Annotated in this window: 58 protein-coding genes (1 of these 58 running past the window's edge); 26 read left to right on the plus strand and 32 right to left on the minus strand. The window is 43.8% G+C overall.

The window, feature by feature from the left end; all coding sequences use genetic code 11:
- Together EAE91_RS03470 and fliE are read right to left on the minus strand one after the other, a co-directional pair.
- On the minus strand, positions 1–1,884 hold a 1,884-nt coding region (locus tag EAE91_RS03470), incomplete at its 3' end, for a non-ribosomal peptide synthetase (RefSeq protein ID WP_339918460.1).
- Positions 1,885–3,014: 1,130 nt separating this feature from the next.
- Positions 3,015–3,326: a flagellar hook-basal body complex protein FliE gene (gene fliE / locus EAE91_RS03475; protein ID WP_214087275.1), complete on the minus strand. Its 312-nt coding sequence runs from the start codon at positions 3,324–3,326 to the stop codon at positions 3,015–3,017.
- 397 nt (positions 3,327–3,723) lie between these two features.
- Between fliE and fliF the strand changes: the two genes are divergently transcribed.
- The 21 genes from fliF to EAE91_RS03580 all read left to right on the plus strand — a co-directional run bounded on the left by fliF (position 3,724) and on the right by EAE91_RS03580 (position 19,704).
- A complete protein-coding gene (gene fliF, locus EAE91_RS03480) occupies positions 3,724–5,427 on the plus strand; it encodes a flagellar basal-body MS-ring/collar protein FliF (RefSeq protein WP_214087276.1) in 1,704 nt (567 codons plus the stop codon).
- The gene (fliG, locus tag EAE91_RS03485) at positions 5,424–6,416 is read left to right on the plus strand and encodes a flagellar motor switch protein FliG (RefSeq protein ID WP_214087277.1); all 993 of its coding nucleotides are present in this window, start codon (positions 5,424–5,426) and stop codon (positions 6,414–6,416) included. The genes fliF and fliG overlap by 4 nt, the downstream gene beginning before the upstream one ends.
- Positions 6,409–7,113, plus strand: coding sequence for a flagellar assembly protein FliH (gene fliH / locus EAE91_RS03490; RefSeq protein ID WP_214087278.1), 705 nt, complete (start codon positions 6,409–6,411; stop codon positions 7,111–7,113). The genes fliG and fliH overlap by 8 nt, the downstream gene beginning before the upstream one ends.
- On the plus strand, positions 7,113–8,477 hold the full coding sequence (gene fliI, locus EAE91_RS03495) for a flagellar protein export ATPase FliI (RefSeq protein WP_214087279.1): 1,365 nt from the start codon (positions 7,113–7,115) through the stop codon (positions 8,475–8,477). The genes fliH and fliI overlap by 1 nt, the downstream gene beginning before the upstream one ends.
- A 42-nt stretch (positions 8,478–8,519) precedes the next feature.
- Complete coding sequence (gene fliJ, locus EAE91_RS03500) at positions 8,520–8,963, plus strand: flagellar export protein FliJ (RefSeq protein WP_214087280.1); 444 nt, start codon at positions 8,520–8,522, stop codon at positions 8,961–8,963.
- Positions 8,963–10,291 carry a flagellar hook-length control protein FliK gene (locus EAE91_RS03505; protein ID WP_214087281.1) on the plus strand — a complete coding sequence of 443 codons (1,329 nt, stop codon included), beginning with the start codon at positions 8,963–8,965 and terminating at the stop codon, positions 10,289–10,291. The genes fliJ and EAE91_RS03505 overlap by 1 nt, the downstream gene beginning before the upstream one ends.
- Positions 10,292–10,565: 274 nt before the next feature.
- Positions 10,566–11,042, plus strand: a complete 477-nt coding sequence (fliL, locus tag EAE91_RS03510; protein WP_036783291.1) for a flagellar basal body-associated protein FliL — start codon at positions 10,566–10,568, stop codon at positions 11,040–11,042.
- A 5-nt stretch (positions 11,043–11,047) separates the two neighbouring features.
- Positions 11,048–12,052: a flagellar motor switch protein FliM gene (gene fliM / locus EAE91_RS03515; protein WP_214087282.1), complete on the plus strand. Its 1,005-nt coding sequence runs from the start codon at positions 11,048–11,050 to the stop codon at positions 12,050–12,052.
- Positions 12,045–12,464 (plus strand): flagellar motor switch protein FliN, encoded by a 420-nt coding sequence (fliN, locus tag EAE91_RS03520; RefSeq protein ID WP_036807499.1) that lies wholly within the window; start codon positions 12,045–12,047, stop codon positions 12,462–12,464. The genes fliM and fliN overlap by 8 nt, the downstream gene beginning before the upstream one ends.
- A 1-nt stretch (position 12,465) precedes the next feature.
- Positions 12,466–12,918, plus strand: coding sequence for a flagellar biosynthetic protein FliO (gene fliO / locus EAE91_RS03525; RefSeq protein ID WP_214087283.1), 453 nt, complete (start codon positions 12,466–12,468; stop codon positions 12,916–12,918).
- A gap of 49 nt (positions 12,919–12,967) precedes the next feature.
- Complete coding sequence (gene fliP, locus EAE91_RS03530; RefSeq protein WP_214053280.1) at positions 12,968–13,684, plus strand: flagellar type III secretion system pore protein FliP; 717 nt, start codon at positions 12,968–12,970, stop codon at positions 13,682–13,684.
- A gap of 20 nt (positions 13,685–13,704) precedes the next feature.
- Entirely contained in the window at positions 13,705–13,974 is a 270-nt protein-coding gene (gene fliQ, locus EAE91_RS03535; protein WP_049581963.1) for a flagellar biosynthesis protein FliQ, read from the plus strand.
- A gap of 2 nt (positions 13,975–13,976) precedes the next feature.
- On the plus strand, positions 13,977–14,759 hold the full coding sequence (gene fliR, locus EAE91_RS03540) for a flagellar biosynthetic protein FliR (RefSeq protein ID WP_214087284.1): 783 nt from the start codon (positions 13,977–13,979) through the stop codon (positions 14,757–14,759).
- A 195-nt stretch (positions 14,760–14,954) separates the two neighbouring features.
- Positions 14,955–15,362, plus strand: coding sequence for a cytidine deaminase (locus tag EAE91_RS03545; protein WP_214087285.1), 408 nt, complete (start codon positions 14,955–14,957; stop codon positions 15,360–15,362).
- A 433-nt stretch (positions 15,363–15,795) separates the two neighbouring features.
- A complete protein-coding gene (locus EAE91_RS03550; RefSeq protein ID WP_214087286.1) occupies positions 15,796–16,080 on the plus strand; it encodes a CopG family ribbon-helix-helix protein in 285 nt (94 codons plus the stop codon).
- A gap of 55 nt (positions 16,081–16,135) precedes the next feature.
- The gene (locus EAE91_RS03555) at positions 16,136–16,456 is read left to right on the plus strand and encodes a hypothetical protein (RefSeq protein ID WP_214087287.1); all 321 of its coding nucleotides are present in this window, start codon (positions 16,136–16,138) and stop codon (positions 16,454–16,456) included.
- A gap of 193 nt (positions 16,457–16,649) precedes the next feature.
- The gene (locus tag EAE91_RS03560) at positions 16,650–17,207 is read left to right on the plus strand and encodes a LemA family protein (RefSeq protein WP_214087288.1); all 558 of its coding nucleotides are present in this window, start codon (positions 16,650–16,652) and stop codon (positions 17,205–17,207) included.
- 17 nt (positions 17,208–17,224) lie between these two features.
- Positions 17,225–18,292, plus strand: coding sequence for a hypothetical protein (locus EAE91_RS03565; protein ID WP_214087289.1), 1,068 nt, complete (start codon positions 17,225–17,227; stop codon positions 18,290–18,292).
- 11 nt (positions 18,293–18,303) lie between these two features.
- The gene (locus EAE91_RS03570) at positions 18,304–18,840 is read left to right on the plus strand and encodes a LemA family protein (protein ID WP_214087290.1); all 537 of its coding nucleotides are present in this window, start codon (positions 18,304–18,306) and stop codon (positions 18,838–18,840) included.
- Positions 18,841–18,845: 5 nt separating this feature from the next.
- Positions 18,846–19,256 (plus strand): hypothetical protein, encoded by a 411-nt coding sequence (locus EAE91_RS03575; protein ID WP_214087291.1) that lies wholly within the window; start codon positions 18,846–18,848, stop codon positions 19,254–19,256.
- Positions 19,257–19,329: 73 nt separating this feature from the next.
- Positions 19,330–19,704: a helix-turn-helix domain-containing protein gene (locus tag EAE91_RS03580; RefSeq protein ID WP_214087292.1), complete on the plus strand. Its 375-nt coding sequence runs from the start codon at positions 19,330–19,332 to the stop codon at positions 19,702–19,704.
- Positions 19,705–19,950: 246 nt separating this feature from the next.
- On the opposite strand, the gene EAE91_RS03585 is transcribed toward EAE91_RS03580, so the two are convergent.
- The 9 genes from EAE91_RS03585 to EAE91_RS03625 all read right to left on the minus strand — a co-directional run bounded on the left by EAE91_RS03585 (position 19,951) and on the right by EAE91_RS03625 (position 29,586).
- A complete protein-coding gene (locus tag EAE91_RS03585) occupies positions 19,951–20,220 on the minus strand; it encodes a type VI secretion system PAAR protein (protein ID WP_036807468.1) in 270 nt (89 codons plus the stop codon).
- A gap of 126 nt (positions 20,221–20,346) precedes the next feature.
- Entirely contained in the window at positions 20,347–21,390 is a 1,044-nt protein-coding gene (locus tag EAE91_RS03590; protein WP_214087293.1) for a hypothetical protein, read from the minus strand.
- A gap of 7 nt (positions 21,391–21,397) precedes the next feature.
- Positions 21,398–21,571: a hypothetical protein gene (locus EAE91_RS03595; protein WP_214087294.1), complete on the minus strand. Its 174-nt coding sequence runs from the start codon at positions 21,569–21,571 to the stop codon at positions 21,398–21,400.
- Complete coding sequence (locus tag EAE91_RS03600) at positions 21,571–22,611, minus strand: hypothetical protein (protein WP_214087295.1); 1,041 nt, start codon at positions 22,609–22,611, stop codon at positions 21,571–21,573. The genes EAE91_RS03595 and EAE91_RS03600 overlap by 1 nt, the downstream gene beginning before the upstream one ends.
- A 184-nt stretch (positions 22,612–22,795) precedes the next feature.
- The gene (locus EAE91_RS03605) at positions 22,796–23,839 is read right to left on the minus strand and encodes a hypothetical protein (protein ID WP_214087296.1); all 1,044 of its coding nucleotides are present in this window, start codon (positions 23,837–23,839) and stop codon (positions 22,796–22,798) included.
- Positions 23,840–24,020: 181 nt separating this feature from the next.
- On the minus strand, positions 24,021–25,037 hold the full coding sequence (locus tag EAE91_RS03610; RefSeq protein WP_214087297.1) for a hypothetical protein: 1,017 nt from the start codon (positions 25,035–25,037) through the stop codon (positions 24,021–24,023).
- 21 nt (positions 25,038–25,058) lie between these two features.
- Positions 25,059–26,672, minus strand: a complete 1,614-nt coding sequence (locus tag EAE91_RS03615; RefSeq protein WP_214087298.1) for a hypothetical protein — start codon at positions 26,670–26,672, stop codon at positions 25,059–25,061.
- A gap of 20 nt (positions 26,673–26,692) precedes the next feature.
- Positions 26,693–27,619 (minus strand): DUF4123 domain-containing protein, encoded by a 927-nt coding sequence (locus EAE91_RS03620; RefSeq protein ID WP_214087299.1) that lies wholly within the window; start codon positions 27,617–27,619, stop codon positions 26,693–26,695.
- Positions 27,619–29,586: a type VI secretion system Vgr family protein gene (locus EAE91_RS03625; RefSeq protein ID WP_214087300.1), complete on the minus strand. Its 1,968-nt coding sequence runs from the start codon at positions 29,584–29,586 to the stop codon at positions 27,619–27,621. The genes EAE91_RS03620 and EAE91_RS03625 overlap by 1 nt, the downstream gene beginning before the upstream one ends.
- Positions 29,587–30,262: 676 nt before the next feature.
- Between EAE91_RS03625 and EAE91_RS03630 the strand changes: the two genes are divergently transcribed.
- Positions 30,263–30,586: a hypothetical protein gene (locus EAE91_RS03630; RefSeq protein WP_214087301.1), complete on the plus strand. Its 324-nt coding sequence runs from the start codon at positions 30,263–30,265 to the stop codon at positions 30,584–30,586.
- A gap of 172 nt (positions 30,587–30,758) precedes the next feature.
- Here the strand turns inward: EAE91_RS03630 and flgL are convergent, their stop codons facing one another.
- The 11 genes from flgL to flgB form a co-directional block, all read right to left on the minus strand.
- The gene (gene flgL / locus EAE91_RS03635) at positions 30,759–31,724 is read right to left on the minus strand and encodes a flagellar hook-associated protein FlgL (protein ID WP_214087302.1); all 966 of its coding nucleotides are present in this window, start codon (positions 31,722–31,724) and stop codon (positions 30,759–30,761) included.
- Positions 31,725–31,798: 74 nt separating this feature from the next.
- Entirely contained in the window at positions 31,799–33,442 is a 1,644-nt protein-coding gene (flgK, locus tag EAE91_RS03640; RefSeq protein ID WP_214087303.1) for a flagellar hook-associated protein FlgK, read from the minus strand.
- Between the two features lie 140 nt (positions 33,443–33,582).
- Positions 33,583–34,524 carry a flagellar assembly peptidoglycan hydrolase FlgJ gene (gene flgJ, locus EAE91_RS03645; protein ID WP_376744761.1) on the minus strand — a complete coding sequence of 314 codons (942 nt, stop codon included), beginning with the start codon at positions 34,522–34,524 and terminating at the stop codon, positions 33,583–33,585.
- A complete protein-coding gene (locus EAE91_RS03650) occupies positions 34,524–35,633 on the minus strand; it encodes a flagellar basal body P-ring protein FlgI (RefSeq protein WP_214087305.1) in 1,110 nt (369 codons plus the stop codon). The genes flgJ and EAE91_RS03650 overlap by 1 nt, the downstream gene beginning before the upstream one ends.
- 12 nt (positions 35,634–35,645) lie before the next feature.
- Positions 35,646–36,398 (minus strand): flagellar basal body L-ring protein FlgH, encoded by a 753-nt coding sequence (locus EAE91_RS03655; RefSeq protein WP_244868649.1) that lies wholly within the window; start codon positions 36,396–36,398, stop codon positions 35,646–35,648.
- Between the two features lie 74 nt (positions 36,399–36,472).
- Entirely contained in the window at positions 36,473–37,255 is a 783-nt protein-coding gene (gene flgG / locus EAE91_RS03660; protein WP_214087306.1) for a flagellar basal-body rod protein FlgG, read from the minus strand.
- 23 nt (positions 37,256–37,278) lie between these two features.
- Positions 37,279–38,034 (minus strand): flagellar basal body rod protein FlgF, encoded by a 756-nt coding sequence (locus EAE91_RS03665; protein ID WP_214087307.1) that lies wholly within the window; start codon positions 38,032–38,034, stop codon positions 37,279–37,281.
- 18 nt (positions 38,035–38,052) lie between these two features.
- Positions 38,053–39,267 (minus strand): flagellar hook protein FlgE, encoded by a 1,215-nt coding sequence (gene flgE, locus EAE91_RS03670; protein WP_214087308.1) that lies wholly within the window; start codon positions 39,265–39,267, stop codon positions 38,053–38,055.
- Positions 39,268–39,294: 27 nt separating this feature from the next.
- Positions 39,295–39,984, minus strand: a complete 690-nt coding sequence (gene flgD, locus EAE91_RS03675; RefSeq protein WP_214087309.1) for a flagellar hook assembly protein FlgD — start codon at positions 39,982–39,984, stop codon at positions 39,295–39,297.
- A 12-nt stretch (positions 39,985–39,996) separates the two neighbouring features.
- Positions 39,997–40,401, minus strand: coding sequence for a flagellar basal body rod protein FlgC (gene flgC / locus EAE91_RS03680; RefSeq protein ID WP_214087310.1), 405 nt, complete (start codon positions 40,399–40,401; stop codon positions 39,997–39,999).
- 5 nt (positions 40,402–40,406) lie between these two features.
- Complete coding sequence (gene flgB / locus EAE91_RS03685) at positions 40,407–40,820, minus strand: flagellar basal body rod protein FlgB (protein ID WP_036775736.1); 414 nt, start codon at positions 40,818–40,820, stop codon at positions 40,407–40,409.
- A 224-nt stretch (positions 40,821–41,044) separates the two neighbouring features.
- On the opposite strand from flgB, the gene flgA reads away from it, so the two are divergent.
- The 4 genes from flgA to EAE91_RS03705 all read left to right on the plus strand — a co-directional run bounded on the left by flgA (position 41,045) and on the right by EAE91_RS03705 (position 44,071).
- On the plus strand, positions 41,045–41,704 hold the full coding sequence (gene flgA, locus EAE91_RS03690) for a flagellar basal body P-ring formation chaperone FlgA (RefSeq protein ID WP_214087311.1): 660 nt from the start codon (positions 41,045–41,047) through the stop codon (positions 41,702–41,704).
- Between the two features lie 125 nt (positions 41,705–41,829).
- Positions 41,830–42,132: a flagellar biosynthesis anti-sigma factor FlgM gene (gene flgM, locus EAE91_RS03695; RefSeq protein WP_036807414.1), complete on the plus strand. Its 303-nt coding sequence runs from the start codon at positions 41,830–41,832 to the stop codon at positions 42,130–42,132.
- 11 nt (positions 42,133–42,143) lie between these two features.
- Positions 42,144–42,584, plus strand: coding sequence for a flagella synthesis protein FlgN (locus EAE91_RS03700; protein ID WP_214087312.1), 441 nt, complete (start codon positions 42,144–42,146; stop codon positions 42,582–42,584).
- Between the two features lie 356 nt (positions 42,585–42,940).
- Entirely contained in the window at positions 42,941–44,071 is a 1,131-nt protein-coding gene (locus EAE91_RS03705) for a hypothetical protein (RefSeq protein ID WP_214087313.1), read from the plus strand.
- A 149-nt stretch (positions 44,072–44,220) separates the two neighbouring features.
- Here the strand turns inward: EAE91_RS03705 and EAE91_RS03710 are convergent, their stop codons facing one another.
- From EAE91_RS03710 to flhB, 10 genes are all read right to left on the minus strand, one after another.
- Positions 44,221–45,705, minus strand: coding sequence for a hypothetical protein (locus EAE91_RS03710; protein WP_214087314.1), 1,485 nt, complete (start codon positions 45,703–45,705; stop codon positions 44,221–44,223).
- 66 nt (positions 45,706–45,771) lie between these two features.
- A complete protein-coding gene (locus EAE91_RS03715) occupies positions 45,772–47,271 on the minus strand; it encodes a hypothetical protein (protein WP_214087315.1) in 1,500 nt (499 codons plus the stop codon).
- A gap of 71 nt (positions 47,272–47,342) precedes the next feature.
- On the minus strand, positions 47,343–48,671 hold the full coding sequence (locus EAE91_RS03720) for a WD40 repeat domain-containing protein (protein ID WP_214087416.1): 1,329 nt from the start codon (positions 48,669–48,671) through the stop codon (positions 47,343–47,345).
- A 70-nt stretch (positions 48,672–48,741) separates the two neighbouring features.
- On the minus strand, positions 48,742–50,247 hold the full coding sequence (locus EAE91_RS03725; RefSeq protein ID WP_244868652.1) for a WD40 repeat domain-containing protein: 1,506 nt from the start codon (positions 50,245–50,247) through the stop codon (positions 48,742–48,744).
- A 35-nt stretch (positions 50,248–50,282) separates the two neighbouring features.
- Positions 50,283–50,705, minus strand: coding sequence for a hypothetical protein (locus EAE91_RS03730; RefSeq protein WP_036775748.1), 423 nt, complete (start codon positions 50,703–50,705; stop codon positions 50,283–50,285).
- Between the two features lie 18 nt (positions 50,706–50,723).
- Entirely contained in the window at positions 50,724–52,292 is a 1,569-nt protein-coding gene (locus tag EAE91_RS03735) for a WD40 repeat domain-containing protein (protein ID WP_214087316.1), read from the minus strand.
- A gap of 117 nt (positions 52,293–52,409) precedes the next feature.
- Positions 52,410–52,916, minus strand: a complete 507-nt coding sequence (locus tag EAE91_RS03740; protein ID WP_214087317.1) for a hypothetical protein — start codon at positions 52,914–52,916, stop codon at positions 52,410–52,412.
- Between the two features lie 700 nt (positions 52,917–53,616).
- Positions 53,617–54,036, minus strand: a complete 420-nt coding sequence (locus tag EAE91_RS03745; RefSeq protein ID WP_011146161.1) for a hypothetical protein — start codon at positions 54,034–54,036, stop codon at positions 53,617–53,619.
- Between the two features lie 567 nt (positions 54,037–54,603).
- Entirely contained in the window at positions 54,604–56,682 is a 2,079-nt protein-coding gene (flhA, locus tag EAE91_RS03750) for a flagellar biosynthesis protein FlhA (protein WP_214087318.1), read from the minus strand.
- Positions 56,675–57,671 carry the 3' portion of a flagellar biosynthesis protein FlhB gene (flhB, locus tag EAE91_RS03755; protein ID WP_214087319.1) on the minus strand. It continues 155 nt past the right edge of the window, so 997 of the gene's 1,152 nt are visible here — the last part of the coding sequence; its start codon lies off the right edge, out of view; the stop codon is at positions 56,675–56,677. The genes flhA and flhB overlap by 8 nt, the downstream gene beginning before the upstream one ends.

Genomic DNA, 57,671 nt, shown 5'->3' on the forward strand with positions numbered 1-57,671 from the left:
TATCACCTCCGCCAGCTGCGAACGGCAGGCCCCCTGCGTCAGGACCAACCGCGCCCCCGTATCTGCCAGCATCCACGCCACCCGCTCTGCCGGATATTCCGGCGACAGCGGCACATACGCCCCGCCCGCCTTCAATATCGCCAGAATACCCGTCACCATCTCCAGACCCCGCTCAACATACAACCCTATCAGCGTGTCCGCCACCAACTCACCGCCGGTCTCCTCTGCATACCGGTGCCTCAGCGCATGCGCCAGCCGGTTCGACCGCGCATTCAACTCCCGGTAACTCAGCGCCGCTTCCCGGTAAATTAACGCCACCCGCTCCGGCGTCCGTGCCACTTGTGCCTCAAATTGTTCTTGCAAACTCTGCATTAAAAAATCTTTACAATTATCTTCACAAAAAGAAATATCAAACTGTCGAGTCATTTCCTCTAAAGGCATAAATGAAATTTTATCTACTGGCTTATTCAAATCCAAAATGATGTCTTCAAGAATACATCTGAATACTGATGCCATACTTTCTATCATCGATACATTGAAAATATCGATATTAAATTCCCAACTTATCTCAATGTTTTTTTCATTGGGGAAAAGAATTAAACTTAAATCGAACCTAGTATTATTAGTCGCAAAATCTCTATAACTCGTTTCTAAATCTGATAACTTAATCTTTCCCTTATCATGATTATGAAAAATGAACATAATCTGAAATACCGGGTTATAACTCAGTGACCTTACCGGATTCAATTTCTCTACTAGTAAATCAAACGGATAATCCTGATACATATAGGCATTAAGTGCCATTGCCTTTGTCTGTTCCAGCAGTTCACTGAAACGGGGATTTCCAGACAGATCGGTCCTTAATACCAACGTGTTGACAAAAAGACCTACCAGATTTTCCAACTCCGCCCGCGCCCTTCCCGCAACCGGCGTCCCCATCACAATATCCGTTTCATTGCTATAGCGGGAAAGCAAGACAGCAAAGGCCGTCTGCAATGTCATAAACAGAGTGACTCCTTGTGCCTGGCTTAAACAGTTCAGCTTCGCTGTCAGCTCCTCGTTCAGCGTCTGACGGTGAACTGCGCCACGGAATCTCTGTTCTACTGATCGAGGATGATCCAACGGCAGACTGTGCACCGCCGGTAACCCTTTTAACTGCTCCAACCAATACCATTCAGCTTCTTTTAGACTACCATTCTGAAGCTGTTCCCGCTGCCAATGAGAATAGTCTCTATACTGTAGTATTAACGGTATCAGAGGATACGGTGTTCCCTTCAGACCCGCTTCATAAAGCAAGTTCAATTCATGACTGATAATCCCCAATGACCACCCATCCGCCGCAATGTGATGTACCATCAGCAACAACAGGTGCTCTTGCTCTGAACGCCGCAACAATGTGGCACGCAGCATCAGATCCACAGAAAGATCAAATGTTTTCCTTGCTTCTGTTACCAGAATATTTTCTACTTTTGCCTCATCCAACCCAGCAATATCGATTACCGGCACCTCAAATTGCGGAGGAACTAACACTACCTGTAATATCTCCCCATCTATTTCCTGATAGACTGTACGCAGGCTTTCATGGCGTTCAACAATTTTCTTCAAAGCTTCACAGAGAATAACGGTCTGGAGTTTACCAGTAATAGAAAAACATAAGTGAATATTATAGTTAATGTTTTTTGTTTCCATTTTGTCTAGAAACCACAACCTACGTTGCGAAAAAGAAACTAAATTATTGTTGCATTTTTGAGTTATTATTTTTCTTTTTTCCGAATTACGTTGTTTAATTTTCTGCAGAAGTTGCCTACCTTTTTCTTGACTTAAATTATTTATCTTATCCATAAATTCACCTATAAAGTTTCTATATGAACCTGTTATATTCATATTAAAAATAAAAAACGAATAAGTTTTTTAATAAATGAGTAATTAGACGACAACACTCTAAATCAAAAAATATAAAAACTAATGCAATTCCAATAACATATTAAGTATTTAATGTTAAAATTATAACTCTAACCCACTTATCATATCGGTAGAATTTTATTCTTACTAATAACCCTACTCTAAATAGCGTTTCATAATTCCGCTACACACAAAATCCCTCAACTCATTGTTATATATGGAATTATTAGTGGTATAAAATGTAGCACTATTTTATAATCTTATTTATATCGAGCTAAAGTTACATTTGTAAAATATTTCACTATATAAAACCATAAACATTCAAAGTTAATATGGATATCCATAAAAAACCCAGAAACACTCATAGAGCAGAATTCATAAAAAACACACTAATATTAAAAGCTACCGCACGAAATTAAATTAATTTCGGAACAAAAATATTCATCAATACTTAAAGGGAAACTATTACATATAACTATATATTTTAGTATAAATCAAACAAAAATAGACTAACTTAACCAACAATTCAAGAGAGTAATTTAGAAACAATTAATTATCAAAACCATACAATTCAAAAGTTACAAAAAAAAATTATATGATTAAGATAAACAACACCAAAGAAACTAATTATTATAAACTAATACTATAACAATTATATTCATTAACTAAACCAATATATGATTTACTCATTTGATGTTTTTCATGATTTTAAATAGAAAACACTGATGATTAATGTCGCTCTTTACTTACCTACATAATAGAATATTGAAATTATAAGAGTGATATGTTTTGCATTGTGATTATTATGTTTGTTCACACTGATGACGAGTTACCAGCAAAAGCAAGCTTTTTTGACAAAAAGATATTAACTGAGAAAAGTTACCACGAAAGAAATACCAAACCAGACTCACATATATATTCAGGGTATCATCTGGCGTTCTCAATCCTTCGTTATTGCAACACAAATAGTTTATAACATCTATGAGACATGAATGAAAATAGTGATGTTCAAATTCGTTACTAAAATAAAAAATTAGCCCAAATACCCCACTCATGCCCCAAACAGCAAATACAAAAGGTTGATAACGATAGACATCAATAGCTTAATATATCTACACCTGCATATTCATAATCTCCTGATAAGAAGCCACACATTTATTTCTTACCTGGACGCCCATTTGCAAAGCGATACTGGATTTCTGCATCTCCACCATCACATCATTCAATTCAACACCGGGTACACCTAGGGTAAAATCCTGAGTTTGCTTTGTGGCATTCAAACGTGTTTGATTGATTTTACCCACCGCCGCCATTAATTGACTGGCAAATCCGCTCTGCAACGGTATTGGTTTTGCGATACTGGCTGCCTGTAATACCTGAGCTTGCATCTGTTGCAGCACGCCTTCAATTGCCTGAATTGACATAAAAACCTCGTGTTAAACCGCCCTATAACCTACGCAATTCAATGCCATATTAACCCAAAGCTTATACCCTTCATCCTTCAAATTGCTGCTTTCACTTACCCCAGTCACATAGTTCTCTATGCTCCTGGGGATGCGTTCACTTGCCGCCGCGCTGCAAATTGAAATCTATTGGGTATATACGGCATATTTTTAGACTGCCACCCTAACATAGCCCTCTCGATCTAAAGCGGGTAATTAAAGTAAAAAGTCAGGGCTTATTGTGCCATTAAAAGATGAGTGAACAGCGAATAATGACAAAACTGAAAATAGGAAGAATTTTTTCGCTTGCGTATGGGGAGTCTGTTTTGTTACGCCACGCTTTTAGTATTCATGTTGAACAGCAAGGCAAGGATCGTCTATGAGTGCCGCAACAACCGACGTTGAAAATCAAACTAAAGGTTTCAGTGCTATCATTAACCAGATAAAAGCTGATCCTAAAGTGCCATTATTAGTTGCCGGCAGCGCAGCCGTTGCGATTGTCATTGCCCTTTTCCTGTGGTTACGCAGCCCCGATTATCGGGTGCTTTACAGTAATCTGAGCGATAAAGATGGTGGCGATATTGTCACCCAATTAACCCAATTAAATATCCCTTACCGTTTTGCCGAAAACGGCGCTGCGATCATGATCCCTGCTGAACAGGTGCATGAGACACGGCTAAGATTGGCACAACAAGGGTTGCCCAAAGGTGGGGCTGCGGGATTCGAACTACTCGATAAAGAAAAGTTTGGCATCAGCCAATTTAGTGAGCAAGTTAACTACCAAAGGGCATTGGAAGGTGAACTGTCACGCACCATTGAATCGTTGGGGCCGGTGCAAAATGCCCGTGTTCACCTGGCACTCCCCAAACCCTCGCTGTTTGTCCGTGAACAGAAATCGCCCTCAGCTTCCGTTACTGTCGGATTACTGCAAGGCCGTACTCTGGATGAAGGCCAGATAAACGCTATCGTCCATATGGTTTCCAGCAGTGTCGCTGGCTTACCACCGGGCAATGTCACCATCGTTGATCAGACCGGACGTCTATTGACCCAAGCCGATGCGACCGGACGCGATCTCAATACCAGTCAACTGAAATACATTCAGGAAGTGGAAAATCGTTTCCAGCATCGTATCGAAGCGATTCTAACCCCGGTTGTCGGTCGTGGTAACGTTCACGCACAAGTGACGGCACAGGTGGATTTTTCACGCCGTGAAGAGACGGCGGAAGAATATAAGCCTAACCAACCCCCTAATCAGGCGGCGGTTCGCTCAAAACAGTTGAGTGAAAGCGAGCAGAGCGGCGGCTCTCAGGTTGGCGGTATTCCCGGTGCGCTTTCCAATCAGCCGAGCCCTCCGCCGAGTGCGCCGATTGATAAACCAAACACCAAAGAGAACAATAAAAACGACAAGAGCGATAAGAAAGCATCATCCGCCGGTAACAATAATGAGCGCATGGTGAACAATAATCGCAATAACCGCCGTGACGAAACCACGAACTATGAAGTGGACCGGACTATTCGCCATGTGCAACAGCAAGCCGGCGGTGTTGAACGCTTATCCGTCGCCGTTGTCGTCAATTATGTCACGGTAGAAGGCAAAAATGGCCCGGAAACTCAGGCGCTAACCCCTGAGCAATTGGCAAAAATAGAAGCGCTGACCAGAGAAGCGATGGGCTTTTCTAAAGAGCGTGGCGACAGCTTGAATGTGGTTAACACGCCATTTACTGAAAGCAAAGAAAATATCGAGGTTATTCCTGTCTGGCAGAACCCGGTTCTGTTGGAAAAAGCCTTCGATTTTGGCCGCTACCTGCTATTAATTCTGGTGGCATGGCTGTTGTGGCGCAAAATGGTGGTTCCTCAACTTGCTAAAAAACGCGCCGCGGAAAAAGCCGCCCTCGAAGCACAGAAAGTTCAGAAGAGACAAGTGACTGAATCTAGTGCGGAAATGGATGAAAAAACGCGCCAGAAACTGACACGTCAACGAGTCAGTGCTGAAATTCAAAGCCAACGCATTCGCGAACTGGCAGAAAAAGATCCTCGCGTAGTGGCGCTGGTGATCCGTCAATGGATGAGTAACGAACAATGAGCCTGAACGGAACAGAAAAAAGCGCCGTCATGTTAATGACCCTGGGAGAAGATCAGGCGGCCGAGGTGTTTAAACACCTGAACTCCAGGGAAGTCCAGCAACTCAGTATCACAATGGCAGGCATGCGCCAAATCTCTAACCAGCAACTGGTGGATGTATTGGCAGAATTTGAAGAAGATGCCGGCCAGTATGCGGCCCTGAGTATCAACGCCAGTGACTATTTGCGTTCGGTGTTAATTAAAGCGCTGGGTGAAGAACGCGCTTCCAGTCTGCTTGAGGATATTCTCGAATCCCGTGAAACCACTACCGGTATTGAGACTCTCAACTTTATGGAGCCTCAAATGGCAGCCGATATGATCCGTGAAGAGCATCCACAGATTATCGCCACCATTCTGGTTCACTTAAATCGCGGGCAGGCAGCCGATATTCTGGCGCTGTTTGATGACAAATTGCGTAACGACATCATGCTACGTATTGCCACTTTCGGTGGCGTACAACCGGCGGCACTGGCTGAACTGACAGAAGTGCTCAATAACCTGCTGGACGGCCAGAATCTCAAGCGCAGCAAAATGGGCGGCATTCGTACCGCGGCTGAAATTATCAACCTGATGAAAAGTCAGCAAGAAGAGAATGTTATCGAAGCCATGCGTGCCTACGATAATGAGCTGGCACAAAAAATCATCGATGAAATGTTCCTGTTCGAAAATCTTATCGATGTGGATGACCGCAGTATCCAGCGTCTGTTGCAGGAAATCACCACTGACTCCCTGCTCATTGCACTGAAAGGCTGCAACCAGCAACTGCGCGATCATTTCCTCAACAATATGTCTCAGCGTGCCGCAGAGATTATGCGAGATGACCTGGCAAACCGTGGTCCGGTACGTATGTCGCAAGTGGAAAACGAACAGAAAGCGATTCTGCTTATTGTTCGTCGTCTGGCAGAAAGCGGCGAGATTATCCTGAATGGTGGCGACGATAGCTATGTCTGATAAGTTAAACCATGCTGACTGGCAACCCTGGAAACCAAACGAACTGACGCAGTGGGAAAAACTACGAGCCAAACCAGAGCCCGTTGATGACTCGCAAGAAGACTCGGAGCGTAACGAAATCCTTGAACAGGCGGCAATGCTGGATGACCTGAAAGAACAGGCTCGACAAGCAGGCCATGAACAGGGATTTAGCGAAGGTCAAGCGCAAGGTTATGAACAAGGTTACCAAGCTGGATTAGAAGCCGGTTTGGAACAGGGGAGAAAAGATGCTATTCAGCAACAGCAACCTATCACCGAGCAGTGGCAAAATCTGCTAGCGGATTTCCAACATTCACTGGAAGGGCTTGACACGATCATTGCATCCCGCTTGATGCAACTAGCATTGACCGCCGCAAAACAGATCTTAGGTCAGCCCGCGATCTGTGATGGCACTGCCCTGCTCAATCAGATCCGTGAATTTATTCAACAGGAACCGATGTTGAGCGGTAAACCCCAATTGCGGGTTCACCCACAAGATATGCCAATGGTTGAACAACAGTTAGGCAATACGCTCTCGCTACACGGTTGGCGCTTACTGGCAGATAACAAGCTACATCCTGGCGGTTGTAAAATCAGCGCAGAGGAAGGCGATTTAGATGCCAGTCTGGCAACCCGCTGGCATGAGTTATGTCGGCTGGCCGCGCCGGGGGAATTGTAATGACAGCAAGACTTGGGCGCTGGCTGGCGACACTGGATGCTTTTGAGAAGAAATTAGCAAAAACCTCGCCAGTTCGTCGTTATGGACGTCTGACCAGAGCGACCGGACTGGTGATGGAAGCGACAGGTTTACATCTACCTCTGGGGGCAACCTGTCTGATCGAGCGCCAAAATGGCAACAATATTGAAGAAGTTGAAAGTGAAGTTGTCGGTTTTAATGGCGAAAAACTTCTCCTCATGCCACTTGAAGATCTGGAAGGCATTGTACCCGGTGCCCGGGTATACGCCCGTCCGTATAGTGAAGATTGTGGCAGTGGACGCCAGTTACCACTTGGCCCGGAACTGTTAGGACGAGTTTTAGATGGTGCCGGTCGTCCACTGGATGGTTTTCCTTCGCCAGATACCGGCTATCGCGCCCCTCTCACCACACCGCCAATCAATCCTCTGCAACGTACGCCAATCAGTGATGTACTGGATGTCGGTGTACGCGCGATTAATGCCCTACTGACCGTAGGCCGTGGGCAACGTATGGGGTTGTTTGCCGGTTCCGGGGTAGGTAAAAGTGTCCTGCTTGGCATGATGGCGCGTTATACACAGGCTGATGTGATTGTCGTTGGCTTGATCGGTGAACGTGGCCGAGAAGTTAAAGACTTTATTGAAAACATCCTTGGTGCTGCTGGCTTAGCTCGTTCAGTGGTTGTCGCCGCACCCGCCGATATCTCACCGCTGTTGCGCATGCAAGGTGCCTCCTACGCCACCCGTATCGCTGAAGATTTTCGTGATCGGGGTAAACATGTATTGCTGATTATGGATTCATTGACCCGTTACAGTATGGCGCAACGTGAAATTGCCCTGGCAATTGGCGAACCTCCGGCAACCAAAGGTTATCCGCCTTCGGTTTTCGCCAAACTGCCGGCACTTGTGGAACGTGCAGGCAATGGAGTGAATGGTGGCGGCTCAATTACCGCGTTCTACACCGTACTCACCGAAGGTGATGACCAACAAGACCCGATAGCCGATGCTGCCCGAGCAATTCTGGATGGTCACATCATCCTCTCCCGTTCGCTGGCAGAATCAGGGCATTACCCGGCCATTGATATTGAAGCCTCTATCAGCCGCGCGATGACCTCACTCATTGATAAGCAACACTATCGGCGGGTACAGCAGTTCAAACAACTACTCGCAAGCTATCAGCGTAACCGTGATTTGATTAACGTCGGTGCTTATGCGGCAGGCAGTGATCCGCTACTGGACAAAGCCATTGAGCTTTATCCCTACATGGCGCAATTTCTACAACAAGATATTGAAGAACGTAGTGAATATGAAGCGGCCTGTATTCAATTACAGCAGTTGTTACCTACGTAACGTAACGATTTTTTGGGTGTTGCCATTAAAGCGAGGAATAAGATGCAGCAACAATCACCTCTCATGACCTTGCGTGACCTTGCACAAAATGCAGTGGAAAAAGCCGCTACTCACCTGGCACAGGTTCGTCAGAACCATCAGCAAATGGAGCAACAACTCACAACGTTGATGGGCTATCAGGATGAATACCGGGAACGCCTGAATGACACACTGAGTAATGGTATGCCATGTACCACTTGGCAAAATTATCAGCAATTCATGAAAACGCTGGAAAAAGCGATTGAACAGCACAAATTGCAGCTCAATCAATGGCAGCAGCGACTTGATACGGCTTTATCACAGTGGCGGGAAAAACAACAGCGCCTCAATGCTTTCGATACTTTGCAACAACGGGCAGATAACAACCGAAGATTACATCAGAACAGAACGGAGCAGAAACAGATGGATGAGTATGCCCAACGTAGCGCACAACGGAGAAATAAATAATGAATCTCACTCTTTTGCCTGCCGACCTGAAACCGACAGAAAACCAGCCAACCCGTAGTGATTCACTCGCTGATGTCGATCAGCTTTCAACTTTTGCGCAGTTTCTTAATCTGGAAACCGAACTGGCACAAAAAAGCGTGGCCAAATCAGAAAAAGTGTCATCCAAAGAAGAAGAGATTGATGATACAGACAACGGTTTGTCGCCACTGTTATCTATTTCCAACGAACTATCTATTTCAAATGAACTCTCTATCGCAAATGAATTATCTATCCCACATGAAATACCAACGGAGTCTATTACCTCCTCGCAGATTCCCCTTGATGTAACAGCCGATGCAAACAAACAATCGGTTTCTATTGATGAGAAACTTATGTCAGCAGAAGAGCTGGCGGCAAGTTTACCTATACAATTATCCGGGTTAGCTATCAAATCAGAAAACCCGAAAAGTGGCCTCCAACCTGACGGACTCATCAAACATAATGATAAGAACCGTCAAATTAGCGCTAAAGAATTAGTCGCTACAGGATTATCGACGGAGGAAAGTCCTCTGACAGCGGTTTCAGAACAGCTAAAACAGGAAGCAGAAAAAGCAGAAATGCTTTTTAAAGCCAAACCTGAAAACGGACTGGTGCAACATTCACCAGTAAAACCTAAGCTTGCCTCAGCAACTATTCAACACGGCATTCAACCTGAAAGTGCAACGCAAAATCATCCGCGTGAATCCGCACTGATTCAGACCACCACTCAAGCTGAGATCCAGCACGCACCGACCGCCACTGAAAATCAACAAATCGCCGCTGTAACAACCTCTCCCCTGCTCTCCGCAGGGCACAATCAAACAGCCCAGTTTCAGTTATCTAGTGCCTCTACCCCCTTACTGAATGCCCAATTGGGTAGTGAAGAGTGGCAACAACAACTAAACCAGCAAATTATTTTATTCAACCGCAACGGCCTGCAACAGGCAGAGTTGCGCCTGCATCCACAAGAGCTAGGTGCCTTGCAAATCCGGATGTCCGTTGAAGATAATCAAGCGCAATTGCATCTTGCATCGGCTCACAGCCATGTCCGGGCAGCACTGGAAGCCGCATTACCTGGACTTCGCCACGCACTGGCAGAAAGTGGTATTCAACTGACCCAAAGCAGTGTCGGCAGTGACAACGCCAGTCCGTGGCAACAAGAACAACGCTCTGATTCACAACATTCAGGCGGAACCGCAAGTCGTCATGCTGATACCACCTCAGAAAACCATTCCGCCACTGAATCCACAGTACGTTTAACCCCTCATCAACTGGCATCGGTTCGGGGAGGTGTGGATATTTTCGCCTGATAATGAACGAATCCCCAGCAGCATAAATAACTATGTTACTGGGTAACCGGGTGACAGAGGTAAGTGAAAGCAGCCGACAAAACAGCAACTTGAAAGATAACGGGTATAAACCAGATTCACAACAAACGAACGAGTTAGTAGTTTTTTCCCCGTTTGTTCCAGCTATTGCCTACGGAAATACGCGGGATAATGATCATCGATATTGATGGATAAGTCAGTCCACCACGGAACGCGAGGGCACTTATCCGCAACAAAAACAGGAACTTGTCTGTCCATGTCTGACTATAGTTACGAACATAAACGCAAAAATCCATTTGGGATGATACTGTTAGTACTGATTGCCGTTATCGGTGCCGCCATTGGGGGATACAGTTGGTGGGCGCTTAAACAGGCAAAAGAGAGTGATTCTACAGCATCTAAAGCCATAGAAGTCCCTGTCTTTATGACTCTGGAGCCTTTTACCGTCAACCTGATCGACAATGAAGATCACTTTGACCGAGTGCTCTACATTGGCGTGACTTTACGTTTAGCCGATGAAAAAACTCGCCAGCGCTTTCACGAGTATCTGCCGGAAGTTCGTAGCCGTATGTTGTTACTACTATCACGCCAGAAATCGGCCGAGCTGGCTCATGACAGCGGTAAATTGCGTCTGATGGACGACATCAAGCAAACACTACTCCCAACCTTGGTGCCCGGTGAACCGGATCAGGTCATCACCGATGTGCTGTTTACCACGTTTATTCTGCGATAATCACCATGAGTGACAATATTCTTTCACAGGCAGAGATTGATGCTCTGCTCAATGGCGACAGTGCCAGTGACGACGCAGAAAATACCGCGTCTAGGGAAAATGAAGTTCGCCCTTACGATCCCAATACCCAACGCCGTGTTATTCGGGAACGTCTGCAAGCACTGGAAATTATTAATGAACGCTTTGCCCGTCAATTCAGGATGGGGTTGTTTAACATGCTGCGCCGTAGTCCTGACATTACCGTCGGCGCAATAAAAACTCAGCCTTATCATGAATTCGCCCGTAACCTGGCGGTACCGACCAACCTTAATCTGGTTCATCTGAAACCGTTGAGAGGAACAGCGCTGTTTGCATTCGCACCAAGCCTGGTTTACATCGCGGTAGATAACCTGTTTGGCGGGGATGGTCGTTTCCCGACTAAAGTAGAAGGCCGTGAATTCACCCATACTGAGCAACGCGTGATTAACCGGATGTTACGTATGGCGCTGGATTCCTATCGTGACGCCTGGAGTGCCATTTTCAAAATTGAAGTGGAATACATCCGCTCTGAAATGCAGGTGAAATTCACCAACATTACGACATCACCGAACGATATTGTGGTGACAACGCCGTTTCAAGTAGAAATTGGTGCGTTGAGTGGTGAATTTAACATCTGTATTCCGTTTGCCATGATCGAACCCCTACGGGAACGTCTAACCAATCCACCGCTGGACAATGTGCGGCAAGAAGACAGCCTGTGGCGGGAAAGTCTGGTAAAACAGGTTCAGCATTCAGAGCTGGAACTGGTCGCTAACTTCGTTGATATCCCGCTGAGGCTGTCAAAAATCCTGCAACTTCAGCCGGGCGATATCTTGCCTATTGATAAACCCGAACGCCTGATCGTTCACGTTGATGGTGTGCCGGTGCTCACCAGTCAGTACGGAACATTAAACGGGCAATATGCCCTGCGTGTCGAACATCTTATTAACCCTGTTTTAAATGCTCTGGATGAGGAACAGCCCAATGAGTGATGCTAAGCAACCCACAGATACCGCTGCAACCGGATCTGCCGAAGATATGTGGGCAGAAGCTCTGGAACAACAGGCCGCGCAACAACAAACCTCTGACAGTAGCGCGGCGATTTTTGAATCTCTGGAGCCTCAAGATACACTGGCTCACCTGTCGGATATCGACCTGATACTGGATATTCCGGTCAAATTATCCGTAGAATTGGGCAGGACCAAAATGACCATCAAACAACTACTGAGATTATCTCAAGGTTCAGTAGTTTCCCTTGATGGCCTTGCCGGGGAGCCGTTGGATATTTTAATCAATGGATATCTGATTGCTCAGGGTGAAGTTGTGGTTGTATCCGATAAATACGGTATTCGTATCACCGATATCATCACCCCTTCTGAACGTATGCGTCGCCTGAGTCGTTAATATGGCTTTCCAGCCCTCTCTGCATAATGGCGCGGCACAACCTGCCGCGCAAACCCAAGCGGTTACTCAAGTAGCCACATCCGCGCCACTTCCCGCAGGTCAGACGCTGATGCAGGTCAGCAGCGCACTGGCGGGAGTGTTGCTATTGATTTTCACCCTCACCTGGTTAATACGCCGCATGGGGTTGTTTGCCAACAAAGGGAAAACTCAGCAACAATTAAGTATCAAAGCCAGTTGTTCTCTGGGACAGCGTGAACGTGTCGTCATTGTAGAAGTTGAAGATAACTGGCTAGTACTGGGTGTCACTGCTCAGCAAATTAATTTATTACATCAGATGCCAATACCTGAATCGAACCGTGATAACGCCGAAGGTCAAACTATAAAACCGGCACTGTTTGGTCAAATTTTAAAAAATACGCTGATGCGACAAGGCAAGGATGATGAAAAAAAGTAGTTCTCTCTTTACGACAAGGGATAAGTTTGCATTGTCATGCCGCCTGGGGATGATACTCGCTGCGCTTATTTTACCGCTGGATGCCGCGGCACAGTTGCCGGGCATCATCAGTCAACCGCTGGCAAACGGCGGACAAAGTTGGTCACTACCGGTTCAAACGTTAGTTTTCATTACCGCGCTGACTTTTATTCCCGCCGCCTTACTCATGATGACCAGTTTTACCCGCATCATTATCGTGTTGGGTTTATTGCGGAATGCTTTAGGCACCCCATCAGCGCCGCCTAATCAGGTTTTACTTGGACTGGCGCTATTTATGACGTTTTTCATTATGTCACCGGTTTTCGATAAAGTTTATCAAGATGCTTATCTGCCTTTCAGTGAAGATAAAATCAGTCTGGAAACCGCATTAGAAAATGGTGCTAAACCATTACGGCAATTTATGTTGCGTCAAACAAGGGAAAACGATTTAGCGCTATTTGCTCGTCTTGCTGATCAACCGCCATTTGAAACTGCCGATTCCGTTCCTATGCGAGTATTAATGCCGGCATTTATCACCAGCGAATTGAAAACCGCTTTTCAGATTGGTTTTACCCTGTTTATTCCATTTTTGATTATTGACCTGGTGGTCGCCAGCGTATTGATGGCATTGGGGATGATGATGGTGCCCCCCGCCACCATCTCACTGCCCTTCAAACTCATGTTATTTGTACTGGTTGACGGCTGGCAATTACTACTGGGTTCTCTGGCACAAAGTTTTTACGGTTGACCTGAAAAGAGGCAAACATTATGACTCCTGAATCAGTCATGGCATTGGGAACAGAAGCCATGAAAGTCGCGCTGGCGCTGGCTGCGCCGTTGCTATTAGCGGCTTTATTATGTGGTTTAATTGTGAGCTTGTTGCAAGCTGCAACACAGGTTAACGAAATGACACTATCATTTATTCCCAAAATTCTGGCGGTATTTGTCACTACCGTTATCGCCGGTCCCTGGATGCTAAACCTATTGCTGGACTACATGCGTGAACTCTATAGCAGCATACCGGTGATAATTGGCTAATTATGATCTCCTTTAACAGTGAAATGCTGATCCAGTTCGTCAGTGAATTTTTCTGGCCGCTGGTTCGGGTGCTTGCGCTGTTCAGTACTGCGCCATTATTCAGTGAAAAACAGGCACCTAAAAAAGTCAAAATCGGACTGGCAGTGATGGTAACACTGCTCTTGATGCCAAACCTGCAACCTGCGCAAGTGCCTATTTTCTCTGTTGCGGCATTCTGGGTGCTGCTCCAGCAAATCCTGATTGGGGCATCACTTGGCCTGACAATGCAAATTGCCTTTGCCGCAGTGCGTCATGCCGGTGAAGTGATTGGTTTACAAATGGGACTCTCATTCGCTACCTTTTTTGATCCCTCCGGCGGTCCGAACATGCCTATATTGGCACGAATCTTTAACCTCTTAACCTTACTGTTATTTCTGGCTTTTGATGGTCACCTATGGCTATTATCGGTTCTGGCGGACACATTCCAGATTATTCCGGTACAACCACTGCAACTCAGCGCTCAAGGGTTTTTATTGCTAGCACAAAGCGCCAGTATGATATTTATCAACGGCATGATGCTGGCTCTGCCATTAATTACGCTGTTATTAACACTGAATTTATCATTGGGGATTTTAAACCGGATGACGCCGCAACTTTCCATCTTTGTGGTCGGTTTTCCATTAACACTGACTACCGGTATATTGGTACTCACACTTTTAATCCCGATGTTAGCGCCATTTACCGAGCGTATGTTTAGTGAATTATTTAATCGACTGGCAATAATTATAAATGGAATGATTATTTAAAGATATTTTTTAACACAAAGTTCACCTAGAAAAAACCTTCCGTATTTTATACGATATAAATTGTACTGTTTTATGCTATAAGATCTTATCGACAAGTAAAAAAAACGCGGGTTTTAATTAACTAACAGCTTATTTTCAAAGATATTATTAACCCAGAAAAATAAAATAGACTAACGAGATAGGAGCAATAAATTAATGAATATAGAGCAAGAGTTATATCATGCCGCAGTTAACTTAATTGAAAAACGATACCCAAAGGGATGGGGTGGCGCTGCCGCAGTACGAACAGAATCGGGCAAGATCTTAACCAGCATTGCCCCTGATACCAAAAATGACGCATTATCCCTTTGTATGGAAGTTGGCGCTTATTTGGAGGCTCATAAACTGAATGAAGCGGTAACGCACTCTATATGTCTCTACCGTGAAGATGCCGGTTGTGAATATATCATTTTGTCACCCTGTGGAATATGTCGGGAACGTCTGGTTCATTGGGGAGGCTCCGTAAAAGCGGCGGTGACTAATGAGAAAAACGAGCTGTTATTTAAAACCATTCGTGAATTGCAACCTTATCATTGGTCGGCCGTTAATGGCGAAAAACTCTAATATATGTGCTTTATTTTAACTTGGTTACTTATTTTATTGCCAAGTATTAACTATTTCCAGTGGTTAATACTTGGTTATATTAAATGAAATTATTAGTTGAACCCTCCTATAACAATAATTTAATCATCAAGACACATTAACTTAAAACTTTAACAAACTATAATTAAAAGCAATCATTATCATCTTCATTTATTAACTTAACTAAGACTTATCAATATATCATTTTACTTATTAAAGATATTTTAAATAAATAATTCACAATATTATTTATGAGAATAAATAAGAGGCAATAATAAATTTTTTACAATAGGTGACACTATTCGGATTTAATTTTATCTAAATATTATATTTTACCGTCCTTCTGGTAATATTCTACCCATTTAAGTCCTACACTGTACTTACTTTGTAACACATTACGATGGAATCATTAGCTATGAGCGAAACTACTTTTACCTTTAGGGTTGATGATGCCCTGAAAAATGACTTTACAGCGGCAGCGAAATCACTCGATCGCAAAGGCGCACAGCTACTACGTGGCTTCATGCGCGATTTCGTGCGTCAGCAACAAGAAGCGAGCGTTCATGATGCTTGGCTCCGCAGGCAAATAGAAATAGGCCAAGCTTCTGCCGATGCAGGAAGTCTAGTGCCAGCCGACCAAGTTGAGGCTAAATTTTTAGCCCGCCGCAAAGCCACACTTCGCCGTTTTGAGGCCAAGTAATGCAATTATTTTGGACGCCAGAAGCCATTCAAGACCGTGAGGAAATATATACCTTATGGATTTCAAAATGCATCGCGACGGCAAGGGAAATTTAACCGGAGTAAATTCCATGCCCAAAATCAACTTTATTACTGATGAAAACGGTGCGCGGCAATCAGTAATTCTGCCTATCGCGGAGTATGAACGTCTACTAGCCCTATCTTATCGTGATGAAGATTATGTATTAGTATCATATGAAGTAGGTGAAAATGATGAAGAAACTATCCCACATGAAGTAGTTGGGATCATGGTTGAGCAACAAATTAATATCATTGCTGCTTGGCGTATTTATCGCGACTTGTCACAATCAGAAGTTGCAGAAAAACTTGAAAGATAACGGGTATAAATCTGTCCTCGATATAGTATGCTTAATACTTCTGTATTCTCATTTTTAAATGATTATGACAGGTTAAACAAAGCGGAATCTTTCCCTGGTGCTACGGTGCTACCCCAGTCAGCAGGGAGGGCATGACTTATATAGTAAATATAACCAGTATAGTAAATATAACCGGATTTTCGTGGAGAAAAAGATGACAATAACCGCTATTATTACCTCTCTCATCACGGTAGGACTTATCGGCTGGGGGATCACTATTTATAACCGCCTGGTTGCTCTGAAAGAGCAGACAAGCAATACATTTGCCAATATCGATATTATTTTAAAACAGCGCGCAGAACAGATCCCGCAGCTTGTAACCGTGCTGGAAAAGTCTATGGAACATGAACGTGATATTTTTACTCGGTTAAGTGATGCACGGCAGGGATATCTTAATGCCAATACCCTCACGGATAAAATCAAAGCCTCCAATGAAATGAACAATGCATTCCGATCTGTACTGGCCGTAGCTGAAAACTATCCGACACTGATTTCAGGTTCCCAATTTTCACAATTGCAGACATCGGTGACGGATCTAGAAAATAAAATTGCTCATCGCCGCGAAATGTTTAATGATGCGGTAACGGAGTATAATACGGCGATTTATCTATTCCCTGATCTGATTTTTGCCCGCATGTTTCATTATCAGAGGCTGCCTTTGTTAGAAATCAGTCAGGAAGAAAAAGCCTATGACGGTATCAAGTTTAAATAAATCAGATGGTAAACCTTATGATGACTATGATATTTTTTACTTTTATTTTTGTTTTTTCCTGTGTATTAATCTTCATGATCAACCTTCTTTTAAAAGAAGTCGTGGGATTTAAACGCCTTCACTGGCTTTCCGTTCTTTTAATCGGATTGATCATCACCAGCACGATTTTTTATTTCGATTATCCTTTCAAACATTTTTTCTATATATTCTTTGGTATCCTTCTTCTTATCCTTGCCATAGCGACTTTAATAAACGTCACTTCGTTTGGGAAAAATGCGGTAGAGTATTATAGACAAGCACGACAGTCCGGTAAATCTGCCAGCAAGGCAACTTGGCAGGCGATTTTAGGCTCAACGGCTATTGCCATTTTTCTGATTGCTTTTTTTGTTTCACCCAATGCCTTATTTGGCTTATTTTTCTTACTATTTATCTATAACCGTCTGAAAACAACACCGGAAAAAAAATTCCTTAAATTTCAGCAAATTTTGCCCACATCAAAAATCCGTTCAATCGCTATGGGCTTGGTAGAAGTAGAAGGAAAAATAACAGCAGGAACTCACTTTAAAAGCCCTCTGAGCAGAAAGCTATGCTATGGCTATCGTTATTATGAATATGATATCAGCGAAGATTCAGAAGGCGATAAACGTTATTCTTTGCGTCATTCGGAAGAAAAAATCCGTCAGTTCACTTTAACCGATGATTCAGGATCAGTCCGTATTGATGCAACACCAGAAACGTTGACATTTGTGAATTTTTCTTCCTATCAGAATTATGAAACCAATTCCGTTTCTTACCAAGAGTATTTGTTATTTCCAAATGAAGAGTATTTAATTATTGGTACAGCTATTGAAAAAGACGATCAAGTTGTTATTACTCAGGCTGCTCCTCACAGATTACTGGGAATTGCCTCTAAGGGATATTTGGGTGCCTGGAATGAAGTTGCGCCAATGCGCCGTAATCTTGCAATTACCGTCATTAGTGCGGCAATCCTGATTGCCTTTATTATGACCGTTCCTTATGAATATCAGTCTCATCATTTAACGGTTTTTTATCGTGAATCTCCATTACTGAAATGGCTATTTTAGAGATAACAGCAATGGGTGGATATCTTCTCGCTTTTATTATTCTGGCCGTCATCCTGATTATTGCGGTTCGTTATCTCGTAGGCGTTTTTAATAAAATCATTATGTTAAAAAAATACCGGGATAAAGCGTTTGCTAATATTGATATTTTACTGAAAAAACAGGTTGATTTAATTCCACAACTTATCACGATAACAGAACAAGCAATGGCCCATGAAAAATCGCTCTTTCTGCAACTATCAGAAGTCAGGAAAAACTACCCCAGTGCAAAAATAACCGATGAAAAGGTGAAAATAGGTAATACATTAGCACATCAGTTGTTGTCATTTCTGATACTTGCAAAAAACTACCCGGCCCTAATTAGTCAGCCATCTTTTCAATATTTGCAAGCGCAGATCACTCTGCTGGAAAATCAGATTGCAGACAGACGTGAATTCTTTAATGAAAGTGTTGCTCTTTACAATACCGGGCTCCGGCAGTTTCCCAATATCATTTTCGCCCGGATATTAAGATATAAACCTAGCCCAATGCTGAACCCCATACAAGGATAAAACCCATGTTTACCATTCCATTTGATTTATTCGGATTTGTTGATGCCATCCGTGGTAATCCGGGTATTTTAATCGTCACGGCGGTTTTCGGCCCTGTGGGTGCAATGTTATGCCTACTTCCCTTTGCTCGAATACCGGGAATTAGCCAGGTTATTCAGACACTGGTTATCAGTCTATTAACCTCTGCTTTTGTTAATTTACTCTGTGTCGTGGTCATTTATTTAATCTTTACAAACGATATTATCCGCCTGTTCTGGAGCTTGATTATTGCCCAAACGGCCTGTTTGTCTTTTTGGTTTATTAATAAAGAAGCCGTGTTTAAACTGGCTGAACAGGATGACGCCATGCGCCAGAGACATTCGAAAATAGAAAGAAAAAATAATACCAAGAAAAAGAAAAGAAAGCAGAGGAAATAAACATATATACTCTATGGATTTCAAGATACCTCTAAGGGCTACGTAACTACGTAAACATACGGAGCAAAAGAATATGGCTAGTATTCAATTTATTACAGACGAGCATGGCAAAAAACAAGCCGTTATTTTACCAATGGACGAGTACGAAAGACTGTTGGCAGCTGCGGATCATGATGAAAATTATCAAATTATTCCCTATACAACGGGACCAAATGACGATGAAACTATTCCTCATGAAGTCGTTTCTATCATGGTAGACGATGAAGTTTCACTACAAGCCGCTTGGCGCATTTATCGTGGACTATCACAAACTGAGGTAGCGGAAAAATTGGGTATAAAACAAGCTGCCGTTTCTCAGTTTGAGAAATCAGATCGCCCACGCAAAGCAACGATTGAAAAATTAGCGGATTTATATGATTGCCGAATAAGTCAACTAGTGCTCGACTGATTAAAGTTAGTAAAAAGTTACCAATACGACCAGGCTGAGATCTCACCCTGCTGTTTTCCCACCAATGAAATTGCTGCCGGTATACCACCCGCTTTATCAACCACTCAAATATCCCCTATCGATTCAATCTGGTTATAATGAAAAACCCATTTCCCGACTTTTAACACTAATTTTGTGAATATAAGGGTCCGGGGTTTTACAATCACAAACGGCGCTGCGCATATTAACTGAGAACATGTTTTTTCCTTAACCAATATTAACGCTACCACCACCAATCACAACTCCACCACAACTCACTGCGTCACCGGTTCTCGCCGCAGGTTTACCATCAACAAAAACGGTACTGGAACCACCAGCAATTATGCGTGAATGAGATGAATGTGACGCCAAGCTATCGCCCTGACGAGCTAAAGGAATACCGTCAACTTTTACACTGGTCGATCCCGAAATAACCGATGTCGCTCCACAATCATCATGCGCTGTACCAATATCACCAATCTTTACCGCATTACCCATATTTCTTCCTCCATATCTGGCAGAATTAACATAATTAGTCTTTATCTTGCGTAACCGATAATAGCTTTCTTTTTCTGTTCCCATCAAGTAAAAATATCGGGTCAAATAACCCGATATTGTTATCCATTAAATTACCTGAACAAAACGGCCATTAATTAATGAAAAGATCGGTGCGACGGTAGCCAAAACTGTTTCTCCATCTTCCTCATCAACGTAATAGTAGGATATTGGGGAATTTTCTGGATCTGATTTATTCACCAATCTGACCATTCTGCCCTGATTCATTATTTTAACGGTATAGTCATCCCAATTAATTGGCTTCATTTTGAAACCTTTTTCGTTGATATCACTGTAAGCAGATTGATCAGCAAAAATACTCTCTTCACTTTCATTAGTAGCCCAAGCCCAAGCTTTGAGCGCAACTTTTTGTTGTTCCATAAGAGTATTTATATCTTTGGCATTATAAGCCTGCCAGACCGCCATATAAGCCTGTTGCAATTGCTGACGCTGTTCAAGTGTATCCGTGTAAGGGGTTGCTTTCACCCATTCCCAATCAGGTAAGCCACTGATTCTTACACTACGGCTAAATCGGTACAAGGTCATATTAGGAGGAAATTCTTTCGGATTAAAATACTTTTTCTCTACATGCCCATCTTCTATATTTTGAGCCTGTACCACATGGCGCACTACCGGTGTGCTAATAGCAGCATATTTCGCTTCATTCGCGGGTGTTGTTGCCACAGGCTGACCATTTTTATCAATTGCCACTTCAATTGCCGTCAATACTTCACTTTTTTTACCACGCATAGCCGTCAGTTCCAGCGTACATTTGGCCTCAGGGTTAAAATGATTGCGGTCTTTATCTGATAACGCATCTGAGGAAAACCAACCCAGAGCACCAAACTCCAGACTGACTTCATTTTCACCATTTGCCATTAATAGCATAGAAGCTGTACTGGAGCTACCAAATCCTCGCCCTTCCAAGGCTGAATTACGGTTACTAAACCCGGTTACTCCATTGGTTTTAATATCACAAAAGGCATATTGGATATCGAATAAGCTACGAATATACAACCTCGGTTCATTTGCATTAGCACCTTGCATTACCATCACGCCTAAACCTGACATAGTAATCACGCCTAATAATAGCAATAACCATTTTAATTTCATTTTATCCTCACATTCCGGGTAATCCGGTGATAAGTGGAATATTATTCAACTTTAATATTAACCAAACCCACAATCCCAATGTCGTTTTACAATCACTAAATGCTATATCGATATCACCGACTTTTATTGCATTTCCCATCAAGTAAAAATATCGGGTCAAATAACCCGATATTGCTACCATTAAATCACCTGTACAAAACGACCGTTAATCAATGAAAAGATTGGTGCAATGGTAACTAGAACCGTATCACCATCTTCATCATTAACGTAATAAGATATTGGGGAACTCCCCGGGTCTGATTTATTCACCAGTCTGACCATTCTACCCTGATTCATTATCTGAACCCGGTAGTCATTCCAATTAATCGGTTTCATTTTGAAACTTTTTTCTTTGAAATCATTATGAAAATCTTTGTCAGCAAAGATATTCCCTTCACTTTCATTAGTAGCCCTAGCCCAGGCTTTGAGAGCGATTTTTTGTTGATGACGGATAGTATTCACATCTTTTACATTATAAGCCTGCCAAACAGCCATATAAGCCTGTTGCAATTGCTGGCGCTGTTCAGGTGTATCCGTATAAGGTGTTGCCTTCGTCCATTCCCATTCAGGTAACCCATTGATTTTCACATTACGACTAAACCGGTATAAGATCATATTGGGTGGAAATGTTCGAATATCAAAATAGTTTTCGTCTTTATGTCCAGCTTCTATACTGTCTGCTTGTACCACACGAAGTACAACTGGTGTACTAATAGCGGCATATTTAGGTTCATCCGCAGATACCGTTGCTACGGGTTGACCATTTTTATCCACCTCTACTTCAATAGCCGTCAGTACCTCACTCTTTTTACCGAGCATGGCTGTCAGTTCTAACTTGCACTTCGCTTCAAGATTGAAATGGCTGCGGACTTTATCTGACAAAGTATCCCGAGAAAACCAGCCTAGTGCCCCGAACTCCAGACTGATTTCATTTTCACCATTTGCCATTAATAGCATGGAAGCTGTACTGGCGGTACCAAATCCCCGACCTTCCCGGGCTGAATCTCTATTATCCATTCCCGTTACTCCATTGGTTTTAATATCACAAAAGGCATACTGAATATCGAATAAACTGCGAATATACAACCTCGGTTCATTTGCATTAGCACCTTGCATTACCATCACGCCTAAACCTGACATAGTAATCACGCCTAATAATAGCAATAACCATTTTAACCTCATTTTATCCTCACATTCCGGGTAACCCGGTGATAAGTGGAATATTATTCAACTTTAATATTAACCAAACCTACAATCCCAATGTCGTTTTACAATCACCAAATGCTATATCGATATCACCGACTTTTATTGCATTTCCCATCCTTAGGAAAAATATCGGGTCAAATAACCCGATATTGGCTATCCATTAAATTACCTGAACAAAACGGCCATTAATTAATGAGAAAATCGGCGCAACAGTCGCTAAAATCGTATCTCCATCTTCCTCATCAACGTAATAGTAAGATATTGGGGAACTTTCTGGGTCTGATTTATTCACCAACCTGACCATTCTTCCCTGATTCATTATTTTCACTCTGTAGTCATCCCAATTAATTGGCTTCATTTTGAAACTTTTTATTTTGATATTATGGTAAACAGACTGATCAGCAAAAACACTCTCTTCAGTTTCACCAGAAGCCCAAGCCCAAGCTTTGAGCGCAACTTTTTGTTGATCACGGAGTGTATTCAAATCCTTAGCGTTATAAGCCTGCCAGACCGCTACATAAGCTTGTTGTAATTGCCGACGTTGCTCTGGAGTATCGGTATAAGGGGTTGCTTTCTCCCATTCCCAATCAGGTAAGCCACTGATTTTTACATTTCGGCTAAACCGATATAAAGTCATATCAGGTGGAAATTGTCGGATATTAAAATAATCTTTATCTTCATGTCCAGCCTCTACGTTTTCTGCCTGAATCGTATGACGTACCACTGATGTACTAATAGCAGCATATTTCGCTTCATTTGCAGGTGTTATTGCTACAGGCTGACCATTTTTATCAATTGCCACTTCAATTGCCGTCAATACTTCACTTTTTTTACCACGCATAGCCGTCAGTTCCAGCGTGCATTTGGCCTCAGGGTTAAAGTGGTTGCGGGTTTCATCTGATATCTTATCCGGGGAAAACCAACCTAGTGCGCCAAATTCTAGACTGATTTCATTTTCACCGTTTGTCATAAATAACATGGAAGCCGTACTGGCAGTACCAAATCCCCGACCTCGCCGGGCTGAGTTTCGATTATCCATTCCCGTTACGCCATTGGTTTTAATATCACAAAAGGCATATTGGATATCGAATAAGCTACGAATATACAACCTCGGTTCATTTGCATTAGCACCTTGCATTACCATCACGCCTAAACCTGACATAGTAATCACGCCTAATAATAGCAATAACCATTTTAATTTCATTTTATCCTCACATTCCGGGTAATCCGGTGATAAGTGGAATATTATTCAACTTTAATATTAACCAAACCCACAATCCCAATGCCGTTTTACAATCACCAAATGCTGTATCGGTATCACCTACTTTTATTGCATTTCCCATCCAGAAAAAATATCGGGTCAAATAACCCGATATTGCTACCCATTAAATTACCTGAACAAAACGGCCATTAATTAATGAGAAAATCGGCGCAACAGTCGCTAAAACCGTATCGCCATCTTCATCAACATAATAATAGGATATTGGGGAACTTTCTGGATCTGATTTATTCACCAATCTGACCATTCTTCCTTGGTTCATTATTTTAACAGTGTAGTCGTTCCAATTAATTGGTCTCATTTTGAAACCTTTTTCGTTGATATCACTGTAAACAGATTGATCAGCGAAAATACTCTCTTCGCTTTCATTAGTAGCCCAAGCCCAAGCTTTGAGAGATGCTTTTTGTTGTACCCGTATAGTATTCACATCTTTGGCGTTATAAGCCTGCCAGACCGCCATATAAGCCTGTTGCAATTGCTGGCGCTGTTCTGGGGTATCCGTATAAAGTGTTGCCTTTATCCACTCCCATTCAGGTAAGCCACTGATTTTTACATTTCGGCTAAATCGGTATAAGGTCATATTAGGTGGAAATTTCCGGCTATTAAAGAATTTTTTATCTTTATGCCCAGCCTCTACCTTTTCTGCTTGTATCACATGACGTACCACTGGTGTACTAATAGCAGCATATTTAGCTTCATTCGCGGGTGTTGTTGCCACTGGCTGACCATTTTTATCAATTGCCACTTCAATTGCCGTCAATACTTCACTTTTTTTACCACGCATAGCCATCAGTTCCAGCGTGCATTTAGCTTCAGGGTCAAAGTGATTACGAGTTTTATCTGACATTTCACTTGGAGAAAACCAATCCAAAGCACCAAACTCCAAGCTGATTTCATTTTCACCATTAGTCATGAATAGCATAGATGCTGTACTGCCGGTACCAAATCCCCGACCTTCCCGAGCCGAATCACGGTTATCCATTCCCGTTACGCCATTGGTTTTAATATCACAAAAGGCATATTGAATATCGAATAAACTGCGGATATACAACTGCGGTTCACTTGCGTTAGCATCAGACATAGCAATCACTCCTAACCATAGTAATAACAATTTTAATTTCATTTTTTATCCTTTCATGCCTCTTTACATTCTTGGGAATCCGGTAATAAATGGGATATTATCCATCTTAGGCTTAAAGTTAGAGTCATAACCCATTTCCCATGACGCTGTTTCAGCACCTGGAACAATCTCGGGGCGAACCACAGACCGTTCTTCTCCTATCAGATTAATTCTTAACGGGGATTCTTTGGCTTTTAATGGATCGGCAATAACCCATTTCCACTTCTTTTTGATTTCAAATAAACTTTTTGTACTATCCATTTCTTTATTCTTTGTCTTTGCATCAGCAGCTACCTGAATCTCAGCAACAATCCCATTATGGTAGCCAGCCAGATCGATCCCTTTATCATGCTGATCAAGTTCAAAACCCGCCGCTGTTTTTACAGCCACACCCGCTCCTATTGCAACTTCCATTATCATAATATGGGTCTTAAAGGCGACATTCACTTTTCCTACCAGACTCAATTTCAAATCATTCTTATCACCGGCGTCAAAAGTCCACTGCTTTTGTTTATAAGCGGCACCCAATTGAAAGGACAAATTGCATGTCAAAATAATGCAACATTCCAGATCTAAATATTTTTTATCATTTGAATTCCTGCGAGCCAGCGCCTTCCTGAATTTGGCTGCCACCTTCTCTATCTTGCAATACGCCGCCCCCATTTGAATGAGATCCAATTTTGCCGTCATCCCCATAAAAGGCGCGGCGCTGAAACCTAAAAAATGGGTACGGTCATCCATCGAAGTGGTTCGGTCATAAGCATAAGCCAGTCCAATATTGATGGGGTCCACTTTGAGCTCAAGCAGTTGGTAGCTGCGGGTGCCTTTTGAATCCGGATCGGGTGCCAGGTATTCCTTGGTATAACCCAGTAGCTTTTCCACTCGATTGATAGCCTCTAAATTGGGCAGGGTTTTCCTCACCTGATTAACTTCCGCAAACTTCGCCGAGTAATCCATATCCTGAACCGTTAAAGCGTATTCGACGTTAATCGCCGTCTGTCGGGTCAGATAAAATGGGTCCGTATGGGTTGTCCACCCACTGCGCAGTTTATTGCCATTTTTAGGCTTGACATTTTCCATCGCCTGACGCGCTTTTTTCTGTTCATCACGCCGCTCCTTTACAGAACGTTCTCCGTGGGAAAAATCAAAGCTCAACCCAACCGAAACCATAAAACTGACCGACGGGTAAACCGCTATCGTCGCGTACTGTTGATTATCCAGGCAACCCTGGGTTATTAACTTATAATAACGCGGTTCACTGTACATATCTGTCGGATTAGCAAGATTAGATAAATAAAACCAGACACTTTCCAGGTCACTTTCAATCTCAGCGTCTTTTAGCTGATCTTTATAAAATAATGTCACCTCCTGTGGCGCATTAAATTCTAGCGTTTTCTCTTTCTGCCCCCCCGTTAGCACCGCATGATGTTTAGCCGTGTTATTACATTTACCTTCAATCTGTATCGTCCCTTTTTGACCTTTTCCATCATCAATCAGGCTCATCTTAATTGCCGGTTTTTCAGGCCATACCTGCGTATTCTGACCAAAAGTGACGCTGATTTTATAAATACAGGGGTCTGGGTTGTCGCATGTCATGCAAGCAACACCAGCGCGGGATGAAATAGTTTGCTCTACCATATCAATTACCTTTTAATTACCTAATCGGGGATAAAACCCAATTCGCTTTTTAATAATGTTTCCATCCGATAATAACCCGGCCACTGGGGGTCTCTGAGCGCGGTTAACCATGCCTGCGGGATTTGCTCAAACTGATTGATATGTCTCGCCATCAGTAAATAGAGAAACCCGCCAATGGCGCGTTCATCAGTGATTTCATTATCACGACAAAAATAAAAACAATCCTCCGCTAAGGTTTTATGTTGAATAAATGTCTCCTCATCCATATAGGCGGGAGAATAATGTGTATCAGGGAGCGTGTTTTTCAATACCCGGTCTGAATGTGCCGACAGGGTATCGTATGGCAGATCTATGGTACCGGCACCATTATGGTAATTGACTTCATTAATAAATCGCGTCAGTTTATTAATATATCGTTGTTCGAATAGCTCATTTAACTGAGCATATTGCTTTGTTGTGATCCGCAACATCTTTTGTCTGGAGCCAGCCTCCGCGGGAAATTGTTTTCTGACCACGTGAAAATTATCCTCATGCTTAACACCCATCAGAGAAGTGCTAATTTTATTTATCGGCCCCATGAAACAGTGAATTTCCCAGTCACTGAGGACACTGAGAAACTCCCAGATATTACGCGGATCATAAAACCGGAAAAATACCGGTTTATCTTGATCGGGTAATAATACTTGCAGATATTTGCGTAAATGCTGACGCAATGTTTTCATATCCGCTTTTGAGTGAAGACAAATTCCCCAGCATGTTTGCCATTCCTCCAAATAAAGTCCGACTTTTTCTGTCACCTCCACCAAGTAAGGTGCCACCTTAAGCAGTTCAGGTGATAAAGATTCGTCATAAAGACAAACCGCAGGGGGATTAAAATTTTCCAAGATAAAAAACAATCGGTATTCAATCGCACCGTCAATGACGACATAATATTTTTCAGCGGCCATCAGTCGTTATCCTCCTTCGGACAGTGTGCAACAAACAAGGAACCGACACTGGCGGCAGCTTGCAAAATGACCGGATTCGCCGGACGCAATAAATCCCCGGGACTTCCCCCAGAGTTCAGATTAATAGATGGACCTTTGATATCGACACCATCAGCATGAATAACGATAAAGCTATTACCTACTTTCAGACTGATTTTGTTGCCACCCTGCACCGTAATATCACCATTGGTATCGATACTGAGCATACCCTGAATTTTCTGTGCCACATTGCCGCCGGCCTGCAAAGTTTTGTCACCCTCAACCTGAACAACATAGTTCCCGATGGTTTTATGTTCCTGTTGCCCATCAACAGTGACTTTACGGTTATTGGCAATCACCAGTTCGTCATCATGGCCAATGCTGGTTGTACGGTTGTAATTAATTCGCTCATCCCGGGAATTAAGCACCTTAATCGCCAGATTCTTCTGAGCATGAATAAATACCTCTTCCCGATCTTTTTCATCTTCAAATCTCAATTCATTAAAACCATCCCCTTTATGGGTTTTTGAACGAATTGACATTTGGGTTTTTGCCATCGGCAGGCGGTTAGGCACAACGTTAGTGGCATGATAGGTACGCCCAATAATAATTGGCTGATCTGGATCGCCATGCAGAAAATCCACCAGCACTTCCTGCCCCACTCGGGGGATAGCAATCATGCCCCAGCGATTACCAGCCCAAGCCTGACTGACTCTGATCCAACAAGAACTGTGGTCATTGAATTCGCCATAGAGATCCCAGGCAAACTGCACCCGCACACGCCCGTATTCATCACAGAAGATCTCTTCCCCCTCCGGGCCAACCACTGTCGCAATTTGCAGGCCGTCAATGCGCGGTTTGGGATAAGGCGAGGGGCGCCATACCCGGTTGCGATCGCCAAAGGTGAAGCTGTTCGTTAAGGTCGTCCCCATTTCACCGAAACGGGATTCATCCGCCTGCGGCTGTCTACCGTAATGGCTGATTTTAATGACCAGCCACAGGGTATTAAATTGCTCTTTCGGATGATCAGTAAGCGTAAACCCTGATGCCGGTGCCAGAGCAAAACAGTCACTTTGTGCACGGCCAAACATAGCGTCAGTGCGGAGTGCTTCCAGACGATATTGACTCAGGCGCTCGCCATACTCATCTTTAAAGCGCCCGGGAAAATCATAGTAAGTGTAACTGGGTAAATCTGAACGCTGGTGATTAATTTGGCGTTCGTGATAGTAACAGTCAGCCCCCCACAGCGGATTTTTAAAAGTACGATCCTTCAACACAATGTTGGCAATCCCGACCTGTTCACGCCAGCAGAATCGATTGATGCTGCATTGGCTTCCTGTAGCATCCAATTCTGGGTGATAGGGCAATGAAAATTTGTTATTTATCCGATGAGAATCAATGAAAATAATTATCGGTTCACCCCGCTCCTCAGTGAAATCGAAATAATAAAACATCCCTTCATCAGCCAATAAACGATGGAGAAACGCCAGATCACTCTCATCATATTGCACACAAAATTCCCGTTCAGGATGTTCATAACGCAATTGGCAATAGAAGTTTCTAACGCCATTTTCTTTCAATAATATGTCAATAATTTCAGCCACAGATTGATGCTGAAAAATACGGGAATTAACTCGTAATCCCGCACGCCATAAAGCAGGTTGAATGGTCAAGGCATAATAACTGCGATGACGACCTGTCGTACTTTGTTCAAATTGAGTCACAATCCCAGTTATACTGCGCTCGGGTTTTCCATCACGATAAACGGTCAGTGTCGCAAAATTATCCAGAACATCAGCGAAATTAATATCCGGATCAGCACTGGTTAATATCGCCTCCAGACAAAATAACTCTGACAACGCTTCATCTAGAGTAAACTCCACCACAGCAAAAGTTTTCTCCGGGAGAGAGCCCGCAGTAAGTGTAAAAACCAGCCCTGAATCTGTCATGACATTCCTCCTGATAGCAGGAGGTCGAGACTCAGGAAGTTAAACAGATCATGTAAAACAACCATAATTCCACCCTCTTTTACTTAAATGATTACCGAATATATTCACCGGTAGATTCACTAACCAAACTTTTCTCTGTTCAACATATGAACGGGAGAGTAGAAGATGGAAGAAATAATCAACTTATTTTTTTGAAATAACGACATTTTATTCTAATCAAAAAGGCGGGTTTTGGTGGGAAATTTTAATATGTTGAATGAGTTACGTTAAAATGAATCATAATGATTTGATTTATCAAAATCGCTGGCCCGAATCAGAAATGCAAATGAAAGAGCAAACCGAATTAACGTAATAGCTCAAACGATATGCCTTTTCTTTTATACCCGTCATCTTTCAAGTTGCCTCTTTGTTGGCTGCACTTTCTAACCCCGGTCACATCGTTATCTATGCTCCCGGGGATTCGCTCCCTTGCCGTCGCGATGCATCTTGAAATCCATTGGGTATATGCTTATTAAATTAGCATTCAAATACAATAAATTCATTTATATTATTCCTTTTACATCACTGATAAATTTCAATATTTAACTGTCATGGGAAAGTGTTAAGTTAAATTTCGCAAATAAGATTATCTGTACTATATGTAAAATAATAATCGTCATGATAAGGAAACAATAAAATGAGACTGATATATATAAACTCTAATCAAACCTATGAGGTTTATACTGGTGGAAGTATAATTATGCCCACTATTCGCTACCCTAGTTTTAATATAAAAAACAATGGCCCAGCAACTATTAGGGCAATAAATTACTGGTCACCTCCATTCGGAAGTTATAATCAGTATGCTTTTATCGATATTTTACCCGGTGAAACTAAGTTTGTCCAAAAACTGCCAAACCCGGTTTATTTCTATAAAGTGGAAGTTATTAATCTCAATAATTACCTACACGCAGAAGTTGAAATTACTGATTTCTACCCAAGTCCACATCCGGCACTTTAAGCTTCAACAATATATTTTTTAATATGATTTTTTATTTCAGTATATATTTAACTGCGAAAAAACGGAGAACAGAGAACAGGATTATTTAAATAATAAATAATTATGCAGGATATTTAATTGAGAAAATCGCTGGTCTGAAAACCAGCGATTAATATAAATAAGGAAAACCGAATTAACGAAATATCTCAAACAACGACATGCCTTTCATATCAGCAAATGTCTTATACGATGCTTGAAGTACAGCTTGTTGTTGATAATAATTCGAAATCGCTGAGTTCCATTCTACGTCAACCAGTTGACTCAAACGGCTTTTATTCGCCAGGCTGCGTTCTGCCCCCAAGCTATCTAAGTCTTCTATTTCTCTCAGTTGTAAACCCAATACCGATTCCACCGAAGAGATATTATTCAACGCGTTGCGAGCGCCGCGGTTAGCTTTATTCAACAATTCCAGCGCATCATCACGACTCTTTTGATCTGCTTCGGTAAATGGTGTTTTCAATGACTGAATCGCCATGTCTATGGTTTTAAATATATCAGATTCACTCGATTTGCCATCCGGCTCTTTTATCGGATTACTGGTAGACGAAAGAAAGACCTGCGCCCCGGTATGTCCAATAATCATAGAGCGGTTGCTATCCACTTTCTGAGTCATTTCCTCAGAGCCACCTCGATAGCTAACTGTACCGCTTGTACTCTCATCAAAAGGCTTCACATCCGTTTTATAACCAGCAAAAATATAGCGGCCATTACCATCGGTGGTGTTACCCAAATTCACTAGTTGTTCTTTAAACCCTGTCAGTTGAATAGCCAACGAGTTACGATCTTCGTCACTCAATACACCGTTTACTGTGGCTACCAAACTTTCATGAATATCTTGAACCACACCGACAGCTTTGGATACCACACTCAATTGCATGGAAATCGCGTTCTTAGCAAACGAGCGAGCTGTTATATATTGCTGGTTCTGAGCTTCAGCTTGAGCAACCATGACACCCTGAGATGCCGCCATCGGATCATCGGATGGATTTATCACCCGCTGACCACTGGATAACTGTGCTCCCTGCTGCATCCATTTCGACTGAGCAGTAGTGATACTCGTCATTTTCTGATCGTACAATATATTGGTACTTACGCGCACAATTTCATTCCTTTTAAATATTCAGCTAAATGCCTAAGATATCTCAGGCTATTTTTTATTAAATGGCACGTTTATTAGCGACGGAGTTCCAAAATAGCATTAAATAGCGTTGTAGCAGTCTGGATAACTTGCGCATTGGCCAGATAATATTGCTGTAAGTTTTGTAATGCGCCATATTCTTCATCTACGTTGACGCCGGAAACCGATTGCTGTTCAGCGTAAAGTTGTTTAGTAATATTATTCTGAGTTTCTAAATCAACATTCGCCGTGCTGGTCTGGTTACCAACAGTACTGACCATCGAAGCATAAGCACCAGAAAATGATGCTTTCCCCTCCACCAATTTTTTGTTCTGCAATTCAATGAGTTTTTTAGCATTGACGTTATCACTCGCCCCACCATCGTTAGCACCGGCAGCCGCCAATTGCGATGCATCTTTAATATTAACCGCCATATTGCCAATAACACCATTGACCGCTTTTAGTGTATATCGATCGTTTTCTTTTGCATCGGTTGGATCAACTTCAATTTTTAATCCATCAAATTCCAGTGTATTACCTGTTACTTTGGCAGCTATATCCGCCTTATCAGAGGCACGCTGGATTTTCCAATTAGCCCCATCGTAGCTAATATGATAATCACTGGCTTTTACCACTGAGGTATCTGTATATTCCACGTTAAAATTAGCAGAACCTTTATTTTTACTATTGGCAATCACATCCGGGTTATTAAATGTGAAGAAATCTTCACCCGGTTTGCCTTTTAAATCAAAACCAGCACGATGAACCTGATTAAATTGATCGCCCAATACCAACGCTAATTGGTTTAACTGATTACGGGAATTATCCAGCACTTCACTACGCGCCCGTAATGTGCCGCCCAATTGCCCTTTATTAATGAATTTTTCATCAATCTCAACAACATCACCAAAACCACGATCATAACCTAATGTAATGCGACTGCTGTCCGCATTGGATGAAATCGCTTCTACTCGGTAAGCAGTTGTTCCCTGAACCAGTGTCAATCCCCCGGCAAAAGAGACATTGTAAGAATCGCTATCCTGCTGAATCACACTCACGCCAACCAGTTTATTCAGTTCATTGACCAATTGATCACGCTGGTCCAGTAATGCATTCGGCTCAGCACTACCACCGCCTCTCATACGGGTAATTTCACCATTGAGTTTAGCAATTTGCTGCGCATAGGTATTAATAGACTCAGCCGAATTAGCTATTCCCCGATTAATGTTATTTTCCATTTTACGCAGGAAAGCATCCGCACTTTGCAACTGGTTTACCAGCCCCTTTGATTTACCAATCGCTGTCGTTCTGGCTGCATCATCTTCCGCATTACTGACAACATTTTGTAAACTGGTAAAGAAGTCATCAATGGTGTTTGACAGGTTATTCGCTTTGTCTGCCAGCAAATTATCGATCTGGGAAATTTGCTGAGAATAAGTGGTTAATTCACCTTGTTTCGCCCGCGCCTCAGACAATTGTTGATTAATGAATTCATTATATTGACGGTTAATACTGGTGACAGTAACACCATTTCCAATAAAGCCAACGGACGTCATCGTGCCACCGTTTTGATTGACAACTGTCGATTGCCGGTTATAACCAGGAACTTTGGAATTCGCGAGGTTATTACCCACGGTTCCCAGAGCAATTTGAGCAGCTTGCAGGCCACTCATCGCGGTATTAATAAGACTGTTGGACATCAGAAGATCCTTTTACGTTTTATTTATGTCTCCGCTAGTGGGTGGCGGCAAACAATCTTTCAGATAACTAAAAATAAAAACAATGTCTGAACTGTTTTAATTTATCGGCTGAGTTCAATAAAACTTGAGCAAAATAGCGATCAGAATAGTTTACTCAAATCGTAGCTATATGCTTTCACCGCCTGTTCTCCCGCACCTTTTAGCTGTTGAATAACTGAGACCAGTTTTTTCGCATATCCGGGATCGGTCGCATAACCTGCCTGTTGTAAGGAATAAGCCCCTTGCTCAGCGGTAGCAGAGCGTGCAACGTTGGCGTAACGGGGACTCTCTGTCAGTAATTTGACGTAATCCTCAATCGCTTCCACGTAAGAGCCATAAACACGGAAGTTATCTTTCATTTTCTGCGGCTCACCGTCGATATATTCTGTGGTCAGGATATTGGTTACCGGCCCTTTCCAACCTTTACCCGCTTTAATGCCAAACAGATTATGACTTGGCTTACCATCAGCGGTCAGAATCTCTCTTTGTCCCCAACCAGATTCTAATGCGGCCTGAGCAATAATCAGCAAATGAGGAATACCACTGCGTTGGCTAGCTATCCGGGCAGGAGCTGAGAGCGTAGAGACAAAATTCGTACTGTTCAGCGGCAGCGGTTTAGGCACCGTCTCGGGTTTCGGTACCGTTCGACGGATAAATTGTTCAAGCGCCTGCCTTGGCAAGGTTTGCAAAACTTCGTTATCCAGCGTCATGGGTACCTTACCCGCCATTTCGGCAGGGGTAGTTTTAGCGCTAGCAAGCTGCTTGAGCATCATATCGGCAAAACCTAACCCCTTCTGAGCAATATTCTGCGCGATTTGTTGATCGTATATCGAAGTATAGAGGCGTGTCTGTTCACTGCTCAACATGCCATCTTTAGGCAGAGATGAACGCATACTTTTCAGCATCATCTGAACAAAAAGCCCTTCCATTTGTTGGGCTACTTGCCGTAGCCCCTGTTGTGGATCTTTTGCCAGATTGGATTTTAATGTGTTAACCGACTGTACATCATAAGCCGCACCGGGCAGGGTTAAAAAATCACTCATCAAATGATCTCCAGCTTCGCCCGCAGACAACCCGCACTTTCCATTGCCTGTAAGATTGACATTAAATCATTCGGGGTCGCACCCAATGCGTTCAATGCTTGAATAACATGGCTCAAATTTGCACTGGCGTTAACCTGCTGCAACGCCCCATTTTGTTCACGGACAGCAACTGTCGGATTACGGGTAACAACGGTACTGCCACCGGCTAACGGTGTATTTGGCTGACTAACAACCACCGGATTATCAACAATGACCGAAAGATTTCCTTGAGCAACCGCGCAGCTATCCAGCATGACATTGCGGTTCATCACGACAGAGCCGGTGCGAGAGTTGATAATCACTTTGGCATCGCCGACATCAACACGGACAGTCAGGTTCTGCACATGGGCGAGAAATTTAACCTGCTCACTTTTATCTCTCGGCATACGCAATTGTACTGTGCGGGCATCCAGCGGCGTTGCCGTTCCCGTTCCACCCATACGATTGATGGTATCGCTGATTTGCTGCGCCAGTGTGAAGTCTTCGTTATTTAATTGAAGATTCAGTATGCCATTTTCACCGAACTGGGTAGGTAATTCGCGTTCAATCACTGCACCGTTACTAATCCGACCACCCGCAAGCTGATTGACTTTTACACTACTTCCCCCCGCGCTGGCACCGGCACCACCAACCAAAATATTACCCTGCGCCAGAGCATAGACCTGATTATCCACACCTTTTAGTGGTGTCATCAACAAAGTACCACCACGTAAGCTTTTAGCATTCCCCAGTGAGGAAACCACTACGTCAATATTCTGCCCGGCACGGCCAAACGGCGGTAACTTCGCGGTGACCATCACGGCAGCCACGTTTTTCAACTGCATATTGGTTCCCGGAGGAACGGTAATCCCCAATTGGGATAACATGTTGCTTAAACTTTGGGTGGTAAATGGCGTCTGAGTCGTCTGGTCACCGGTTCCATCCAACCCAACCACTAATCCATAACCAATCAACGCATTTTCCCGTACTCCTTGAACCGTGGTGAGATCACGAATACGTTCCGCTGATACCGTCGTTGTCACCAGAGTCAGCAATACAAGAAGAAGGCTGACAGCAAATTGTTTTATCATAACCATCCCCTGTTAAAATGGTGCGACATTCAGGAAGAAACGCTGTAACCACCCCATGTTTTGCGCTTCATTGATATAGCCATTGCCCACATATTCAATGCGGGCATCAGCGACCTGATTGGAGCTGACAGTATTATTAGCATTAATTGTCCGTGGGTTAACGACACCGGAGAAACGAATAAATTCGGTTCCCTGATTGATAGCAATCTGCTTTTCACCGACCACATGTAAATTGCCATTTGCCAGTAACTGATCGACCGTCACGGTAATCGTTCCTCTGAAAGTATTATTCGCATTAGCGCCGCCTTTCCCACCAAAAGTATTGTCAGCTTCCATATCCAGATCGGTTTTATCTCCACCAATTAGCCCTTTCAGGAAACGGGGAGTCAGTGCTGCGGAAAACGTGTTTTTTCCATTACGGCTGGCATTGGCCGAAGAGTTCTTACTGGCGCTGACATTTTCCTGCAATGTGATCGTCAGGGTATCGCCAATATTTCGGGGTCGGCGATCTTCAAATAGCGGCTGATAACCATAATAAACTGGCTGTACTACTTGAAAAATAGCGCCATTAGGGACTGGCGCGGTTGCCGCAGAAGGTGCTGCGGTGGTTGCTCCCTCAACCAGGGGTTTTTGCGGTATATACGCACAGCCCGTTAGTGACAATACCGCCAGTGCTATACTACAACGCCATTTATGCGCCACATTTTTCCGTAAATGGCGGAACTGACAAACGGCGCTGGTCTCGGCAACAGCCATTGTATCCATCTTCGATACTCTTAATTTATCCCTGAATAACGGGGAAACTGAGTGTTTCCCCGCGGTTCTGATTGACGATTAGGTTATAACTGAGTCAGTTTTTGTAGCATCTGATCAGACGTCGACACCGCCTTAGTGTTAACTTCATAAGCACGCTGAGTCTGAATCATATTGACCAATTCTTCCGCGATATTGACGTTAGATGTTTCGACATATTTATGCTGGAGCAACCCTGCGCCATTGATTCCCGGTGTATTTTCAATCGGTACGCCAGAGCTGCTAGTCTCTACATAAAGGTTTTCACCAATACTTTCTAACCCACTCTCATTGATGAAAGTCGTCAGGGTAAATTGACCTATTTGCTGAGATGCAGATTGCCCCTGTACTTTCACACTGACAATACCATCACTGCTTATGGCGAGGTCCGTCGCATTATCAGGAATAGTAATGGTAGGGAAGATCAAAAAACCGTTAGCAGTCGTCAACTGCCCGTTTTGATCTTCCTGAAATGAACCGTCACGGGTATAGGCGCTGGTACCATCAGGTAACTGAACCTGAAAGAAACCCTTTCCTCTAATAGCAACATTATGGCTGTTATTAGTTTCAGATAAGTTTCCCTGACTATGTATACGTTCTGTTGCTACCGGGCGCACCCCAGTACCTATCTGTAAACCAGAAGGCAGGCGGGTTTGCTCCGATGACATCGCCCCCGGTTGACGAATGTTCTGGTAAAGTAGATCTTCAAAAACGGCACGCTGGCGTTTAAAACCATTGGTGCTGACGTTTGCCAAGTTGTTGGCAATCACATCCATATTGGTTTGCTGAGCATCCAGCCCAGTTTTAGCAATCCATAATGATCGGATCATCGGTTTTATCCTCTGTGTCTAAATCAACTCATTGCTAATAGCTGATTAGCACGTTGTGCATTTTCATCTGAGCTATGGATGACTTTCATCTGCATTTCAAAACGGCGGGCATTGGCAATCATGCTCACCATGCTTTCCATTGGGCTGACGTTACTTCCTTCAAGCACACCGGGCATTAATTTCACCTCATCACTGGCTGGCAAGACATCACCCTGTAACTCTTGCGCCTGTTCCGTCATGTGAAAAAGGCCATCATCACCACGGACTAGCTGATCGCTCTCCGGTTTCACCATTTTTAATCTGCCAAGTTGCCCCAACTGTGTTGGCGGATCACCAGGAATCAGGGCAGATATAGAACCATCCGTCGCCAGGGTTAACTCAGCCTGTGGCGGAATATTGATCGGGCCGTTGTCCCCCATCAACAAGTTACCTTGGACGGTTAACTGACCTTCCGCTGAAATCTGAATGCTGCCGTTACGTGTATAAGCCTCAGAACCATCTTCAAGCTGAACCGCCAGATATCCCCCTTGCCCAATCGCCGCATCCAACGGACGAGAGGTATAGTTCATCGGCCCCTGACGATTGTCAGAACCCGGCGTTGAAGCCACAATCAAAGTGCGGGTATTAAAAGCAGCCCCTTCAACAGGCACCGCTCGCAAAGCAGCCAGTTGCGCCTTAAAACCCGGCGTCGATGCATTAGCCAGGTTATTTGCCGTCACTGCCTGATGTTCTAGTGTCTGACGAGCACCGCCCATTGCGGTATAAATGACATGATCCATAATGCTATCCTGAAACTATCAGCGCATGCTGACCAGCGTTTGTAGGATCTGATCTTGGGTTTTAATGGTTTGCGCACTGGATTGGTAGTTGCGCTGCGCCACGATCATATTAACCAGCTCCTGGCTCATATCGACGTTGGATGCTTCCAGCGAACCACTGAGCAATTTGCCAAAACCGCCAGAATCCGCAATGCCAACCACTGGGCTACCAGAAGCCCCCGTCTCTACCCAAACGTTGTCCCCCTGCGCTGACATCCCCTCTGGGTTAGCAAAATTAGCCAGAACGATCTGACCCAATAACTGGGATTGTTTATTGGAATAAATGCCGACAACGCTGCCATCTGACTCAATACGGTAGCCACTGAATTCACCTGCGGCATAACCGTCTTGCTTGGGTGGTGATATGCTGTCAGCGTCAATCTTTTGCTGTTTACTGCCATTAAAATCAATAGTGATATCAGCGGCATTAGAACCATTCAGAGAAGGAACATTAAATGTAAACTGATTATTGTCACCAATCAGTTTACCGTTGCCATCAAATTTCAACGTCCCCAACGAAGCGGCTTTAGCGCCTTCAACCGCACTATCCTGAGCATGAACCTGCCATTCGTTATCGTTCGTTTTCACAAAGAAAACCTTGATATTATGTGGGTTACCCAAGCTATCAAAGGTGGTGACACTGGTAGGATAGTTATAAGAATCCTTATTTTCTGGCGAGAAAGCCTCTGTCGGTTTTTTATGCATCGAATTAAGGTTGGCTGTCATCGTAACCTTAGTTGTTGCTTTAGCCATCAATATACCTTGAGGTATTGTAATCGGCTCTGGGTTAGCCCCTTTCTGAATCTCCGGCGCGCCACCATTGACACTGGCGGCGGGATAGCCGGTCAATTTCATGCCTTGCATGTTGATAATATTACGGTTCTCATCCATCTTGAATTGACCGTTACGGGAATAGTAGATCTTACCATCACCGCCTTGCATACGGAAAAAACCGCTTTGAGTGATCGCCAAATCAAGTGTGCGATTGGTCGTCGTTGGCGTACCATCTTTAAAATTCTGATTAACACCCGATATTTTTACCCCTAGTCCCACCTGAGAACCGGCAAAAATGTCAGAAAAAGCAACCGTGCTGGATTTAAAACCATATGTCGCCGCGTTAGCGATATTATTACCAATAACATCCAAATTACCTGCCGCGGCATTCAAACCACTTACTGCTTGTGAAAAAGCCATATTATTCTCCGTTAAAATTCTTGCTTGTTAAAGAATCTGACGTATCTGATCCATAGTGACGGCCCCGATCCGTCCTAAATCTAACCTGGCACCGTCCGCGTCACGAGTAATACCCTTCACCTCCGCATGTCTCAGCGGCTGAAATACGCTCGGGCTGCCTTGATAGCTGGCCGAAATGGTGAATTTATAAGCACCATCCTCAGCCATAGCACCATCTTCTTTTGCGCCATCCCAAGTGAAATTCTGAACACCCGCGTCCAACGCACCGAGGTCAATTTGGCGTACAACCCCGCCTTGCTTATCAGTAATGGTGACTTTCACACTATCTGCCGGCCTTGCCAGCTCAATACCATATCGTGACGAGCTGATGCTTCCATTTTCCTTTGAACCCACCAGAATGGTATCCCCTGGGATCATCACATTCCGTCCAATTAGAGCCGATGCCTGTACAGGCTGGTTATTATTTATCTGACCGACAATAGACCCCAGTGTGGTATTCAGCTTTTCGATCCCCGCAAGGGTGTTAATCTGCGCCAAATGGGAAGTCAGCTCATTGTTCTTCATTGGGTTAGTTGGATCTTGATTTTTCATTTGCGCGACCAGCAATTTCATGAAGTTGCTATTCAGCTCTTCACTGTTCTTTTTCTTGCCGTTCGATGCTAACTCACCAACAGTCATGTTATTCAGTGATTCATTCACTGAACCGGTAATAGCCATGAGTCACTCCTGTTACTGACCTAACGTCAATGTTTTCAACATTATCGATTTAGTTGTATTCAGCACTTCAACGTTGGCTTGATAACTACGGGAAGCGGAAATGGTGTTAATCATTTCTCCGACCACATCAACGTTTGGCATCCGTACATACCCCTTTTCATCGGCCAATGGGTGCCCTGGCTGATACTCAAGGCGGAAAGGAGTGGGATCATCAACAACTTCACTGACTCTAACGCCGCCGGTTTCTTGCCCTGCCGGTGCGGCAACACGGAAAACAACTTGTTTAGCCCGATATGGCTGACCATCAGGCCCCGCAACACTATCGGCATTTGCCATATTGCTAGCACTGACATTTAATCGTTGGGATTGAGCTGATAATGCCGAGCCGGCAATATCAAAAACACTAAGTAAAGACATTGCCCTTATCCTTGCTGTAAGACTGACATCATGCTTTTAACTTGAGAGCTGGTCGCAGTCAGTTCAGCCTGATATTTCAAGCTGTTATCCATAAAATTGCTGCGTTCCATATCCATATCCACCGTGTTGCCATCCATCGCTGGCTGATAAGGCACCCGATACAGCAAGTCCATCTCCATTCTCTTCTGAGGCTGAATAGGAATATGCCGATCGGATGTCAGCGTCAGCCCGATCCCGTTTCCGGTGACCCGACCATGTGCAATGGTTTTTTTCAGTTGTGTGGCGAAATCAATATCCCGCGCTTGATAACCGGGCGTATCCGCATTGGCGATGTTAGCGGACAATATTTCTTGCCGCCGTGATCGCAATGACAAGGCTTCCTGCTGAAAATGAAAGGCTGCATCTAATTTATCGAGCATATTCCTCCCTCTGATGTAACTGACCTGTGTTGTGAACCTTTGATAGCGCTTTTCGCGATCGCGAAATTCGCAGTAAACAGGATAAACGCAGAAGGAAAAGCCTATCGGATGAATAGACGCTAATTGGATTGCTATTTATCCCATTGACCGATATTCAATACAGGTACACTTATACGCGACTAAGCAGCAGCGTATTGACCTACAGAAATAATGAGAGCGAGAAGATGCAAGCTATAAAGATTATCGGGCTGTTCGCATTTTTCTTTATCGCTTCGATGGCATGGGGCAATAATTTACCCCAAGCTATAGAGCACTATTTCCAACAGATACATAGGGATAATCATCGCAAAGTTTCTGTCAACATCAGAACCCCTGAACAACAATGGCCTCAATGTGAACGGCCAGAAATTCAACCTGCTATCGGCGGTCAAAACTGGGGAAATCTCTCCTTACCGGTTATCTGCCATCAACAACGCAAATTCATTCAAATCGCTGTCAGTGTGACAGGAAATTATCTGGTTACCCGCCGAGCCCTCTCACGAAATGATGTTTTATCAGAGGGCGATTTGCAGGTCAGAAGCGGATTACTGGAAAAACTACCCCATGATCTGGTTATTAACAAAAATGAAATAAAAAACAGCGTTGCGATACGTAACATCCCGGTGGGGCAAGTCATTACACGTAATATGTTACGCCGCCCGTGGGCGATACGGTCAGGCCAGAGTGTGGTGGTGATTGTACAGGGAAATGGCTTTCAGATACGGAATGAAGGGAAAGCTATTAATAACGCCGCCATTTCTGATAAAGTCAGGGTTCGAATGAATTCAGGACATGTTATAACCGGCCAGGCATTAGAAAACGGCAGTGTAAAAATCATGTTATAAGTTCCTAAAGTTTTCTTTCACTGTGCCGATATAACCAGCAGAGCACGATTTGCAGGTATGCAAATGGCATGTAACCTGCTCCGATCCATAGGTGAACCTATGCCTGGCCACAAAGGATAATAATTATGAGTATCGAACGCACTCACCCCTTATTAGCTATCGCTGCTGTTCAACAGCGACCAACTAATGAAAGCGCCCAAGGCACCCGCAAAACCTCCGGCGTTACCTTACAAAGCAGCGATGCACAAGTAAAACTGAGCGAAGCACAAACAAAACTGGTTCAACCAAGCAGCCAGGATATCAATATCCAAAAGGTGCAAAAGTTGAAAGAAGCTATTGCTCAAGGAACGTTAAAAATGAACAGCGGTAAAATCGCAGACGCTTTGCTCAAAGAAGCCGCCGAAAACTTTCAGTACGATAAGAAATAATTGAACCCGCTATGGAAGCACTACAACAATTACTCGAACAGCAAGTGACCTATTTGACCTCGCTGACCCAAACTATGGCGGAAGAACAGCGTATTTTATGCGAGGGTTTTATTGAAGCACGAGATTTGCACCAGATAACAGAACGAAAAAATTTTTTGTTATCTGCGCTTAGCCATTCAGAACAGCAACGTCTTAATTTGAGCAAAGCGTTAAACATCATTGCGCCTTATGATAAGCAACCTTTGCTTGCTACATTATGGCAACAGATCGGCAAAGCGGTTACCCAGGTTCGTGATTTAAATACCCATAACGGTTCGTTGTTAACCCAGCATCTTGATTTGAATAGTAAAGCCATTGCTTTCCTAAAAAGTCATCATAGCCCCTCTCTTTACGGTTCAGACGGCCAGGCTGCTCGTCACGGCATGCTTTCCGGCCACAAAGTTCAGGTTTGATTCAGTGCATTACCGCCCATTGCGGTAGTGCCGTTTTTTTATTGTTTTGATCGTATTTGTAAGCACCACCTTCCTGTTCAAACCGAGCTTCGTATCTGCTCACGGAGCCCTCAAGCATGAATAATTCAAACGAAATGTACTGTGAAACGATTGTTGCAATCAGGGAAGAACGGATTAGCAAAAATCACCGTTTGTAAGCCAACGTAACAATTGATCAACAATAACGTTTTGCGTGTTGCAAAAATATACTGCAAAATAGGAATAAGTAACAACGGGGAATTATCAAAAATCAGGCTAATGGATTAACAGCGAGAACACCCTTCATTTCATTGATCTATCTTGGGAATAACACATTGATGCACAAGAAATTAAAAAAAAGCAAATCTAGCGGACAACAGGTGCCAAAAACGCCTCAGCAACAATTCAAAGCTTACTGGACGTCCATCGAGAAATACCAGTTGAAGATCGCCAAGCTACAACAGCAGCAAGACGAATTGTTCATGCGCTTTCAACAGGAGGTCTTACCGGTAGAGCATCAATATATGCAGTCCAGATATGATAAAGCGGCGCGGTTGCTTTCATTTGCCGATAAAAAATCGCTGGGGAAAAACCAGCGGAGAGAATTATTTTGCTGGATAGAAGAAGAGCTTGCTGAATTATGTACTTACCCCTTTAACGAAAACCTTGATCTCAATAAGTTGACCGATCACTTTTCCAATCTTCATGCGTTTAAAGAAGAAGAAATTCCGACACCAGAACAGATGGCTGATATCCGGCAGACTCTGGATGAATATTTTGATTTTAATGAAGAAATATCTGATGAAGAATTACTTGATATGATAAAAAGCCCTGAAAAAATGCGTGCTACCATAGAGCAGCATTTTCAACGGGAATCAGAACATTTCCACGATGAATATGATGCAGAAGAGACCTCTGACTTCGATCCTGCGACAGAAGACCAGAAAAAACTGGATTCTTTGTTTAAATCGCAGGAAGTGAGCCAAATGTATAGAAAAATAGCCAAGGTACTGCATCCGGATCGTGAACAGGATTTGGATGAGAAAAAGAAAAAAAACCAATTGATGGTACAGTTATCACAAGCCAAGAAAGATAATGATGTCTGGACGATAATAAACATGTACCACACGTACATTGATCCAACTTTCAGTTTTAACAGCCAGGATATATCCGACATCAATAAATTGCTCAAAGCACGTATAGACATATTAGCCAATGAGCTTAATCAGCTAAAAAAATCTGATTCGTTACCGGGCATGATTTGGCGCACACTGGGAGGCAACACATCGAAAGCAATAGAGAATAACCTCCGCGAACATTGCAAAAAATTGCGACAAAATATAGAAAACGAAATCCAACTGCGCGAAAGCCTACGCTCACTGACTGTACTAAAAAGCTACCTTGCAGAACGACGTGATGCCTTTGAATTTGAACAGGAAATTATCGATTATTTTTTCAAACAATATTGAATTCGCTGAGTCTGACGTAAATTTCAGCGGCTTACTTATATAGTTTACCGACCATTAGCCACGCACTGTGTCAGTGTATCACCACCCATTGTGGTAGTCCCATTTCCTTGTAATATATACAAAAAATGGGGCTATCCTAGATTAGACCATCATTTGATATTCTCAAAAACATAAACTGCACCGGCTTTGGATTTAGAATCGACACTTTCTGACGTTGCGCCAACAGCCAAACTCGTCCCTGCCTTATTCAGGCAGGCAGCCTTACCAAGACCCTTGAAATAGTCTGGAGGACCTGAAGGGTCCAGAATCTCAATAGGTGTTTCCATATTCCATTTATTATTCAGACAGGTATATACATACACACTGGAAGCCGCCCACACTACCAGACGATTTCCCACACCATTCAGTTCGATAGCGCTGCCAAAATACGTTACGCCGCTAGGAGCCGAAAACGTAATGGGATTTTCTTTATCCCAGATCCCATTTGTGCGCGTATACAGATAAACCTTCAAATTATCATCCGCCCCCACCGCCAGACGATCTCCCTCTGCATTCAGGCTAAAAGCCCTGCTAAGACCACGTGAGCTATCTTCAGGGGCCTCGAACTTAATGGGGTTTTCACTATCCCAGAGCCCATTCGTGCGTGTATACACATAAATCATGCCTCTTAGCTCGTAACTATCGTGGCAATGCACCGCCAGACAGTTTCCCGCAGCACTCAGGCGAGCAATCCAGCCAAACTCATAAGAATTCGAAGGGACCGGAAACTTAATGGGATTTTCTCTATCCCAGATCCCGTTCGTGCGTGTAAACATATGGAACGTAGAGTGGTATATGCCCCCAGCCACCAGACAGTCTCCTGCTGCGTTCAAGCTGACATTCACACCAAATAATTCACTGGCACCCGGAGCCGGAAACCAAACAGGATTTATTGCATCCCAGACGCCATTCGTGCGTGTATATACACCAACCATCTTTCCGCCATCAGCGGGCGCTCTATTTCCCAACGCCAAGCAATCTCCCGCTGCATCCAGACTGACATTAAATAAAGAGCTATAATATTCATTATGAATAAGCTCAAGCACAATAGGCGTTGTACTCCACTCACCACTCTTCCGGCGCGTATATACACAGACTTTATTACCCATCCCAACCGCTAAACAGTCTCCCGCAGCATTCATGCTAACAGAACCGCCGAAGGATTCATTCTTCTTAGGAGTGGGAGAAACAATACGCGTCATCATGGCGCGTTTCAAACCCAACACCTGCGTGATCTCCATCCGCTCCCGCCGCGATAAACTGAAAAAATCCGCAAACTGAACCTGCTGATCAGCATCCAATTTCAGATACCCTCCCCCATCAAAAGAGAGTCCACCTTCTGGTTTCAATGATAGCGCCAAAGCGCCTTTATTAGCGTTTAACCCGCCAGAATGGCGAGTGTTGAGGGCCAGTTTTCCTTTACCATCTCGTTTCAGCCCTGCGGTCGGACCATCACCCTGAGCGCCATCAATGATTTCATATGCCTTATATGCCTCATCAATCAAATGGGAAAAGGCTTCCGGCATAAGCCGCACACCAGACTTAAAACTCGCTTTCAATGAGTCAACGGTATTAATTTCTTTATCAATCATCACATTTCCCTCAAAAGCCAGCCGTATTAGATAGTCACCGTCATCTGTTTTCTGTCTTCTGTATGGGCATCAATTGATATTCTCAAAGATATAAACTGCACCGGCTTTGAGCTTAAAATCGACACTCTCTGACGTTGCGCTAACAACCAAACTCGTCCCCGCCTTATTCAGGCCGATAGGCCCACCAAAACCATTTAAATTATCTGAATTGCCTGAAGGGTTCAAAATCTCCATAGGTGTTTCCATATTCCACTTATCATTCAGACAGGTATACACATACACCCGGGAAGCCGCCCCCACTGCCAGACGATTCCCCGCAGCATTCAGTTCGAGAAAATCGCCAAAATATACGTCACTTGTAGGAGCCGAAAACTTAATGGGGTTTTCTCTATCCCAGACCCCATTCATGCGCGTATACAGATAAATCTCCCTAACAACATTAGTGGATTGATAAGAACTTGAACCCACCACCAGACGATCTCCCTCTGCATTCAGGCTAAAAACCTTGGTAAAACGACGTAATTCATCTTTAGGGGCCATAAACTTAATAGGGTTTTCGCTATCCCAGATCCCATTCGTGCGTGTATACACATAAATCGTGCTTATTGTGAAATCATCGTAACCATGCACCGCCAGACAGTTTCCTGCGGCACTCAGGCGGACAGCCTTGCCAAATTCATAAGAACTCGAAGGGACCGGAAACTTAATGGGATTTTCGCTATCCCAGATCCCGTTCGTGCGTGTAAACATATGGAACGTAGAATGTAACGCAGATTTGAATTCGCACCCAGTCACCAGACAATCTCCCGCTGCGCTCAAGCTGACACCCAGGCCAAAGAATTCAATGCGGCTCGGAGCCGGAAACCAAACGGGCTTTCTTACATTCCAGACGCCATTTGCACGCATATGTACACCAACCCTCTGTCTGAACCTATTTGCCAACGCTAGGCAATCTCCCGCCGCATTCAGACTGACATCCCATGAAGAATCACTTTGATAAGACTCAAGCACAATAGGCGTGCTTGTATTCCACTCACCACTCTTCCGGCGCGTATATATACAGATTTTAGTATTCATCCCAACCGCTAAACGGTCTCCCACCGCATTCAAGCTAACAGAATAGCCAAAAAATTCACGCGCCTCGGGAGAGAGAGTGGTAGAAACAATACGCGTCATCATGGTGCGTTTCAAACCCAATACCCGCGTGATCTCTATCCGTTCCCGCCGCGATAAACTGAAAAAATCCGCAAACTGAACCTGCTGATCAGCATCCAATTTCAGATACCCTCCCCCATCAAAAGAGAGTCCACCTTCTGGTTTCAATGATAGCGCCAAAGCCCCTTGTTCAAGGTTTAACCCACCAGAATGGTGAGTGTTGAGGGCCAGTTTTCCTTTACCATCCCGTTTCAACCCTGCGGTCAGGCCATCACCCTGAGCGCCATCAATGATTTCATATGCTTTATATGCTTCATCAATCAAATGAGAAAAGGCTTCTGGCATAAGCCGAACGCCAGACTTAAAACTCGCTTTCAATGAGTCAACAGTACTAATTTCTTTATCAGTCATCATATGTCCTCAAAAGCCGTATGAGACAATCACTGCCATCTGCCTTCTGTCATCCGTTTTCTGTCTTCTGTCCTCTATTTGATATCCTCAAAAACATAAACTGCACCAGCTTGGGATTTAGAATCGACACTCTCTGACTTTGAACCAACTGCCAAAATCGTCCCCGCCTTATTCAGGCTGACAGATCTACCAAAAGAACCTGAATTGCCAGAAGGGTCCAAAATCTCCGTAGGTGTTTCCATATTCCACTTATTATTCAGGCAGGTATACACATACACTCTGGCAGCCGCTCCCACTACCAGACGATCTCCCGCAGCATTCAGATCGAGAGAACGACCAAAATACGGTACGTCACTTGCAGGAGCCAGAAACTTAATAGGATTTTCTGTATCCCAGATCCCATTCGTGCGTGTATACACATAAACCACCGTACTTAATGTGAAATTATGGTCATCATGCACCGCCAGACAGTTTCCCGCAGCACTCAGGTCAACAGCCGTGCCAAACCGATAAGAACCCGAAGGGAGCGGAAACTTAATGGGATTTTCTCGATCCCAGATCCCGTTCGTGCGTGTATACATATGAACCGTAGTGGATTCTTCGCTTCCAGCTACCAGGCAGTCTCCCGCTGCGTTCACGCTAATACTCGCACCAAAGATTTCATAGCTGTTCGGGTCCGGAAACCAAACGGCCTTTCTCGCATCCCAGACGCCATTTGTGCGCATATGTACACCAACCCGCCTGCGGAAATCATCGGGCCTACTATTTGCCAATCCCAGGCAATCTCCCGCCGCATTCAGACTGACATTCCATGACGTGGTACTATAATGACGTTCAAAAGAATCAATCACAATAGGCGTGCTTGTACCCCACTCACCACGATTCCGGCGCATATATACATAGACTTTATCAGCCATCCCAACCGCTAAGCAGTCTCCCGCCGCATTCAGGCTAACAGAATAACCCAAGGACTCATACTCTTCGGGAGAGGGAGAAACAATACGCGTCACTATGGTGCGTTTTAAACCCAATAACTGCGCGATCTCCATCCGCTCCTGCCGCGATAAACTGAAAAAATCCGCAAACTGAACCTGCCGATCGGCAACCAATTTCAGATACCCTCCCCCACCAAAAGAGAGCCCACCTTCTGGCTTCAATGATAGCGCCAAAGCGCCTTGATTAGGGTTCAACCCGCCAGAATGGTGAGTGTTGAGGGCCAGTTTTCCTTTGCTATCTCGTTTCAGCCCTGCGATCGGGCCATCACCCTGAGCGCCATCAATGATTTCATATGCCTTATATGCCTCATCAATTAAGTGGGAAAAGGCTTCAGGCATAAGTCGCACACCAGACTTAAAACTCACTTTCAATGAGTCAACAGTACTAATTTCTTTATCAGTCATAATATGTCCTCAAAAGCCGTATTAGACAGTCACCGTCATCTGTTCTCTGTCCTCCGTTTTCTGTCCTCTGTCTTCATTTGACATTCTCAAAGATACAAACTGCACCAGCTTCAGGCGCAGAACCAACCTTGGTTAAAACCGCACCAACCGCCAAACTCGTCCCTAACTTATTCAAACTGACAGCCTTACCAAAACCATTTACATTATCTAAATTGCCTGAAGGGTCCAAAATCTCGATAGGTGTTTCCATATTCCATTTACCATTCAGATAGGTATACACATACACCCGGGAAGCCGCCCCCACTGCCAGACGGTCTCCCGCATCATTCAGTTTGATAGCGCAGCCAAAATACGTTACGCCACTTGCAGGAGCCGAAAATTTAATGGGATTTTGTGTATCCCAGATCCCATTCGTGCGCGTATACAGATAAACCTTCCCATTAATAATGGGTGAATCATCATCCGCCCCCACCGCCAAACGATCTCCCTCTGCATTCAGGCTAAAAACCTTGCCAAAACCGGGTGAGCTATCTCCAGGGGGATGGAACCTAATGTAGCTTTCACCCCAAGTCCCATTCGTGCGTGTATACACATAAACCGTGTTTCGTGCGGGATGATAAGAATAGTTTCCATACACTGCCAGGCAGTTTCCCGAGGCACTCAGACAAATCGTGGTAACCCCGTTACCAACATCCGTAAAACGAAGCTGAATGGGGTTTTCTTTGTCCCAAATCCCATTTGTGCGTGTATACACATAGAACGTATAGTCCCCCATTACCACCAGACAGTTTCCTGCTGCACTCAAGCTGACACTCACACCATAGTTTCCATAAGAACGCGCGATCGGAAACACAATGGGATTTTTTGTATCCCAGATACCATTCGTGCGCGTATACACACAAACCTCCACTTTTTGATTACCAGTTTCATCTGAGTATCCCACTGCCAGGTTATCTCCCTCCGCATCCAGACTGACATTCCATGAAGCACTGCGATATTTATCACCATAAGCCTCAAACACAATGGGCGTGCTTGTATTCCACCACTCATCCTTCCGGCACATATACAAATAGAGTACTTTCCCCATCCCAACCACTAAGCAATCTCCCGCCGCGTTCAAGCTAACAGAAGTGCCAAAGCGTTCATTCTCTTTAGGGGAAGGAGCAACAATACGCGTCATCTTGGTGTTGGTACTGCGTTTCAAACCCAACAACTGTGCGATCTCCATCCGCTCCCGCCGCGATAAACTGAAAAAATCGGCAAACTGAACTTGCCGATCGGCATCCAATTTCAGACGCCTTCCTCCATCAAAAGAAAACCCACCGTCTGGCTTTAGTGACAACGCCAAAGCCCTCTGTTCAAGGTTTAACCCGCCAGAATGGTGAGTGTTGAGGGCCAGTTTTACTTTGTCATCTCGTTTCAGCCCTGCGGTCGGGCCATCACCCTTATCACCATCAATGATTTCATATGCCTTATATGCCTCATCAATCAAGAGGGAAAATGCTTCAGGCGTGGGCGGAACACCGGACTTAAAACTCGCTTTCAATGAGTCAACAGAACTAATTTCTTTATCAGTCATAATATTTCCTCAAAAGCCGTATTAGACAGTCACCGTCATCTGTTTTCTGTTCCCTGTTTTCTGCCTTTTGTCTCAGCATTCAATAACAACCCGGCAATTTGTTTCCGTGTCTCCTCAGGAAGCAATTTAAAAGCTTGTGCTGAAACCGCTACAGTACCATCCACCGACAACGCCCCAGATTTATCCAACATCAATCCCCCATTGGGCTGTAGCCTTAACGCAAGCCCTCCCGGTTCCACCGCGATGCCATCGCCAGTCTTAACCGCCAAACGGTTATCGATAATCTGCAATCCGACCCCCGGATGATAAGCTTGATCACCATCCTGCCAACCAAAAAGCTGTCGCCACAATGTGGCCCAATCAATCAGTGAATAAAATGCCGCCTCAGTCGGGATCTTGCCAGGGGCGAAGTGGGTACTAAGCTGGCTGACCGTTTCATCTGTTATCTCTTTCGCCATCGTCTTTTCCTCATTTAGCTAGTCGTAAAGGTAAACTTTCCCTTCTCCACTTTTCCAGCCACTGGCACCAATCGCCAACGTATTGCCGTCACCGCTAAGACAAACACCGGCACCAAATTTATGGTTTGATTCCCCATCCAGCTCCAGTAACCTGCCCTGCATAATCCATTGTTCATCCTGATAGCTAAACCACCATACCGCACCGGTTTGCACACCTGTGTCATTTTTACCAACAGGTGTTGACACCACCAGTATCTGGCCGTCACTACTCAAAGACAACTCGCTGCCAAACCTTTCTCCGGCTGTCACCGCTTCTCTCAGTATCCCTATAACTTGCCATCCATTACGATGACGCTGGTACAAATAAACCGCACCAATATTGCCCTTCTCTCCCGGACACCCCACCGCCAAAATATCGCCGCTATCGCTCAGGCTGAGACTGGCGCCAAAATCGTCATTGCTGATGGTTAAAGGCGAAGTCAGCGAATTGAGTGGCAGTTGCGGCTGCCAGTATTCCCCATGACGATGAAATATCGTCACTTCACCATTACCATTACGCCCCGTTGCCGCCACTGCCAAGGTTGAACCATCCGCACTCAAGCTTAGTTTGCCGCCAAACATATCGCCCTGTGCCGGAGAAGCTAAGGTCAGACGCTCACCAAGCTGTGACCATTTCTTCCCGTCATACTGATAAAGATACACTGCGCCGCAGTTAGCCAATAAACCCGATCTCCAGCCATAAGAGCCTACCGCTAATAGTGTGCCATCCGCGCTCAAGCTCACAGCGCAACCGAAATGCTGCTGAACGTTCGCCTCACTAAGCCAAAGTTTGGCCGATTTTTCCCACGCGCCATTTGCCAATCTGTGATAAACGAACACTGAGCCATGCCCGCCATCACTGTTTCGGTTATCAATACCCACCGCAAGAACATTACCATTTCGATTCAGACTTAGCGCTCTGCCGCCATAACCACTGACGTAATCAGCGAATTGCTGCCGCCAACCGTTATCGGTATAAGAAAATAGATATACAGGTTCCTTAGCCTCTGCCCCACTAAGCGCGATAGTTTTCCCATCGCCGCTGACACTGACAACAGCGCCAAGGTTTTTATTGTTACCATTAGTCGGCAAATCAAACGCGGGCAATTGCACCTTACTGGCTGCCATCTCCTCAGCATGAATCAGCCAACGGTAAAGTTCTCGTTGTTGTTCCTCTGTAAAACTCTCAAACAATTCCAGCGACAATTTAAAGTCAGGGCGTAACCCCAATTCGCCATTAATAAACTGTAAGCCGCTGTCCTTATCAATATTGACCGCAATTTCACGGTCTTCCCCGATATGCATCCCTTCTCCGGGATTCACTAAGAGTAAATTCACCTCATCCAGATCTCGGTTTAATCCTGCCCCTGGATTATTATCGACCTGACTAGGGTCCAGCCCGGCCAAACGCCGGCCTTCCGCCGCTATTTGCACCAATTGAGTATAATTTTCACTTTTCGGCAAAGAATATAATTTAAACCAAGACTTAACTTCTTCTTTATCCAACAAATTATTTTCGCTGGATGTAGATATCTTATTGTGAGCCATTGATACCTCCAATGCAGAATGACAGATAAATTAACGTTGCCACACCTCGTTCTATTCTTTTACTTTCGAGATAAACAATATCCTGCCTTTATCCCCCGCTTGACGTTTCTCTTCATTCTAACTGGCCGCTTTACCGATAAACTTTGCCGAATCGTCTGGCATGGCGATATATTTACCCCCCGAACCGGGCATTCCTTCTCTTGGTACAAACAGTACTTCTGCGGCTTTTAGCTGTTCGTAGTCTTTCTTACTCCAGAAAAGCTCTTTATCGGCAAACTTCGCCAAATCGTCTGGCGTGGCAACATGTTTAATCCCCACACCGCGTATTTTTTCTGCCGGTATAAACAACACCCTTACAACTTCTATCTGTTCGTAGGTTTCCTCACTCCAGTAACCCTCTTCATCGACAAACCTCACCAAATCACCGGGCGTGGCGACATATTTAATTCCCAGGCCAAGTGAAATCTCTCCCGCTGGTGTAAACAACACTTCGGCAGTTTTCATCTGTTCATAGGTTTCTTCATTCCAGAAGAGCGATTGATCGGCAAACTTCGCCAAATCGTCGGGTGTGGCAACATGTATCACGACAATATCTTCTTGATATAGCGGCGGTTCGGTGGACATAATGTTCCCCCTATTAATAAAGTCAGACCTTGGTTATGTGTTATAGCTGAAACTATCCTCGGCAGACTCGCTTCCGATAACACTTATTTAATATTTAACTTGACTACGTTATTCGTTTTTCGTATGAAACAATCAGCTATATTTAAGCATTATAGAAAAGTGAGTTTTTGCCAGCCATTTAATAAAATTTTAATTACTTTTTTTTAAAAATCTCACATAAAAAAGTATCGTTTAAACAATATTCCACTGGTATCGCAATAACCATTAATTTAATTATATTTAAACTAATCAACCAAAGACTTTATTAGAGAAAACATAATAATCAATGATGTTTATAAATGTTACGTATTTATACCAAGACATCTCACTGCCACATAATAAAAACATTTGGCAAATCAGACTAAATACAACAATTAAAAATAACTTTTCCAATATAACTAACAATCCATTTAAATGAAGAAGTTTATTAGTTAATTGTAAGGAATTAAAAATATAGAGATTTAAAATTAACAAAATATAAAAATAGACATCATTCTCCAGATTTATATATTTGATAATAGGGTTAGTAATATGGAGCATGAGAGTTACCTGGCGTTTTATTTAAGATTTCAAATCTATACTAAAACCGGTAACTCTCAATTTTTCAAGGTGCTGTATCAGCTCAAGTTGCGCTTAATACACATTAAATTAATTTAATCGATCATTTTCCAAATATCTTGGTTTTAGCTGGTATTCCATCTGAAAATTTTGTACCACTCCAGTCTATCTGATTAGGCGGTATGCCGAACTTTTTCCATGTCAAATTAACCGGTACTCCAAGTATGCATGCAGCAATAAATCGATGTTGGCCATCCATGATATGGGTAAGTCCTGTCCGGCTATTGTGCCAGACAACGATTGATATTGGATTTCCCTTTGTTTTGAAGTTTGCTATTTTTTCGTCAACAACTTTTTGAAAAACTTCTGCCTGAGCGGGTAGTGGTGCGGAATTCCCAATATCTCTTCGTCCTACAGGGCTGCCTTTTAATATTGACGTGTCATATGTACCCTCATTTCCTTTTAGTTGAGGTCCGTTTGCTGTTTTTCTTAATGTTACGGGATTTAACATATTTTTATACATATTTAACTCTCATCCTTTTGAATTGTTTAGGGCATCCGATATTACTGAATTTTCTTTTTTCGTCACCCAATTCTGTGTATTATTTTTTATCTTTCCTTTATCATTATTTTATTCAGCACTCGACTATTTAGTCCGTTATTTATTATTCTCACTCAGTATAATTTGATCTGTTTTTTAGCTATTTAAAAAACTTTTTTAACATCAGCTACGGACATAATATCATCATTTATGAATTTCAAATAAAAAGTATATTGGAAATAAATAACATATAGATTATGTCCATTATTTATATTCATCCAAGATGGAAAAGTTAAAATAAATACATTTAAAGAAATGTTATTATACAAAGGAATTAATTGATATAAATATGCTGTTTTCTCATAAATAACAGTTTAGTTCAGAAAAATAACAATGGGGTATTCTTATTAGTTATAAAATTAACTGTTTTGGTATAATTTGTGACTTTCCAGACCTCAATTAATAGTTTTATGTATACCCTATGGATTTCAAGATGATTATAGCAGGCCATTTTGGAAGAAATGGCCCACTATTCTATTGATACCGCTATCAGTTACCACCAATGGTCGCGGTCATACGAATTTGACGGTTATCGCTGATTTCAAGATTAGATAAAACCACTAATTGAGGCAAAGTTCTACGCAAGAAACGCGATAACAGCGGGCGTAATGCATGATTGACCAACAGTACCGGAGGCGCGCCCAGCATTTCTTGGCGTTGCAGTGCTTCCGTCGCCTGCCGTTGTAAGTTATCCGCCAATCCGGGTTCCAGACCACCGCCATTTTGTAACGCCTGAATTAACAAGCGCTCAAGGCCCGCATCCAATCCGATGACCTGAATTTCCTGTGCGCCGGGGAACCACTGTTGAGCAATTGCCCGGCCAAGCGCGATTCTAACCAAAGATGTCAATTCATAAGGATCAGTTTGTCCAGGTGCATGTTCAGCCAAGGTTTCAATAATTGTCCGCATGTCTCGAATCGGCACTTGTTCAGACAATAGATTTTGCAGCACTTTATGCAAGGTCGTCAGATTAACAACATCAGGAATAAAGTCTTCCGTCAGTTTAGGCATCTCCTGGCTGACCCGCTCAAACAGTTGCTGAGCTTCCTGACGACCAAATAACTCATTCGCATATTGCGTCAACAGGTGATTCATATGGGTCGCAACCACCGTACTGGCGGCAACCACAGTGTATCCTTGAACCTGAGCTTGTTCTCTGAGGCTATCATCAATCCAAACCGCAGACAGACCAAAAGCGGGATCTTTGGTAATATCACCTTGCAATTCCCCTACAGCTCCACCGGGATTAATCGCTAGCCAGCGCCCCGGATGCGCTTCACCACGACCAATTTCTACCCCTTTCATCAGAATACGGTAGCCCGCCGGAGCGAGTTCAAGGTTGTCCCGGATATGAACAACCGGCGGTAAATATCCCATCTCCTGAGCAAATTTTTTACGAATGCCGCTGATTCGCCCCAGTAATTCACCATTTTGCCGAAAATCAACCATCGGGATCAGGCGATATCCCACTTCCATCCCCAAAGGATCTTCAAGCTGAACGTCAGACCATGAAGCCTCTGATGCCTGTTGCTGCTCTTCTATTTTTGGTTTTTCTGTGTTTATTGCCGGCGCATCAGTGCGGCGATATAAATACCAGCCAAGACCAGCTAATGCCGCGGTAAATAACAGGAAAACAAAATTGGGCATTCCCGGTACCATGCCCAACAATCCAAGAACACCCGCACTCAACATCATCACTCTGGGATTGTTGAACAGTTGAGTCACCATCTGCTGACCAACGTCCTGATCCGTTGCTACACGGGTAACAATAACACCAGCCGCAGTAGAAATAATGAGAGCAGGTAACTGTGCAACCAAACCATCACCAATGGTTAACAAGGTATACGCTTCTCCCGCATCCCCCAGACTCATACCATGTTGGGCCACACCAACAATTAAGCCACCAACGACGTTGATAACTAAGATCATCAATCCCGCAATCGCGTCGCCGCGCACAAACTTACTGGCACCATCCATCGAACCATAAAAATCCGATTCCTGTGTCACCTCAGCACGGCGTTTCTTCGCTTCTTCTTCACCAATTAATCCGGCATTTAAATCGGCATCAATTGCCATCTGTTTACCTGGCATGCCATCCAACACAAAACGGGCACCCACTTCGGCAATCCGCCCTGCACCTTTAGTAATGACCATAAAGTTAATCAATACCAAGATGATAAATACCACAATACCGATAGCGAAGTTGCCACCAACCAGAAAATGGCCAAATGCCTCCACAACGTGCCCGGCTGCCGCAGAACCCGTATGCCCTTCCAATAAAATGATACGGGTTGAAGCTACGTTAAGAGATAAGCGCAATAACGTGGAGAACAGCAAAATGGTCGGAAACGCGGCAAAATCTAGCGTACGCCGGGTAAACATCGCCACCAGCAACACCATGATTGATAACGCTATGTTAAACGTAAACAGCAAATCCAGCATGAATGGCGGCAATGGCAATACCATCATCGACAAAATCAAGAGGATCAATACCGGCCCGGCAAGCATTTGCCATTGCGAGCCTTTCATATTGCCCGGTAAACGAAGTATAGAGGCCAGATTAGCCATGACGATTATTTTCTCCAGCAAAATCCAGTGCTGGCGGCACTGGCAGATTTTCAGGTTTCTTCGGCTTCAAGCCGCCTTCCCGTTTCCAACGTTTCAATTGATAAACCCAGGCAATGACTTCCGCGACGGCTGCATAAAGTGTCGCGGGAATATGCCCGCCGACTTCACTATGGCGATAAAGCGCTCTGGCAAGTGGCGGTGCCTCAAGTAATGGAATGCGGTTTTCTGTACCTATTTCCTTAATACGTAAAGCAATTAGCCCCGCCCCTTTCGCCAATACTTTTGGCGCACTCATCGCTTTTTCGTCATATTTCAACGCAACAGCATAGTGAGTTGGGTTGGTGACAATCACATCCGCTTTCGGTACATCCGCCATCATACGCTGACGGGCAGCCGCCCGCTGTTGCTGACGGATACGCGCTTTAACATGTGGGTCCCCCTCTTGTTCTTTAAATTCATCCTTTATTTCCTGCCGGGTCATTCTCAGTTTTTTCAAGTGGCTGTATATCTGATAAACAACATCGAAAGCCACCATCGGTATCAACATGAAAACCACCACATAACCGGCGAATATCAGCATTTGCATAGCATCATCCAGCGCCAACAATGGCGGTTGAGCTATAAGCCGTAACATGGCAGGCCAGTTCATCCAAAGGAATAAAGCAGCACCAATACCGACAAATCCCGCTTTAAGTAGTGCTTTGAATAATTCCGCCAACGCATTCATTGAAAAAATACGTTTCAGGCCAGAAATGGGATTCAATTTTTTTGGATCAAATTTGATGGATTTGGTACTGAATACTAATCCACCCAATAGCGCTGGGGCGCTTAACGCAACTAACACTAATCCAGCGAAAACCGGCAACAGGGCCAAAACAGCCTGTTGTAGCAACCTGCCAATCTGTTGCACCATCTGCTTATCATTGCTGACCATACTGTGATCAAAGCTAAACCCTTCAAATACCATCAACGACAATTCATGCGTCATT

The organism is Photorhabdus noenieputensis, assembly GCF_018448935.1.
Taxonomy (GTDB): Bacteria; Pseudomonadota; Gammaproteobacteria; order Enterobacterales; family Enterobacteriaceae; genus Photorhabdus; species Photorhabdus noenieputensis.

Bases quoted from the DNA above. Each gene is read 5' to 3' on its own strand.
- fliM (WP_214087282.1), top strand. From the start codon at position 11,048: ATGAGTGACAATATTCTTTCACAGGCAGAGATTGATGCTCTGCTCAAT.
- flgG (WP_214087306.1), bottom strand. From the start codon at position 37,255: ATGATCCGATCATTATGGATTGCTAAAACTGGGCTGGATGCTCAGCAA.
- EAE91_RS03745 (WP_011146161.1), bottom strand. From the start codon at position 54,036: ATGTATAAAAATATGTTAAATCCCGTAACATTAAGAAAAACAGCAAAC.
- EAE91_RS03615 (WP_214087298.1), bottom strand. From the start codon at position 26,672: ATGGTAGAGCAAACTATTTCATCCCGCGCTGGTGTTGCTTGCATGACA.
- EAE91_RS03595 (WP_214087294.1), bottom strand. From the start codon at position 21,571: ATGGTAGCAATATCGGGTTATTTGACCCGATATTTTTACTTGATGGGA.
- flgJ (WP_376744761.1), bottom strand. From the start codon at position 34,524: ATGAGTGATTTTTTAACCCTGCCCGGTGCGGCTTATGATGTACAGTCG.
- EAE91_RS03740 (WP_214087317.1), bottom strand. From the start codon at position 52,916: ATGTCCACCGAACCGCCGCTATATCAAGAAGATATTGTCGTGATACAT.
- EAE91_RS03505 (WP_214087281.1), top strand. From the start codon at position 8,963: ATGAATCTCACTCTTTTGCCTGCCGACCTGAAACCGACAGAAAACCAG.
- flgM (WP_036807414.1), top strand. From the start codon at position 41,830: ATGAGTATCGAACGCACTCACCCCTTATTAGCTATCGCTGCTGTTCAA.
- EAE91_RS03605 (WP_214087296.1), bottom strand. From the start codon at position 23,839: ATGAAATTAAAATGGTTATTGCTATTATTAGGCGTGATTACTATGTCA.
- EAE91_RS03555 (WP_214087287.1), top strand. From the start codon at position 16,136: ATGGATTTCAAAATGCATCGCGACGGCAAGGGAAATTTAACCGGAGTA.
- EAE91_RS03570 (WP_214087290.1), top strand. From the start codon at position 18,304: ATGGGTGGATATCTTCTCGCTTTTATTATTCTGGCCGTCATCCTGATT.
- EAE91_RS03730 (WP_036775748.1), bottom strand. From the start codon at position 50,705: ATGGCGAAAGAGATAACAGATGAAACGGTCAGCCAGCTTAGTACCCAC.
- fliQ (WP_049581963.1), top strand. From the start codon at position 13,705: ATGACTCCTGAATCAGTCATGGCATTGGGAACAGAAGCCATGAAAGTC.
- fliH (WP_214087278.1), top strand. From the start codon at position 6,409: ATGTCTGATAAGTTAAACCATGCTGACTGGCAACCCTGGAAACCAAAC.
- fliL (WP_036783291.1), top strand. From the start codon at position 10,566: ATGTCTGACTATAGTTACGAACATAAACGCAAAAATCCATTTGGGATG.
- EAE91_RS03580 (WP_214087292.1), top strand. From the start codon at position 19,330: ATGGCTAGTATTCAATTTATTACAGACGAGCATGGCAAAAAACAAGCC.
- EAE91_RS03590 (WP_214087293.1), bottom strand. From the start codon at position 21,390: ATGAAATTAAAATGGTTATTGCTATTATTAGGCGTGATTACTATGTCA.
- flgE (WP_214087308.1), bottom strand. From the start codon at position 39,267: ATGGCTTTTTCACAAGCAGTAAGTGGTTTGAATGCCGCGGCAGGTAAT.
- fliO (WP_214087283.1), top strand. From the start codon at position 12,466: ATGGCTTTCCAGCCCTCTCTGCATAATGGCGCGGCACAACCTGCCGCG.
- EAE91_RS03725 (WP_244868652.1), bottom strand. From the start codon at position 50,247: ATGACTGATAAAGAAATTAGTTCTGTTGACTCATTGAAAGCGAGTTTT.
- flgD (WP_214087309.1), bottom strand. From the start codon at position 39,984: ATGGCTATTACCGGTTCAGTGAATGAATCACTGAATAACATGACTGTT.
- fliI (WP_214087279.1), top strand. From the start codon at position 7,113: ATGACAGCAAGACTTGGGCGCTGGCTGGCGACACTGGATGCTTTTGAG.
- EAE91_RS03600 (WP_214087295.1), bottom strand. From the start codon at position 22,611: ATGAGGTTAAAATGGTTATTGCTATTATTAGGCGTGATTACTATGTCA.
- flhA (WP_214087318.1), bottom strand. From the start codon at position 56,682: ATGGCTAATCTGGCCTCTATACTTCGTTTACCGGGCAATATGAAAGGC.
- EAE91_RS03650 (WP_214087305.1), bottom strand. From the start codon at position 35,633: ATGATAAAACAATTTGCTGTCAGCCTTCTTCTTGTATTGCTGACTCTG.
- fliF (WP_214087276.1), top strand. From the start codon at position 3,724: ATGAGTGCCGCAACAACCGACGTTGAAAATCAAACTAAAGGTTTCAGT.
- EAE91_RS03625 (WP_214087300.1), bottom strand. From the start codon at position 29,586: ATGACAGATTCAGGGCTGGTTTTTACACTTACTGCGGGCTCTCTCCCG.
- EAE91_RS03705 (WP_214087313.1), top strand. From the start codon at position 42,941: ATGCACAAGAAATTAAAAAAAAGCAAATCTAGCGGACAACAGGTGCCA.
- flgK (WP_214087303.1), bottom strand. From the start codon at position 33,442: ATGTCCAACAGTCTTATTAATACCGCGATGAGTGGCCTGCAAGCTGCT.
- EAE91_RS03610 (WP_214087297.1), bottom strand. From the start codon at position 25,037: ATGAAATTAAAATTGTTATTACTATGGTTAGGAGTGATTGCTATGTCT.
- EAE91_RS03620 (WP_214087299.1), bottom strand. From the start codon at position 27,619: ATGGCCGCTGAAAAATATTATGTCGTCATTGACGGTGCGATTGAATAC.
- fliP (WP_214053280.1), top strand. From the start codon at position 12,968: ATGATACTCGCTGCGCTTATTTTACCGCTGGATGCCGCGGCACAGTTG.
- fliN (WP_036807499.1), top strand. From the start codon at position 12,045: ATGAGTGATGCTAAGCAACCCACAGATACCGCTGCAACCGGATCTGCC.
- EAE91_RS03665 (WP_214087307.1), bottom strand. From the start codon at position 38,034: ATGGATCATGTCATTTATACCGCAATGGGCGGTGCTCGTCAGACACTA.
- EAE91_RS03735 (WP_214087316.1), bottom strand. From the start codon at position 52,292: ATGGCTCACAATAAGATATCTACATCCAGCGAAAATAATTTGTTGGAT.
- EAE91_RS03560 (WP_214087288.1), top strand. From the start codon at position 16,650: ATGACAATAACCGCTATTATTACCTCTCTCATCACGGTAGGACTTATC.
- fliE (WP_214087275.1), bottom strand. From the start codon at position 3,326: ATGTCAATTCAGGCAATTGAAGGCGTGCTGCAACAGATGCAAGCTCAG.
- fliG (WP_214087277.1), top strand. From the start codon at position 5,424: ATGAGCCTGAACGGAACAGAAAAAAGCGCCGTCATGTTAATGACCCTG.
- EAE91_RS03715 (WP_214087315.1), bottom strand. From the start codon at position 47,271: ATGATGACTGATAAAGAAATTAGTACTGTTGACTCATTGAAAGCGAGT.
- flgB (WP_036775736.1), bottom strand. From the start codon at position 40,820: ATGCTCGATAAATTAGATGCAGCCTTTCATTTTCAGCAGGAAGCCTTG.
- EAE91_RS03575 (WP_214087291.1), top strand. From the start codon at position 18,846: ATGTTTACCATTCCATTTGATTTATTCGGATTTGTTGATGCCATCCGT.
- fliJ (WP_214087280.1), top strand. From the start codon at position 8,520: ATGCAGCAACAATCACCTCTCATGACCTTGCGTGACCTTGCACAAAAT.
- EAE91_RS03585 (WP_036807468.1), bottom strand. From the start codon at position 20,220: ATGGGTAATGCGGTAAAGATTGGTGATATTGGTACAGCGCATGATGAT.
- EAE91_RS03700 (WP_214087312.1), top strand. From the start codon at position 42,144: ATGGAAGCACTACAACAATTACTCGAACAGCAAGTGACCTATTTGACC.
- EAE91_RS03545 (WP_214087285.1), top strand. From the start codon at position 14,955: ATGAATATAGAGCAAGAGTTATATCATGCCGCAGTTAACTTAATTGAA.
- EAE91_RS03550 (WP_214087286.1), top strand. From the start codon at position 15,796: ATGAGCGAAACTACTTTTACCTTTAGGGTTGATGATGCCCTGAAAAAT.
- EAE91_RS03655 (WP_244868649.1), bottom strand. From the start codon at position 36,398: ATGGATACAATGGCTGTTGCCGAGACCAGCGCCGTTTGTCAGTTCCGC.
- fliR (WP_214087284.1), top strand. From the start codon at position 13,977: ATGATCTCCTTTAACAGTGAAATGCTGATCCAGTTCGTCAGTGAATTT.
- flgA (WP_214087311.1), top strand. From the start codon at position 41,045: ATGCAAGCTATAAAGATTATCGGGCTGTTCGCATTTTTCTTTATCGCT.
- EAE91_RS03630 (WP_214087301.1), top strand. From the start codon at position 30,263: ATGAGACTGATATATATAAACTCTAATCAAACCTATGAGGTTTATACT.
- EAE91_RS03565 (WP_214087289.1), top strand. From the start codon at position 17,225: ATGATGACTATGATATTTTTTACTTTTATTTTTGTTTTTTCCTGTGTA.
- flgC (WP_214087310.1), bottom strand. From the start codon at position 40,401: ATGTCTTTACTTAGTGTTTTTGATATTGCCGGCTCGGCATTATCAGCT.